General features: G+C 63.1%; 38 protein-coding genes (1 of these 38 cut by a window edge). 16 read left to right on the forward strand and 22 right to left on the reverse strand.

What is annotated here, in order from left to right; translation table 11 throughout:
- From MOD31_RS08580 to MOD31_RS08590, 3 genes are all read right to left on the reverse strand, one after another.
- A protein-coding gene (locus MOD31_RS08580) for an alcohol dehydrogenase catalytic domain-containing protein (RefSeq protein WP_250820343.1) crosses the window boundary here: on the reverse strand, nt 1-464 show its start. It extends 598 nt beyond the left edge of the window; the window shows 464 of its 1,062 coding nt (coding positions 1-464); its start codon is at nt 462-464; the stop codon falls past the left edge of the window.
- Nucleotides 465-473: 9 nt separating this feature from the next.
- A complete protein-coding gene (locus tag MOD31_RS08585; RefSeq protein WP_250820344.1) occupies nt 474-791 on the reverse strand; it encodes a YciI family protein in 318 nt (105 codons plus the stop codon).
- 112 nt (nt 792-903) lie between these two features.
- Nucleotides 904-1,800 (reverse strand): LysR family transcriptional regulator, encoded by an 897-nt coding sequence (locus MOD31_RS08590; protein WP_250820345.1) that lies wholly within the window; start codon nt 1,798-1,800, stop codon nt 904-906.
- Nucleotides 1,801-1,900: 100 nt separating this feature from the next.
- Here MOD31_RS08590 and MOD31_RS08595 point away from each other — a divergent pair, with 100 nt between their 5' ends.
- The 6 genes from MOD31_RS08595 (at nt 1,901) to MOD31_RS08620 (ending at nt 10,397) form a co-directional block, all read left to right on the forward strand.
- Complete coding sequence (locus MOD31_RS08595; RefSeq protein ID WP_250820346.1) at nt 1,901-2,701, forward strand: IclR family transcriptional regulator; 801 nt, start codon at nt 1,901-1,903, stop codon at nt 2,699-2,701.
- 240 nt (nt 2,702-2,941) lie between these two features.
- Complete coding sequence (locus tag MOD31_RS08600; RefSeq protein ID WP_250820347.1) at nt 2,942-4,303, forward strand: MFS transporter; 1,362 nt, start codon at nt 2,942-2,944, stop codon at nt 4,301-4,303.
- Between the two features lie 133 nt (nt 4,304-4,436).
- Nucleotides 4,437-5,576, forward strand: coding sequence for a Gfo/Idh/MocA family protein (locus MOD31_RS08605; protein WP_250820348.1), 1,140 nt, complete (start codon nt 4,437-4,439; stop codon nt 5,574-5,576).
- Nucleotides 5,577-5,578: 2 nt separating this feature from the next.
- Nucleotides 5,579-7,768, forward strand: a complete 2,190-nt coding sequence (locus tag MOD31_RS08610; protein ID WP_250820349.1) for an FAD-dependent oxidoreductase — start codon at nt 5,579-5,581, stop codon at nt 7,766-7,768.
- A complete protein-coding gene (locus tag MOD31_RS08615) occupies nt 7,765-8,640 on the forward strand; it encodes a sugar phosphate isomerase/epimerase (RefSeq protein WP_250820350.1) in 876 nt (291 codons plus the stop codon). The genes MOD31_RS08610 and MOD31_RS08615 overlap by 4 nt, the downstream gene beginning before the upstream one ends.
- A complete protein-coding gene (locus MOD31_RS08620; RefSeq protein WP_250820351.1) occupies nt 8,637-10,397 on the forward strand; it encodes an FAD-dependent oxidoreductase in 1,761 nt (586 codons plus the stop codon). The genes MOD31_RS08615 and MOD31_RS08620 overlap by 4 nt, the downstream gene beginning before the upstream one ends.
- Nucleotides 10,398-10,493: 96 nt before the next feature.
- Here the strand turns inward: MOD31_RS08620 and MOD31_RS08625 are convergent, their stop codons facing one another.
- The 9 genes from MOD31_RS08625 to MOD31_RS08665 all read right to left on the reverse strand — a co-directional run bounded on the left by MOD31_RS08625 (nt 10,494) and on the right by MOD31_RS08665 (nt 20,492).
- Nucleotides 10,494-12,674, reverse strand: a complete 2,181-nt coding sequence (locus MOD31_RS08625) for a transglycosylase domain-containing protein (protein WP_250820352.1) — start codon at nt 12,672-12,674, stop codon at nt 10,494-10,496.
- 108 nt (nt 12,675-12,782) lie between these two features.
- Entirely contained in the window at nt 12,783-13,283 is a 501-nt protein-coding gene (locus MOD31_RS08630) for a sensor histidine kinase (protein WP_165450172.1), read from the reverse strand.
- A gap of 191 nt (nt 13,284-13,474) precedes the next feature.
- Nucleotides 13,475-14,440: a hypothetical protein gene (locus MOD31_RS08635; protein WP_250820353.1), complete on the reverse strand. Its 966-nt coding sequence runs from the start codon at nt 14,438-14,440 to the stop codon at nt 13,475-13,477.
- A 109-nt stretch (nt 14,441-14,549) separates the two neighbouring features.
- Nucleotides 14,550-16,133 carry a carbohydrate-binding domain-containing protein gene (locus tag MOD31_RS08640; protein WP_250820354.1) on the reverse strand — a complete coding sequence of 528 codons (1,584 nt, stop codon included), beginning with the start codon at nt 16,131-16,133 and terminating at the stop codon, nt 14,550-14,552.
- A 29-nt stretch (nt 16,134-16,162) separates the two neighbouring features.
- A complete protein-coding gene (locus tag MOD31_RS08645; protein WP_250820355.1) occupies nt 16,163-16,951 on the reverse strand; it encodes a polyphosphate polymerase domain-containing protein in 789 nt (262 codons plus the stop codon).
- Complete coding sequence (locus MOD31_RS08650; RefSeq protein WP_166842397.1) at nt 16,948-17,676, reverse strand: DUF4956 domain-containing protein; 729 nt, start codon at nt 17,674-17,676, stop codon at nt 16,948-16,950. Before MOD31_RS08650 ends, MOD31_RS08645 begins: the two co-directional genes overlap by 4 nt.
- Complete coding sequence (locus tag MOD31_RS08655; RefSeq protein ID WP_250820356.1) at nt 17,673-18,857, reverse strand: bifunctional glycosyltransferase family 2/GtrA family protein; 1,185 nt, start codon at nt 18,855-18,857, stop codon at nt 17,673-17,675. The genes MOD31_RS08650 and MOD31_RS08655 overlap by 4 nt, the downstream gene beginning before the upstream one ends.
- Nucleotides 18,854-19,840: a phosphodiester glycosidase family protein gene (locus tag MOD31_RS08660; protein ID WP_250820357.1), complete on the reverse strand. Its 987-nt coding sequence runs from the start codon at nt 19,838-19,840 to the stop codon at nt 18,854-18,856. Before MOD31_RS08660 ends, MOD31_RS08655 begins: the two co-directional genes overlap by 4 nt.
- 22 nt (nt 19,841-19,862) lie before the next feature.
- Nucleotides 19,863-20,492, reverse strand: coding sequence for a DinB family protein (locus tag MOD31_RS08665; protein WP_250820358.1), 630 nt, complete (start codon nt 20,490-20,492; stop codon nt 19,863-19,865).
- A gap of 168 nt (nt 20,493-20,660) precedes the next feature.
- Here MOD31_RS08665 and MOD31_RS08670 point away from each other — a divergent pair, with 168 nt between their 5' ends.
- Together MOD31_RS08670 and MOD31_RS08675 are read left to right on the forward strand one after the other, a co-directional pair.
- Entirely contained in the window at nt 20,661-20,975 is a 315-nt protein-coding gene (locus tag MOD31_RS08670; RefSeq protein ID WP_250820359.1) for an MmcQ/YjbR family DNA-binding protein, read from the forward strand.
- A 22-nt stretch (nt 20,976-20,997) separates the two neighbouring features.
- Nucleotides 20,998-21,294: a hypothetical protein gene (locus tag MOD31_RS08675; protein ID WP_250820360.1), complete on the forward strand. Its 297-nt coding sequence runs from the start codon at nt 20,998-21,000 to the stop codon at nt 21,292-21,294.
- A gap of 84 nt (nt 21,295-21,378) precedes the next feature.
- Here MOD31_RS08675 and MOD31_RS08680 read toward each other — a convergent pair whose 3' ends face one another.
- From MOD31_RS08680 to MOD31_RS08695, 4 genes are read right to left on the reverse strand one after another with little or no spacing between them, the layout of a single operon-like run.
- On the reverse strand, nt 21,379-22,191 hold the full coding sequence (locus MOD31_RS08680) for a bifunctional allantoicase/(S)-ureidoglycine aminohydrolase (protein WP_223940885.1): 813 nt from the start codon (nt 22,189-22,191) through the stop codon (nt 21,379-21,381).
- Nucleotides 22,192-22,205: 14 nt separating this feature from the next.
- Nucleotides 22,206-23,468, reverse strand: coding sequence for an aldolase (locus MOD31_RS08685; protein ID WP_250820361.1), 1,263 nt, complete (start codon nt 23,466-23,468; stop codon nt 22,206-22,208).
- On the reverse strand, nt 23,468-25,066 hold the full coding sequence (gene aceB, locus MOD31_RS08690) for a malate synthase A (protein WP_223940883.1): 1,599 nt from the start codon (nt 25,064-25,066) through the stop codon (nt 23,468-23,470). The genes MOD31_RS08685 and aceB overlap by 1 nt, the downstream gene beginning before the upstream one ends.
- A gap of 34 nt (nt 25,067-25,100) precedes the next feature.
- Complete coding sequence (locus MOD31_RS08695) at nt 25,101-26,501, reverse strand: NAD-dependent malic enzyme (protein ID WP_142937992.1); 1,401 nt, start codon at nt 26,499-26,501, stop codon at nt 25,101-25,103.
- A 220-nt stretch (nt 26,502-26,721) separates the two neighbouring features.
- Here MOD31_RS08695 and MOD31_RS08700 point away from each other — a divergent pair, with 220 nt between their 5' ends.
- Complete coding sequence (locus MOD31_RS08700) at nt 26,722-27,477, forward strand: IclR family transcriptional regulator (RefSeq protein ID WP_142937993.1); 756 nt, start codon at nt 26,722-26,724, stop codon at nt 27,475-27,477.
- Nucleotides 27,478-27,686: 209 nt separating this feature from the next.
- Here MOD31_RS08700 and MOD31_RS08705 read toward each other — a convergent pair whose 3' ends face one another.
- Both MOD31_RS08705 and pucL read right to left on the reverse strand, forming a co-directional pair.
- On the reverse strand, nt 27,687-29,204 hold the full coding sequence (locus MOD31_RS08705; RefSeq protein ID WP_187697098.1) for a nucleobase:cation symporter-2 family protein: 1,518 nt from the start codon (nt 29,202-29,204) through the stop codon (nt 27,687-27,689).
- A 176-nt stretch (nt 29,205-29,380) separates the two neighbouring features.
- The gene (gene pucL / locus MOD31_RS08710) at nt 29,381-30,295 is read right to left on the reverse strand and encodes a factor-independent urate hydroxylase (protein ID WP_187697099.1); all 915 of its coding nucleotides are present in this window, start codon (nt 30,293-30,295) and stop codon (nt 29,381-29,383) included.
- Nucleotides 30,296-30,666: 371 nt separating this feature from the next.
- Between pucL and MOD31_RS08715 the strand changes: the two genes are divergently transcribed.
- Nucleotides 30,667-30,843 (forward strand): hypothetical protein, encoded by a 177-nt coding sequence (locus MOD31_RS08715; protein ID WP_014922716.1) that lies wholly within the window; start codon nt 30,667-30,669, stop codon nt 30,841-30,843.
- Between the two features lie 182 nt (nt 30,844-31,025).
- On the opposite strand, the gene MOD31_RS08720 is transcribed toward MOD31_RS08715, so the two are convergent.
- Nucleotides 31,026-31,955 (reverse strand): type IV toxin-antitoxin system AbiEi family antitoxin domain-containing protein, encoded by a 930-nt coding sequence (locus MOD31_RS08720; RefSeq protein WP_250820362.1) that lies wholly within the window; start codon nt 31,953-31,955, stop codon nt 31,026-31,028.
- 153 nt (nt 31,956-32,108) lie between these two features.
- On the reverse strand, nt 32,109-33,455 hold the full coding sequence (locus MOD31_RS08725; RefSeq protein ID WP_250820363.1) for an 8-oxoguanine deaminase: 1,347 nt from the start codon (nt 33,453-33,455) through the stop codon (nt 32,109-32,111).
- Between the two features lie 412 nt (nt 33,456-33,867).
- On the opposite strand from MOD31_RS08725, the gene MOD31_RS08730 reads away from it, so the two are divergent.
- The 5 genes from MOD31_RS08730 to MOD31_RS08750 all read left to right on the forward strand — a co-directional run bounded on the left by MOD31_RS08730 (nt 33,868) and on the right by MOD31_RS08750 (nt 41,266).
- Nucleotides 33,868-34,362: a nucleoside deaminase gene (locus MOD31_RS08730; protein WP_250820364.1), complete on the forward strand. Its 495-nt coding sequence runs from the start codon at nt 33,868-33,870 to the stop codon at nt 34,360-34,362.
- Between the two features lie 15 nt (nt 34,363-34,377).
- On the forward strand, nt 34,378-35,934 hold the full coding sequence (locus tag MOD31_RS08735) for an NCS2 family permease (RefSeq protein WP_250820365.1): 1,557 nt from the start codon (nt 34,378-34,380) through the stop codon (nt 35,932-35,934).
- Nucleotides 35,935-36,280: 346 nt separating this feature from the next.
- The gene (locus MOD31_RS08740) at nt 36,281-37,540 is read left to right on the forward strand and encodes an XdhC family protein (RefSeq protein WP_250820366.1); all 1,260 of its coding nucleotides are present in this window, start codon (nt 36,281-36,283) and stop codon (nt 37,538-37,540) included.
- Nucleotides 37,531-38,469 (forward strand): xanthine dehydrogenase family protein subunit M, encoded by a 939-nt coding sequence (locus tag MOD31_RS08745; protein WP_250820367.1) that lies wholly within the window; start codon nt 37,531-37,533, stop codon nt 38,467-38,469. Before MOD31_RS08740 ends, MOD31_RS08745 begins: the two co-directional genes overlap by 10 nt.
- Nucleotides 38,459-41,266 carry a molybdopterin-dependent oxidoreductase gene (locus tag MOD31_RS08750; RefSeq protein WP_250820368.1) on the forward strand — a complete coding sequence of 936 codons (2,808 nt, stop codon included), beginning with the start codon at nt 38,459-38,461 and terminating at the stop codon, nt 41,264-41,266. Before MOD31_RS08745 ends, MOD31_RS08750 begins: the two co-directional genes overlap by 11 nt.
- Nucleotides 41,267-41,347: 81 nt before the next feature.
- Here the strand turns inward: MOD31_RS08750 and MOD31_RS08755 are convergent, their stop codons facing one another.
- Nucleotides 41,348-41,815 (reverse strand): GNAT family N-acetyltransferase, encoded by a 468-nt coding sequence (locus MOD31_RS08755; RefSeq protein ID WP_142938002.1) that lies wholly within the window; start codon nt 41,813-41,815, stop codon nt 41,348-41,350.
- A gap of 19 nt (nt 41,816-41,834) precedes the next feature.
- Entirely contained in the window at nt 41,835-42,473 is a 639-nt protein-coding gene (gene nboR, locus MOD31_RS08760) for a nicotine blue oxidoreductase (protein WP_142938003.1), read from the reverse strand.
- Between the two features lie 161 nt (nt 42,474-42,634).
- Between nboR and MOD31_RS08765 the strand changes: the two genes are divergently transcribed.
- A complete protein-coding gene (locus MOD31_RS08765; RefSeq protein WP_044569301.1) occupies nt 42,635-42,826 on the forward strand; it encodes a DUF1508 domain-containing protein in 192 nt (63 codons plus the stop codon).
- Nucleotides 42,827-42,888 lie beyond the last annotated feature (62 nt).

The following is a 42,888-nucleotide window of genomic DNA, read 5'->3' on the forward strand; positions in this document are numbered from 1 at the left end:
TGCATGGCGATGGATGCTGGTTCTCCCATGGCAGCGACATCCAAAGGGAGCCCGTCCGGCACCGGGCAGAGCTTGTCCAGTGGGACGCTGATCAGTTCAGTGAGCGCTCCGTCTGAGTAGCATCCCAGGCAGCCTACGTTGTGGCAGACGTTGTAGCGGCCCGTCAGGCATGGGCGGCACTTGCCGCAGTAGATGATGGGGTTGACGGCCACGCGATCGCCGATGCTGATGGCAGCGTCGGCGTTTGAGACCTCGCCGGGCGTCAGGGCCTCCACGATCCCGGAGAATTCGTGACCTTGGATGAGCGGCAAATCTGTGGGGTAGTCGTCTTCCCAGATGTGGAGGTCGGTGCCGCAGAGGGTGACGTTGTGGACTCGGACCAGGGCGTGGCCTGGTTGAAGGGTGGGCTTTGGGGAGTCCCGGAATTCAATGGTTTCCTGGGAGACGGTGACAGCGGAGAGCATTCCCGGACCTCAGTTCTGAACGGCCGGCGCTGCGGAAACATCGGTGTCAGAGCCAAAGAAGATGTTCCACTGGCGCACGGTCCGTTCCTGGATGAGTCCGGCCTGCTGGAATGGATCCTGGTCCATGAGGGCTTCGACGTCGGCCTTGGAATCGCCGGAAATGATCAGCAATGCGCCGGGAGTTTCCTCGGGACCGAAGGGTCCGCTCTTCAGGAGGCGACCGCCGTCGAACTGGGCTTTGAGGAACTCGACATGAGACGGACGGACCGTATCCCGGCTGGCGGATGTTGTGGGGGAGTAAGCGTAGGTAACGGCGAAAGTGGCCATGAGGGTGTCCTCTTCATTGAGTGAGTGGGGGCTTTCCTCAATGCTGGGCAAACTATTAGCTCTTGTCCAATACTTAGTTGCTCTCTCACTATGTGCAAGAAACACATAGTGATCAGGGTGCCGGGGTGGGGAGCACTTCTTCGGCCAACCGCAGGGCTGCACGGATGGCCGGCGACGTTGCTGCCGGGTTCCACGCGAGACCTGAAAACAGCAGGACATCCTCCCCTGCCAAGGAGAGGAAGACGGTGCCCGCCGGCATGATTCCTTGGATGGATTCGGGCATCAGGCTGATTCCCACGCCGCCTGCCACCAAGGAAAGGGCTGTGTACGGATCGGCCACTTCCTGGCTGATACGGGGCCGGAATCCAGCAGCGGCGCAGGCTGCGAAAGTGACATCCCGGAGTGTGGACCCTTGAGCGGCAGGCATGGTGATGAACGGGTCACCTGCGAGTTCGGCCATCTCTACCGACGTCTGCCCGGCCAACGGATGGTCCGCGGGAACTGTGACCCCCAGACGCTCCGTGGCAATCCGGCGGGTGGCTAACGACGGCGAGTCGATGGGGAGGCCGATGAAGGCCAGATCCAACACGTTGTTGCCCAACTGATGGAGTGCTTCCTGGGTGAGCAGCCCGCCATGCAGTGTCACCTCCAGTTGCGGGTAATGCTGGCGAAGAGCGCGCGCCAGAGGGGGAAGCGTGGTGTGGTTCAACGCCCCGGAAAAGCCAATGGCAAGCTTGCCGTAAACGGTCCCGGTTCCGGCGTTCACTGCCCGGCGGGCCAAGTCCACTTCGTCGAGGATTTTCCGGGCGTGCGGCAGTAGTGAATGCCCCGCTGCCGTTAGCGTGACAGACCTGGTGTTGCGTTCGAACAGCGCTGACCCCAAGTCCTTTTCGAGCTTTTTGATGGTTTGGCTCAGTGGTGACTGCGCCATCCGGAGCCGCTCCGCCGCGCGGCCGAAGTGAAGTTCTTCGGCCACCGCCAGGAAGGCCTCAATTTGCCGCAGTTCCACGTTGCCTCCCACATTTTCAAGGTCAAGTGCAAGGCTATATTGGGTTCACGTCGGGGTGGCCGGGGTGGCCGGGATTGCCGGGAAGCTAACGGGAGGCATCATGGCTAACTCAGCGTCGGGGGAGTCCATCATTGAGCGTGTTGTGAAAATCATGGATGCGTTCTCCAAGGGCCAACCGTGGCTTCCACTCAAGGAGCTGGTCCGGATTACCGGGATGTCCAGCAGTACCGTGCATCGGCTTGCCATGGACTTGGCGTCCAGTGGACTCCTGGAACGTAATGCTTCAGGGGAGTTCGGCGTGGGCATGAAGATGTGGGAGCTGGCCTCCCGCAGCAACCCCTTGGAGGAGTTCCGCCGTCGAGGTTTGCCGTTTTTGGAAGGCGTTCATGCGGCCGTCCGGGAGCATGTCTCGTTGTCCATACCTGACGTGGAGAACAACAGCGTGCTCTACCTGGAGCGTCTGGACCGGCATGGAACGGTCATGAACCTGGCCGAGGTGGCTGGCCGGCTGGACATCCACACCACATCCTCCGGGATGGCCATGATGGCGCACATGCCGGGTTGGGTGCAGGACCGATTCCTGGCCGGGGCGTTGGAGAAGACCACTCCGGCTACGGAAACAGATCCTGCAAGGGTCAGGGCCAACCTCGCGCTGATCCGGGAGCGCGGCTACGCCCGGTTGGTCGGCGTCCTTGTGGAAGAGAACACCGCCTACTCCGTTCCCGTATTCGGCCAGGGCCATGCGGTCATAGGTGCGATTTCCGTCGTCGTGCCTTCCGTTGACGAGGACGCCGGGCTGATTCTTCCCGTGCTGGTGGCCGCTGGCCGCGGCCTGTCGCGGACCATGGGTGCTGAGCGTCGCCCCTACGGATCCCGCCCCTGGTTGTCTACCACTGACTAAGCCAGGCATGCCTGTCCCGTTCAACGGGAAGTTTCCCCTCGGCCTGTGACCTGGGTCCTACAGTCGATCCCAGAGGAACTATCGCCAGTGACCTGGACCACACATCCTGAATTCGTTATCAACGGCCACAGGATGGACTGCCCAACAAATCGGCAGCCGGCGATTCGTGACTCATCTAATTCTTTGCCGGGCAAGGCACCATGGCGGTGCCACTTCCCGCGCACTCAATGAGGAGACAGTATGGGAAACGTGCAGCAGCACTCGCCCTCGGACGTCAACCCGGCAGCGCCGGTTGAGCACGTCAAAATGCCCAAGAAGGCGGCCCTCGCCTCCTTCCTGGGATCCACACTGGAGTACTACGACTTCTTCATCTACGGCACCGCCGCCGCCCTGATCTTCCCCAAGATCTTCTTCCCGGGCGGCGACCCCGTAGTGGCACTCCTTGGAGCGATGGCTACGTTCGGCGTCGGGTATCTGGCCAGGCCGCTGGGTGGCTTGGTGATGAGCCACTACGGCGACAAGATCGGCCGCAAACAAGCGCTGATGATCACGCTGGTGATCATGGGCGTGGCCTCCATTGGCATAGGATTCCTGCCCACGTACGGGCAGATCGGGTACTGGGCAACGGCGCTGTTGCTGGTAGGCCGTTTGGCCCAAGGATTCTCCGCCGGCGCCGAAGCCGCAGGTGCGTCAACACTCACCATGGAGCACTCGCCGGAAGGCCGCCGCGCGTTCTTCACCAGCTTCGTGATGACCGGCTACGCCTCGGGAATGGTGCTGTCCACCATCGTCTTCATCCCGTTGGCAGCACTGCCTGAGGATCAGCTCCTCAGCTGGGGTTGGCGTGTGCCGTTCTGGCTTTCGGTAGTGGTTCTAGCTGTGGCTTACTGGATCCGGACCCGCCTGGATGAGCCGCCTGTGTTCGAAGAGATCGTGGAGCACAACAAACCCAAGGCGATCCCCGCCGTCGCGGTTTTCAAAACGCAGTGGCGCGACGTCCTGCGCGTGGGTGTGGTGATGCTGTTCTCCGTTATGCAGACCACCTTCACCGTGTACGCCCTGGCCTACGCCACCGGACCGGCCGTGGGCATCGACCGCACCCTCATGCTCACCGTGAACGCTGTAACTATCGGGCTCTCCATGGTGACCATTCCCATCTCCGCCATGATCTCGGACCGCATCGGCAGGAAGAAGGTCCTGCTGGTGGGAGCACTCGGCTGCGCACTGACCACCATTGGCTACTTCTGGGCCATCAGCGGGCAGAACATCCCCCTGATCTTCCTGTTCGGCCTCCTGAACATGACCGTCTTCTACTCCTGCTGGAACGGTGTGTGGACGGTCTTCTTCCCGGAGATGTTCCCGGCAGCTGTTCGCTACTCCGGCATGGCGATCGGCAGCCAGATTGGCCTCATCCTCGCCGGGTTCGCACCCGCCATCGCAACGCTCCTTGCGCAACCCGGCCCCAACGGTTGGTGGCCTGTAGCGGGCTTCACTATTCTTTGCCTGGCAGCCTCGGCCATCGCCATCATGACGGCCCGCGAGACTTACAACGTCCCGCTCGAGGACCTCGGCAAACCCCGCGGCGCGCAGGTAAGCAGATAAAGCACGACGCCGGGCGGCGGCACCCAGCCGCCCGGCACCCGTTCGCCTCCGGGCAACCCGCCGCGCCCCTGACTCCGGCGCTCGCCACATCAGCACAAACCCCTACGACTCATGCCCTGAAAGTTGGATACCCATGACTTCGTCAGCAACCGCACCCCGTACCTTCCGCGTTGGAATCGCGGGTTGCGGCGCCATTTCCCGAAACCACCTCGAGGCTTTCCGTGCCCTGGACAACGTGGAGATCGTGGGCGTCTGCGATGTGGATGCGGACCGGGCAAAGGCCACAGCGGAAGCCTGGGACATACCGAACGCTGTAGCAAGTGTGGAGGAACTCCTCACCTTGGGACTGAACATTGTTTCTGTCTGCACCCCACATCCCACGCATGAGGAAGTGGTGCTGAAAGCTGCGGCGGCGGGGGTGAATGTACTCTGCGAAAAGCCGATTGCCACCAGGCTGGAGTCCGCTGAGCGCATGGTGGAGGCCTGCGAGAACGCCGGGGTCCAACTAGGGGTTTTGTTCCAGCGCCGCTTCTGGCCGGCCTCTCAGAAGATCCGCGCCGCGATCGACGACGGCACGTTGGGCAAGGCAACCCTGGCCCAGTGTTCGGTCATGCTGCACCGTGCCCCTGACTACTACAACCGCGACGCGTGGCGCGGCACGTGGGAGAGCGACGGCGGTGGAGTCCTCATGTCGCAGGCGGTCCACCAGATCGACCTCCTCCAGTGGTATCTGGGAGACGTGGCCGAGGTTTACGGCAAGGTCAACACCTACCGTCACGCCGACTATATAGAGGTAGAGGATTCCGCAACGGCGGTAATCACTTTCACCTCCGGAGCCATGGCCACGCTGGAAGCCTCCACAGCGGTGTCTCCCAACCTCGGAATCCAGCTCCGCATCACCGGCGAAACAGGGGCTTCGGCTTCCCTCACCGAGTTTCCGGAAGGCAGCGACGGCCGGCTGGACCTGTGGGCGGTAGGCGAGCGAATCGTCGTCGAGCCTGTCCACCCGGAAGGCGTGGAGCCGAACGTCGATCTGTCCGTCATCAACGGCCAGCTGATCCCGTTCCACAAACTGCAGGTCCAGGACTTTGTTCAGGCACTGGAAAACGGGACGGAACCGGCAATTACCGGCAAAGACGCCCTGAAATCCTTGCGGATACTCCTCGCCGTTTACGAATCTTCACGCACCGGCCAACCCGTCCGCTTCGCACCCGCCCACCCCTCCCACGCAGCCATTCCCGAGCTGCGGGGCCGTGAAAAGGTGGCTCGCTGACCATGCTTCCCACCACGCCCGCAGCAGCATCACCCCTGACCCTGGGTCGCAACGGCCGCACTCCTAAGACCCTTCGCAACCGCCTGGCCTCCGCACCCATGGAACGCAACTACGGCACCACGGATGGCTTCATCACCGAGCAATACATCGACTACCTCGTGACCCGTGCCAAGGCCGGCCTCGGCATGGTCACCACGGAGGCCACCTACGTCCGCGCTGACGGTAAGGGCCGCACCCACCAACTCGGCCTGCACACCGATGACATGATTCCGGGGCTTCGCCGCCTCACCGACGCCCTGCACGCCGAAGGTGCGTTGGCCGCCGTCGAACTTAATCACGGTGGCCGCACCGCCCAAGCGGCAGTCTCGGGCTTCAAGAACCTCGCGCCGTCGCCGGTTCCCTGCCCGACGGCGGGTGGTGAGATTCCGCGGGAGCTCACCGCCGCTGAGTGCTACGAACTTGTGGAAGCTTATGGGGCTGCGGCCCGCCGCGCGGTGGCCGCCGGGTTCGACGTGATCAACCTGCACGGCGCCCACGGCTACCTGATCCATCAGTTCATGTCGCCCATTTCCAACCACCGAACTGACGAGTTCGCAGCACCGGAGTTCTTCATGAACCTGGTGATCGACGCCGTGCGGCAGGCCGTGCCGGACACGATTGTGGGAATGCGTGTCTCGGTAGTGGAAGGTCCGGCCGACGGTATCAGCGCCGAGCAGCAAGTGGCCATCATCGCCAATGCCCACTTGGACAAGCTCGATTTCCTGGACATCTCTGCGGGTAGCTACGACGCCGGTGAGTGGATCGTCCAGTCGGGGGAGTGGAAGCCCGGGATCCTGGCCGAGTACGCCAAGGCCTACCGTCAGTTCGGACTTCCACTGGGTATGGCCGGGCGACTCAACAGCCCGGAAATCATCGAGGAAGTCCTATCCCAGGGAACTTGCGACTTCGTGAGCCTTGCCCGCGCCATCCATGCCGATCCTGCCTTCGTGGGCGGGGTGCTGCGGGGCGAACGCTACCGGCCATGCATCGCGTGCAATGTGTGCATAGATAACCTTGGCCTCGGTCAGGTCACCTGTACGGTCAATCCGGCAGTTGGCCGCTCACGTGTTCCCGTTCCCACGCCCGTTGTTCGCCCGGGCTCCCGGGTGCTGGTGGTCGGCGCCGGGCCTGCGGGCCTCACCGCTGCCCGCGAACTCGCCGAAGCCGGTGCCAGCGTGACATTGATGGACGACGGCGTGCGGCCGGGTGGGCAATTCGCGCTCGCTGAGCGGATGAAATCGACGCCGGATTTCCACCGCTTTGCAGATTGGTCCAGCGCGGAAAACGAGCGGCTGGGCGTTGAGGTTTGCCAGGGAGTCCACGTGGACACGTTCGACGTCGGCTCGCTGGCCCGCGACTTCGGCGCAGACGCAGTGGTGGTGGCCACGGGCGGGGTGCGCCCTGCTCCCGGGTTCATCGGCGGCGACTCGCCCCGTGTTTCTGACATCCGGGATTGGCTAGCCGCGCATCCTGAGGTCCTTGACGGCAGCGTGTCCAGGCCCTCAGAAAATGGGTCCGGTCCCGTGGGGAGCTCGTCCGGGTTGTTGGTCAGTGCGGACGATTCTGTGGGCAGTGCGCCGGAAGCGGTGACAATTTGGGGTGCGGATTCTGTTGCCATGAGCGTGGCAGACACCCTTGCAGCACTTGGTACTGCCGTGCTGATCATTGGGCCGCAGGAAGCCCTGGCTCCTGAATCCGGCCGTCGAGCCAAGATCCTCGCAATACCCCGGCTTGAAGCCAATCCGAAGGTGCGGATCTTCCTGTCCAGCACTATCGAGGAGTTTGACAGTGCTGGGAAGCCTGGCGTCAATAGGGTGCGGATCAGGCGCTCGGGCGTGGAGGACGAGTGGATTGACGCGCCTGGCGATCTTTTGGTTTCGCGTTCGGTGCTGCCGCTGGACGGGCCGCCCATGCTGGAGCAACCGCTGACATTGGAGCAACGGGAAGCCGAGCTCAGCAACGCCGCTTCGCTCCCCATTGCCCTCGCCGGGACGGTCGTGGACAAGGCACCGGCCATTGTGTCCAACGCGGTCAAGAGCGGTTACGACGCAGCCCAGCGCATTGCCGCGGCACTGGCCACCCCCTCCGCCGACACCCCCTTCGACCTCGCCGACACCCAGCATGACTTCACCGTGAACGGAGCCCGAAAGTGACCACACCTACGCGTCGGCTGGGAATCGCCCAGCTCTCCCTGGTCGGAACCGCACCACCGGATTTGGTGAGCATCGCGGCACAGGCCGGCTTCGACTTCATCGGAGCACGCGTCCGGCCTGTCACCGCCACGGAGCGGCCATACGATCTCCAGCCCGGTTCCCACCTGCTCAAGGAGACGCTGCAACGGATGGCGGATACAGGGATCACGGTTGAGGATGTTGAGTTTCTCCTCTTGGACGGAACTGGCCTGCGGGGCGGGCAGGATCAACGCGAAGCCTGGCTGCGAATGATGGAGGCCGGCCAAGCCCTCGGGGCATCAACACTGACGGTGGCCTGCGCAGACCCGGACCTTGACCGTTTCGGTGACCACCTCGCGCAGATGACCCAGGACGGTAAGTCCTACGGAATCATGCCGACGCTGGAACCCATCGCCTACCAAACCGTTCGTTCCCTTCCCCAGGCAGTGAAGCTGTCCCGGCGGGCGGGCTGCAAGATTGTTGTTGACGCACTCCACGTCAACCGCTTCGGCGCAACTACGGCTGAGCTCGAAGCGGCCACGGATCTGGTTCCTTTGGTCCAACTCTGCGATGGTCCTGCTGCTGCGCCGGAAAACAGGGAAGCCCTGATTGTCGAGTCGCGCTCGGAGCGAGGCGTACCCGGCGACGGTGAATTCCACCTAGCGAGCATACTCGCGACCTTCGCCGCAGGAACCCCGGTCAGCATCGAAACGCCATCGGACAAAAGGGTGGCCGAGATGGGCGAACTGGCATGGGCCAAACATCTCAAAGCGGCGGCAGATTCCGTCCTCACCACCACAGCAGTCACCAGCCCAGCACACAACATCTCAGCACTTACCGGGAGCAACAAATGATGGACAGTACACCTAGCCCCGTGGACTGCGACGTCCTGGTTATCGGCTCAGGCGCCGGTGGCATGTCCGCAGCTGTCACAGCAGCCTTCCACGGGATGAACGTCATCGTGGTGGAAAAGTCAGAGGTCTGCGGCGGTGCAACCTCTTGGTCCGGAGGCTGGGCTTGGGCACCAGGCAACCCGTTGGCGAAAGCCGAAGGAGTCAATGAGGACAAGGAAACCTTCCGCACATACCTTCGCGAAGTTCTCGGGGACGACTACCAGGCTGACAGGGTGGATGCCTTCCTTGAAGCTGCCCCGCACATGGTGGGCTTCTTCCACAACAAGACGTCCCTGCAGTTCGTTCCCGGCAGCAAAATCAACGACATCTACGGTGACCTTCCAGGTGCAGGAACTGGCAATCGTTCGGTCGGGCCTAAGCCTCTGAACGCCCGCACCTTCAAGCCTGGACTGAGGGCGAAGATGCGTCATCAGCTCTACGAAACCTCGTTCCTAGGCATGGGAATCATGGCCGGTCCGGACCTTGGTAAGTTCCTGTCGGCATCCCGGGGCAACCCCAAGGGCCTGTTCCACGCAGGCTGGCGCTTCGGATTTCACCTCCTGGACCTGCTGACGCACCGGAGGAACATGCAACTGGTCAACGGCACAGCGTTGACCGGAAGGCTCATGAAATCCGCTGACGATCTCGGCGTGGACATCCGCGTCTCCACCCCGGCCACAGCGTTGCTCAAGGACGAAAAAGGGAAGGTGACCGGCGCCGTCGTGCGTTCTACCGAAGGTGAGGTGCAGATCAACGCGAGACGCGGCGTCGTGCTGGCAACCGGCGGCTTCCCCAACGATGTGCAGCGGCGCAAGGAGCTGTTTCCGAAGACGCCCACGGGCCGGGAGCACTGGACGCTGTCCCCGGCGGAAACCACCGGTGATGGCATCAACCTGGCGCAGGCCGTGGGTGCACGCTTCACCACCGCAGTGCAGTCGCCGGCCGCTTGGTGCCCGGTGTCCTTGGTGCCGTACCGCAACGGCCGGACGGGCGTGTTCCCCCACATCATGGACCGTGCGAAGCCGGGCAGCATAGGCGTCCGCGCGGACGGGAAGCGGTTTGTGAACGAGGCCAATGGCTACTACGACTACGTCCAGGCCCTCCTCGCAGCGACTCCCGACGGTGAAACTGTGGAGTCGTGGCAAATCGCGGACAGCCGATTTGTCCGTAGGTTCCCTCTGGGCATGGCCAAGCCGCTGCCCGTGCCGCTCTTCCCGTACCTGCGCTCCGGGTACCTCATCAAGGGGCGAACGCTGGAAGAACTTGCGACCAAATGCGGTATTGACCCCGCGGAGTTGCGCCGGACGGTGGCACGCTTCAACGCGAATGCCCGTTCCGGCGTCGACCCGGACTTCGGGCGCGGCGAATCCGCGTTCAACCGCTACGGCGGCGACGCCACGCACCGGCCGAATCCGTCATTGGGGCCTATCGAGAAGGGGCCGTTCTATGCGGTGCGGGTTGTGCCAGGGAGCTTCGGGACATTCGCGGGCGTGGAAACTGACGGCCGAGGGCGGGCGCTCAACAACCAAGGCCACCCCATAGATGGCCTCTACGTAGCCGGCAACGATCAAGCAAGTGTCATGGGCGGGCATTACCCCGCCGGCGGCATCAACCTGGGACCCGCACTGACCTTTGGCTACATCGCCGGACGGGACCTCGCCGGCGTCACTACATATGAGGACGACGGCACGCAGGCGGAGATGGAGCTCGCACTGTAGAAGTTCGTTGTGAGGCCTGCTCTGCAGGGTTTGGCCTTGGAATTGCGTGGACAGCGGGCCTCGCAACGCGAGGCAAGGTGGGTGCAACGCATGGGGTCAGCGGCGCGTGGGCTGCGGTGTCGACGGGGTGGGCGCTGGGGGAGGGGCCGGTGCCGGGAAAGGCCCGCTCGGGTATAGGGACGTGGCTGTCATCATGTAGTTGGCCCACTGTGGGCCCGCGATCATGTAGCCATCCAAGGACTTGTAGAACTTGCCGTTGATGGTGACGTTTTGCCCGGCCCGCTGCTGGCCCGCCGTCGTGTCCCCGAAGAACGACGCCGTTGCAAGAGTTGTGGTGTAGCCGGCCACCCAGGTGGCGCCGTTGTTATTGGACGTGCCTGTTTTTGCCGCCACCGGAGCCTGACTTTGAACCTTGGGTTCGATGTAAACGCCCGAGCCCATTTTGAGAACATCCTGCAGGACGGCATTGACGCCCCGCGCCACGGCTGGCTTCACTGCCTCCCTGCACTCAGGGGTCTGGGCTTGGAACTGGCGTCCTTGGGCATCGCTGATCTCGGTGATGGCGATGGGCTTGCAGTAGGTGCCGTCGTTGGCGAAGGTGGCGTAGGCGCTCGCCAGGACCACAGGGGCCACTCCAATGGAGCCAAGGAGATTGCCGATCTGGTGCATGTTGACCGGTGCGTTGTCCAAGCCGCTGTGCAGGCCCACGGTGTCCACCATTTTTTGGATCCCGCAGAAATCCAATTGGGCTGCGGTGGCGAAAGTGGCCGTGTTGATGGAGTTGTAAAGGCCGTAGTTGATGGGCATTGGCCGGTAGTAGCCGGCGTCGTTGTTTTGCAGGTCGTCATCGGCGCCAAGGTTCTGGGCTTTCTGCGCGGTGCTGTAACCCCCAAGGACCCTGCCGCAGCTCGAACGCCACGGGAAACCGACTGGATAGACCCGGCGGGATGCGTCAACAACTGCAGTGGGATTCTTGCCTTCATTGAGCCATTCGGCGTAGATGAACGGTTTCATGGTGGAACCGGGCTGGAAGCCGCCTGCGCCATTGAGGTCGTAGCCGTTCTCGTCTTTGGCATCGACGTTGAAGTTCAGTTGGGTATCGTATTTTCCTTCCTGGGGAACGAACACCGTGTTTTGGGCCATCGCAAGGATCTTGCCTGTGCCCGGCTGGACGGTGCTCATCGCGGCGCCCCATTTATCCGGGTTGTCGCCAGCGGAGGCGTCAACTTGCTCCTGCGCGGCGTTCTGGAGCCGGCTGTCCAAGGTGGTGGTGATGGTCAATCCGCCACGGTAGAGGAAGCGTTCACGTTCCTCCACGGTGTCACCGTAGGCCTCGTCGTTAAGGATGAGGTGGGAGACGTAGTCACAGAAGTAGGTGGCAAACGAGGTACCCGCGCAACCTTGCAGGGACGGGGTGACGTCGAGCTCAAGGGGAGAGGCTACAGCGACGCCGTGATCCACAGCCGTGATCTTGCCCTGTGCCAGCATCCGGTCCAGCACCAGGTTGCGCCGGTTGAGTGCAGCCTGAGGATCCACAATGGGGTCGTAAATGCTGGGGCCATTGACCAGACCAGCCAGGAGGGCTGCTTGCGGCAGGGTCAGGTCCATCGCGGAGGTGCTGAAGAAATAGCGGGATGCAGCCTCGATGCCGTAGGCGTTCCGGTTGAAGAACACGATGTTCAGGTATCCCTCCAGAATCTGATCCTTGCTGAACCGCTTCTCCAGCTCAAGTGCGAGCTTTACTTCGCGCAGTTTGTCACCCACGGTCTTCTGCCCGCTGAGCACTACATCCTCAGGTCGCCCCTCGGATAAGCGGGACTCGTTGAGCACATTGGTGACGTACTGCTGCGTCAAGGTGGAGGCGCCTTGCCGGGTGCCCTGTGTCAGGTTGGAACTCAGCGCCCGCATGATGCCTTGGGCGTCCACGCCCGCGTGCTCGTAGAAGCGGTTGTCCTCAATGGCGATGATCGCTTCGCGGATGAACGGGGACATCTCCTCCAGCGGGACCTTTACCCGGTTCTCCGCATAGAAGGTGGCAATGAGCTGCCCGTCCGCGGAGACCACGGTGCTGGAAAGCGAAGGTGAATCAACGTTCAGCTCGCTCGGCAAACTTTGATAGAACCCCAGGGAACCGCCCACGGTGGTGCTGGTGAAAGCAACCACGGGTGCCAGGAATCCTGTGATCAGAACTCCGCAGAGGGTGCTCACGAAGAAGAACCCGAAGATCCTCAAAAGGACCTTGCCAAGACCTATCTTTGGACCCTTGTTCCGCGCCATTTTCGTGCCAATCCGTAGGGATAACCCGGCTGAAAAGTAGCTATAGAATACGTCCGGCAAAGCTGCGCGGCTACGGGTTGGGCGCCCGAATATGGTCCCAAATAGGACTCAATCCAGCGGCAGAGTGACCCTCACACTGGTGCCCCGCCCAACCGCGGAGTCGATGTCTACTGTCCCGCCGGCGTCGTGTACTGCTATGGACATCAGAAGCAATCCGAATCCGTGCCTGCGGCCGCTGGGCGCGGCGTGGATTTCGAAACCGCAGCCGTCGTCCGTGATGGTGAGCTGGATGCCGTGGTAGACGGCGTTGAGTCGGACCGTGAGCTCGCTGGCATTGGCGTAATTGAGGGTGTTGCTGAAGGTCTCCTGAGCCACGTGATACAGGAGGGCGGCGGCTGAGGAGGAGATCTCGATGCCGTGGTGCGGGGTGTGCCAATGGACGGTGACGCCCTCGCGCCGAAGCGGTGCAGCAAGCCGGTCGATGCATCCGGCGACACCCAGCGCATAGAAATCCACGGGGTGCTGGTCCTGGATGATGCCTTTGATGGCTATCACCTCGGTGAGTGCTGATGCCTGTTCCATTGCTTCCCCCACATCGTTGTGTTTCATACTGGAAATTCGTTGCCGAAGCCCCTGTGTATTGGTTCTTCGTGCTTCCAGCGTGGCGCTGCTATATCAAGGAAGCTTTTCGATTGGCTCAAGTTCGCATCAAGTTTGCGGGAGCCTTAAGGGGGACGGCCTGCCCGTGTGGAGGCTCGACGGCGGCACGTCGCTTACCGTCGTCGAGCCCTGTTGCGAAGCTACGCGCTCTCGGGCTGCTTCAGTACCAGCAGGCTGTCCGCGTTCCGATCGCACTGCAGCACGCCCTCATGGACGGTGAGTTCGGCAACGAGCACCGATGACCGCCGGCTCTCGACAGTCGGGTGGCTCGCACCGGCGCGGCTGGGGTGCGTGAAGTAGAAGATCCATCCGCGGCCATGGTTGACAACCACGTCTGCGTGGAGGCCCGGCCCCACATCATCGGTCCGTGCGAAGGTGTCGCCGATGGCTGCGTCCAGGATGACCCCTTGTTTCTCCCATGAATCGAGATCGTCAGAGCGGTACACTTCCTGGCCGGACCACGTGTCGACGATCATCCAGTACCAGCCGCCCAGGCCGAAAACGTTGGCCCCTTCGTGGCCCGAGGGTGTGGTCAGTACGTGGCCCCGGACCTTCCAATCGAAGAGGTTGTCGCTGTCCGCCGCCCAGGTTTCCGAGCCTTGCACCTCGTCCTTAAACCACATGCGGAATCCGCCGCCGGGGAGTGGGTGCACGCAGGCGTCGATGACCCGGTTGGAGCTCAGCGGAACTAATCCGTGGTGGGTCCATGCCAGAAGGTCCGGGCTGGTGTAGTGGTGGATTTCCATGGAATGCGGATTGCCGTGGGCGGGGATGCCGCGGATGTAGCTGACGTACATGTGGAAAGTGCCCGCGTGCTCGAAGACTTCGGGTGCCCAGAAAGTGTTGTGGCCCCATTCGAAGTCAAGGCCCTCAAGGGTTCCGCGGTAGTCCCAGTGTGTGCCGTCCGTGGATGATGCAACTCCGAGCTTGGAACCGTAGAGCCAGCTGAGTCCGTCCTCGAACGGGACCGTGGTGCGGCGGTTGGTGTAGATCATCCACCAGGCCTGCTCGCGCGGGTTGTAGATGACGGTGGGATCTGCGGCACCGTCCTCGATGGGGTCCCTGAAGAGTGGTGACTTCACCGGGGATTGGGTTTGGTTGCTCACGTAGTTCCTTGCTGATGGGCTGTGTTAGCGCTAACAAATTAAACCTAAGCAACACTCTGAAACACGTCAATGGGGGACTGGTCCGAAATCCAGTCCCCCATTGTCTGACTTACCAGCGGCCGCCGCCACCACCGGGACCTTGGGCCTGCGTGTACTGGCCCGCGGTCGCGGTGCCTTGTTCTTCTGCGCCGTCGATGGAGCCTGTGGTGACGCCGGCTTCCGTGTCAGCACTGCCTCCCGTGTACACCGTGTACGTCGCACCGTCGGTGATCGCGGCGGAGGAGAACACCAGGGATGCGATGGTTTTGGTGGTCACGAATGTCACCACCACCGCTCCCGTGGCGTCGACGATGTGCACAGGCGTGCCGGAAGACACCGAAGAGTCGAAGGTCAACTGCACACCGGACTGCGTGGAAGAGGTACCCGGGGTCACCGCCATTCCGGCACTGCCTGCCGCTGCTACGGTGCCGCCGGTCACGGTCAGTTCACCGTTCACATCCAAGGCCCCGTTGCCGTCGTTGGTGGGGCCGTTGACCACCACGGTCCCGCCGGAAATGCTGGCGTTGCCGTTGGAGTCCAGGCCGTCACCTTCTGAGTTGATGGTGAGGTTTCCGCCGGAGACGTCCACGGTGTAGTCGCCAACGGTCTCCCCGCCGCCCATGCCGCCACCCATTGGACCTCCGCCGCCTGCCGTGCCCGCATCGGTACTGGTCGAAGAGCCACCCGAGGCGTTCACGCCGTCGTCGTTCGCTGTGACGGTGACGTCGCCGCCGGAGACCACAATGTGCTGCGCTTCCAGTCCTTCCTCCGACTCGGCCACGGTGACTGTTCCGCCGGAAACGGTGAGGGTGTTGAACGCCTTCACGCCGTCGTCGCCCGCGTTGACTGTCAACGAGCCGCCGCTGACCAACAGCCACCCCCGCCCCTCGTCGGTGTCGTTGTCTGCCTTCACGCCGTCACCGCCTGCGGTCACCTGGTACGCGCCGTCCAGCAGCACTGTGTAGTCCTTGCCGCGAATGCCGTCGTCCACGGCGTCCACGGTGACCTTGCCGGCAGCCATCACCAGGCCGTCCTTGGAAACGATGCCGTCGTTGGATTTCCCGTTGACGGTGAGGGCACCGGTCCCGGCGATGGTCAGGTCCGCCATGGAGTAGAGGGCTGCGTTGGGGGAGTCCTCGCCCTGGTCGGCGTAGGTGGTGGCATCCATTAACGTGTTGGTGCTGCCCTCGTCCAAGTACACGATCGCTTCGTCGGCGCTCTGCACTACAAACGGCGAGCCGGTGGAGTTGCCCAGTTCCACGCCGTCCAGAATGATGCGAACCGTATCCTCCTCACCGGCTGCAACCACGATCTGCCCGTCGCTCAGCGAGCCGCTGAGGCGGTACGTTCCCGCGGCGCTGATGGTGACGGTGTTGCCGTCTACAGCCACGCCGGTGGAGGACGACGACGTCACTTTACTGCCGCCGTCGGACAGGCTGATTGCCACTTCCGTTGCGGCGTCCCACGTGAGGTCGTCGCTGTCGTAGTGGGTGTCTTCTTCAATGGTCCCGGCCGTTACGGCCTGCTGGGTGGTGCTGGTTGACGTGCCGGTGGTGCCGGTGGACGTTGAGCTGGTGGCGGCCGTGGAGCAGCCGGCCAAGGAAATGGCCAGGGCGACGGCGGCAACGGAAAGGGAAGTGCGGAAGGAGCGCATAGTGGATTCCTAAGTCTGTGGAGGGAATGTCAGTGGAGGGGGCGCAGGGGCATCCTGCGTCGAAGGGTTTGATTCCAGCGGTTGGCCGGAAGCTCGGGGTGGAGTGCGGCCATGCCGGTGGCGAACTTGGAGATGCGGCAAGGCCGGACGCCGTGTGCCCACAGGTGCTTGTCCAAAGGGCCGGGCGCTGAGCCGGACTTCGTCTCCACCACCACCGCGTTGTCCAAAACCCAGGGATGGCCGTCTGGGCTTTGCCACGTGACGTCGGAGTCGATGGTCGCGCGGCTTCCGGACTCGGGGAGGAAGAGTGTGGTGCGGTCGTAGCGGGTGGAAAGCACCGGCTCCAGCGGTCCGATGCTCATGTCACCGATGGCCGCGGCCAGCGTCTCATTCACGTAGGCCAGGCCCTCTTCCGTGAGCCGGTCGCGGTCGCCCATCTCATAGGGGATGCGCTCCTTGACGGTGGCCTCGCGAGCGCCTTCGGTCTTCACTTCCAGGAAGCTGACCGCGCTGTCCAGGTAGGTGCGGGTACGGATCTTGAACCGCCTTCGCCTGCCGTGCGCGGCGAGCATGTAGCTGTCCAACTCGGCGGTGTCGAAGTACACGGAGTCGTAAGCGAACGTGCGGTTCCCTTCCATGTCCAAGACCCGGGCCTCGGAGCTGAAGGTGCTCAGGACCTTGCGTGCCGTTGCCGAAGGAACCAGATACTTTCGGTCCACCCGGGTCAGCAGGGCGGCTTCGGTAGTGAGTTCTTCAAGCCCGACGGCGGGAAGCTGGCTCAGTTGCGGGATGATCGGTTCGGCGTCGATGCGGCTCATGCGACACCGGCCGAGGTGGGTACGGATTGCTGGGTGTGCTGGGGTGCTGGCTGAGCGGAGTGAGCCGGCTGAACCGGCTGCGCGGACTGGGCCGGGAGTTCCTCCGGAGCCGGGGTCAACGCACCGGCTGGTTGGTTGAAGCCAAGCTGGGCGTGCCGCGGCTGGGATAGGTCCTCATGGAGGGGCCGCACCGCGTATCGTACGTCCACGATCGTTTTGTCGTTCACCAGGTCCAGTTCCTGAATGGTGGCCGAGTGGACAGTGCCGTGGAGGACTTCTTCCAGCCGGGCGTAGAGCTCGGGTTCGTTGTTGATGGCCCGGTCCAGCACCACCACCTGGTGGCGGTAGGCCGGGAGGACCCGGGGGTTGTCGCCGACGAACATCACCAGCAGGACCAACGCCATGAGGGACAGCGTCAGCCAGAGAGGTTCGACGCCGATGCCTGCGATCAAGCCCAGCGCCAACGCCGAGAAGTAGTAGGCCACCTCGTGCTGGGCCAGTTCCGTGGACCGGAGCCGAATGATGGAGAGAACACCAAACAAACCCAGCCCCAAGCCAACGCCTGCGGCCGAACCGGACAATGCCGTGGCGACTGCCAGGACGCCGACGTTCATGCCCAGGTAAGAAACAACCAGGTCGCGGCGCCTGTGCCGGCGGAGGTAGAGGGCAAGCGTCAAAATGGTGATGGCGGCCAGGTCTGCCGCGATGAGGATGATGGTGTTCATCGGTTACTCCGGAATCTCTTGGGGGATTGATCTCCACTTTTCCCGGCCATGCTGTGCTGAAACTGTGCCGGGACCAAGGCTGGGATATGTGTTTCGACCACGGTCGGTTCCAATGGTTTGGGCCCTGTTGTTTGGGCGGCGTGAACCGTTGACGCGGCATGTCCCTTGCGCGCAAACAGGAAGCGCTGTTGTACTGCATAGCTGACTCCCAGCAGCGTCATCTCGGTGGCAAGCTTGGCCAGCACGTCTGGAACGGCGAGGGAGGTGAGGGTCCACATAGCGGCGTAGTTTGCGGACAGGAGGACCACAACCAGCGCAACGTATCCTGTGGCGGCGGCGCGGAACGAGGTGTCCCTGCCGTGCTCAAAGACCATCCGGCGGTTGATGAGGAAATTCACCGTGGCACTGACCAGACGGGCTCCCACCACCGCCAGAAGCAGCGAGTCCGTGAGCGCGCTGAAGATCAGGAACATCACCAGGTCCACCACGAATGCGGACAGCGAGGACCCCAGGAACTTCAGCAGCGGGGCGTAGATCCTGATGGAGTCGGCGATGGGCCGGAAATGCGAGCCCGAATTGTGGTCCAGGTAGACGGTTGCGATCTCCACTGTGACGATGCCGTAGCCGGCTTGCTTCGACTCGAGCAGCAGGTTCAGCTCGTACTCGTAGCGTTCGCCGCGCACGGTCAGCAACCACGGGAGCATGTCAGCCCGGTACCCGCGGAGGCCGGTTTGCGTGTCCGTGATCCCTTGGCCGGTGGCGAGCCTGAACAGACCCCGGGTCACTGTATTGCCGAATCGGCTCCGGGCCGGGACGTTACCTGTGAAGTTCCGGCAACCGAGCACCATGGCCCCCGCTACGCCGCGAACCCGGTCCGCCACAGCCAGGATGTCGGCCACGCCGTGTTGGCCGTCGCTGTCCGCGCACACCACGTTGTGGCCGGGAAAACGCTCTGCGATGAAGGCAAAGCCACTCTTGAGCGCGTGGCCTTTTCCGCCGTTCACGTCGTAACTGAGCAGGTGGCACCCAAGCCGCGAAACGGCGTCGAACGTTTCCTGATAGTCCGGCCCTGAACCGTCATCCACCACCACCATGGTGAGCCACGGGTCAGCCGTCTGGAGGTTCCGCACAAGCGTGATGAGCTGGTGGTCCGGCTCGTAGGCCGGTATCAGGATGATCATGACTGGGCGATGTAGAGGATGTCCGAGGTGCCGCGCTCTTTGTTGTCGCCGAGCGGGTTGTTCACCAGGGAGCCGTTGAAGTACATGGTGGAGGAGCCGCCGCCGTCCACGTTGTACGCGGTGGTGGCGCCCAGGTCCTTCATGATCTGGGCCAGGCCGGACATGGTGACGCCGGAGCTGTAGCCGGGGCTGCGGCCATCCACCACCACGAACACCAGGTGGTTCTCATCGATGACACCTACAGCGGTGCGCGGCTGTTCGCCCTGGATGGAGTGGTTGCCGAAGTTCGTATCAACCTCCACGTCCTCGATGCCGGACGCGATCTGACCGTTGTCCAGCAGCGACGGCCCGAACGAGAGCGTGTTCCACACGCCGTCCGCGATGAGCTGATCAGCGGTAGTTGTGGTCTCGTCGTAAACCTTGACCGTGCCGTCCTTGTAGAACGCCAAGCCCTGCCGCGCGCCCTCGTCCCGGTACACCACGCCGTTACGGATCACGATGCCGGTGTCCCGGAAGCCGTAATAGTCGCCGTTGATCGCGAAAATGGCGTTATGGTCCTCGGCGATCGCGGATGTAGTTTCGGTGATGTTCTCGCCGTACGTGTCCTCGGCAAACGCCGACTTCAGCGTGGTGGCATCATCAAGCACGACGTCGGCAACGTAGTACGTCACGGTGTCGTCACCGGTGCCTGTGGTCACCGTGGAGATGGTGACCCCCGTGTCCCCGGAGGCGTAGGACGTATCGGTGACCACGGCGCTCGCCGACGTTTCTGCGGAAGCCTCATCCGCCGTCGTTGTTGTTGTGGTGCCGGCCTGGCTCGCCTCGTATTCGGAGACGTTGGTGATCTCAGCGTGTGGGACCACAAACCGGTCCAGGGCCCAGGCGGCGGCACCCCCGGCAGAGAGAGTGACCGCCAGAACGGCGGAGATCACGGCGCGCCGTGTCCGGCCGCCCTTACGGTGTTCAGTCTGTGGAGAAGTCATGCCTCATTTCTACGGAGCGAGGCTACGCCGGAGGTTTGCCCAAGATATGCGGGGGCTGTGAAGTTTCAGGTTTGCTGTGGCCCGCCTCCAGAGCTGCCTGTTCAATGCGTGCACGGTGGGCTGCCCATTCTTCCGTGGTCCGGCTGGGGATGTTCGGATCCCCAGGCCTCTGCCCCATGGAGCCGTCAATGAGTTCGCGGATGATGTCCGCGTGCCCAGCGTGCCGGGCTGTCTCAACACACATGTGAACCAGAATCTGGTGCAGCGTCACGTTCTTCTTTTCCTCCGACCACCATGGCACCGCACCCGGCGCATCCAAGGGGAGGGATCTGATGGTTTCATCGCTGTGTTTGGCGGAGAAATAATGGAGATCCAGGATTTCCTCGCGGCTCTCCGTTGCCGGAACCCACATGTCCGAATCCGGTTCGGCATCATCGGCCAACCAGGGCAGGTCGCGCCCGCTAGGCCTGCCGAAGACTTCCCCGAAATACCCCAACTCCACGCTGGCTACGTGTTTTACCAGGCCCAGCAGGTTGGTCCCCGTGGGCGTCATGGGCCTCCGGGCATCGTATTCACTGAGGCCATCCAATTTCCCCAGCAGGTCCGCCCTGCGGAGTCGCAAATAAGTGAGCAGCGTGGCTTTGTCATCCATGGGTGCACTCTACCCAAGTCCCACACCAGCCCCATCCGCCCCCGCGCGACTTCGCCGGAGCAGTGCGACTTCGCCGGAGAGCTCCAGCGGTCTCGCACACCTCCAGCGGTCAAGCACGTTTCCGGCGAAGTCGCTTGCGGCAGCGGAACGCCAATGCCACAGTGAACCATGGCCACAGAAGAGGATGTCAGGAGAATCTGCCTGGACATGCCGGGCGTCAGCGAACGCCTGAGTTGGGGGCAGCCGGCATGGTTTGCCAAGTCCCTCATGGCACGGATCTGGGAAGAGGGGGTTGTCACGGTCAAGACTGATGAACGCGAGGCGCTCGCAGCCATGGAACCGGATACCTTCTTCTGGACCCCGCATCACGAGCAATCCCCGAAGCTCCTGCTGGTCCGGCTCGAGCAAATCGAGACGGACGAGCTCGATGAACTGCTCCAGGAGTCGTACAGAATCGCCGGCGCCCCCGCCAAACCCAACTAGGTCGCATACTAGACTCGGGCACATGGGGGACAACAACACACTTGGGGAACACAACACACCGCGGCCTGCACGCAGAGTCTCTGCCGTCGTCGTGCCTTTGCTGGGCTTGATCGCCGTGATCGTGGGGGTGGTGGTGGCGTGGAACAACCAGAGCACGGACTTCGGCTGGTTCGCCTATGCGCCGCTGAGCGAGACAGTGTTCATCGGGAACGGCGCGGCCATGGTCAGCCAAGGGACGCAGCTCGGGCTCGCCGTGACAGTCCTGGGCCTGTTGGTCCTCGCGTTCTGGGCCGGGCTCGCTGTGGGCCGCCGTCGCTGAGTTCGCCGGAAAACGACGAAATCGCCGGAGAGCTCCAGCGAACTGGCAGCTTTCCGGCGATCTCGGCGCAAGCATGCAACAGACCTAGGTGAGCTTCACCTGGCGGTTCATGTCTTTGTACAGCAGGTAACGGAACTCGCCCGGACCACCCGCGTAGCAAGCCTGCGGGCAGAAAGCACGCAGCCACATGAAGTCGCCGGCCTCCACCTCAACCCAGTCGTTGTTGAGCAAGTACATGGCCTTGCCCTCCAGGACGTACAGGCCGTGCTCCATGACGTGCGTCTCCGGGAAGGGGATCACACCGCCGGGCTGGAACGTGACGATGTTGACCTGCATGTCGTGGGCGAGGTCGCTGGAGTCCGTGAAGCGCGTGGTCTTCCAGACGTCGTCGGTGTCCGGCATGGAGGTGGGCTCCACGTCCTTCTCGTTGGTGACGAAGGACTTGGCTTCGAAACCTTCAAGCCGCTCGTAGGCCTTGCGGATCCAGTGGAAGGAAACGATGTCGTTGGACACGTTCTCCAGGCCCCACTCTGAACCGGCGGCCAGGTAGGCGTACCCGCCCTCTTCAAGGTGGTGCAGCTCGCCGTCGAGGGTCAGGTTGACCTGGCCCTTGGTCACGAAAATGACGCCTTCCACACCGGACTCGAACTCGGCCTTGGGTGCGCCGCCACCCGGGGCGATCTCAACGATCAGCTGGGAGAACGTGGTGGCGAAGCCGGAGATTGGCCGTGCGATGATCCACGAGCGCGTGTTGGAGAAGCCCGGCAGGTTGCTGGTGACGATGTCCGTCATGACGCCCTTGGGGATCACCGTGTAAGCCTCGGTGACGATCGCCCGTTCGGTGGTCAGCTGCGTCTGCGGCGGCAGGCCGCCCTGAGGGTAGTAGTACTTGCCCATTCGAGTTGCTCCTATCAGTGGGAAGTCGGTTGTGCGAGCCGCGGGTGCGCCAGCGCGGTCAGCTGTGAAAGTTCGACGCCGGCAAGCGCCTTGACCTCGTCGGTCCCCACTGCGCCACACTGGACGCCGCGGAGGACGAAGCCGGCCAACGCGCGGGCCGTGGCGGGCTCGTCCATGACGCCGCCTTCGGTGCGCTCCACGTAGTTACGGAGGCGCAGGGCTGCGGCGGGCAGGCCTTCGCGGTAGAAAGCGTACGACGCCGAGAAGCGGCTGGGCAGTTGCGCGGCGTGGAGGTCCCAGCCCTGGTAGTAGCCGTTTTCCAGTGAGCGGCGGACCAAGCGGCCATGCAGCTTCCAGGCGTCTTCAACAGCGTCACCCACGGGGATGATGTTGGTGGAACCGTCGGACAGGCGGATGCCCGTGCCGGCGACAGCGAGCTGCATGACTTCCTTGGCGAAGTCGGCCACCGGATGCTCCATGGACTGGTATTCCGCGGAAATTCCGAGCGAAGCGCTGTAGTCGTAGGTCCCGTAGTGCAGGGCGCTGATGCGGCCCGAAACGACGTGGGGGAGCTGTGCCACAGGGGAGGTTCCGTCAGCGCCGATGATGAGCTGGGGTGTTTCCACCTGCACCTCAAAACGGAGCCGGCCGGCGGGAAGCCCGTGGACTTCCTCAAGGCGGGACACTGCGAAGTCCATGGCCTGCACCTGGGCCACGGTGGTGACCTTGGGCAAGGTAAGGATCAGCCCTGCGGGGAGCTCCCCGGCGGCAGCCAACGTGGAGACGAAGAGGTCCAGCGTCCGCAGGCCACGGGCCCGAGTGGGGGCTTCGAAGCACTTGAAGCGGATGCCGATGAACGGCGGAGCTGTTCCGGCCGCAACTGCAGCGGCAACAGCCTGGGCGGCAGCAACGGCGTCGGCGTCTTCTGCCTCGTCGCCGCGGTCTCCGTAGCCGTCCTCGAAGTCCAAACGCAGGTCCTCGATCGGTTCGGCCGAAAGCTTCGCAGCTACACGCTCCGCAACCGCGGAAGCCAGGTGAGACTCCTGGCCCAACAGCTGACCGAGCTTTTCCAGACCACCGTGGGCCTCCGCCGTCGTCAGCGCCTGGGCGCCCCAGTCCGCCACGAAGGTGGGCGTGAAGCGATCGGCCGGGATGTAGACGGTGTGGATGGGCTGGCGCGAGCCGTCGTCGCCGGGGTAGTTGCGGTCCAGCAACTGGTCGGTCGCTTCAAGCTGCGACTCGATGTGGGCCAGGTCTGCGGGCGTCAAGGAACTCATCAGCCCACCAACTCATACGCCGGAGTGGTGAGGAAGTCCGTGTAATCGTCGGACAAGCAGATGTCCTCGATCAGCTTGGACGCAGGCTCGTAGTACTTTGCGAAGTTCTCGTCGCCGAATTCAATGCGCAGGCGTTCGGTTTCCTCGCCCAGGATCCTGGTCACCAGTTCGCGGGTAACAGTGTTGCCCGTGTCCGCCAGGATGGACTTGTTCCGCAACTGCTGCCAGACCTGCGAGCGGGAGATCTCCGCCGTCGCGGCGTCTTCCATCAGGTTATGGATGGCAACGGCGCCGCTGCCGGAAATCCACACACCGGTGTAGGCGACCGCGACGTACAGGTTCAGGCGCAGGCCTGCCTCGGTGACGGTGCCGCCAGCGGAGGCGACGTCGATCAGCTGCTCAGCGGTGACGTTCACCTCGGGGCGCTGCTTGTCCAGCTGATTGGGTCGGTCGCCCAGCACGGAGTCGAAGACTTCGCGACAAGTGGGAACCAGGTCCGGGTGGGCAACCCAGGAGCCGTCGAAGCCATCGTTCGCTTCGCGGGTCTTGTCGGCGCGGACCTTGTCGAAGGCTGCGGCGGTGACATCCGGCTGCTTGCGGTTGGGGATGACGGCGGCCATGCCACCCATGGCGAAGGCGCCGCGCTTGTGGCAGGTCTTGACCAGGAGTTCGGTGTAGGCGCGCATGAACGGTGCCGTCATGGCCACGGTGGCGCGATCCGGGAGCACGAACTCTTCGCCGGCATCACGGAAGTACTTGATGATGCTGAAGAGGTAGTCCCAGCGGCCGGCGTTCAGGCCGCTTGCGTGGTCACGCAGTTCGTACAGGATCTCGTCCATTTCGAACGCTGCCGGGATGGTCTCGATCAGCACGGTGGCGCGGACGCTGCCCTGGGGAACGCCGAGGTAGTCCTGTGCGAACACGAAGACGTCATTCCACAAGCGGGCCTCAAGGTGGCTCTCCATCTTGGGGAGGTAGTAGTACGGGCCGTGACCGTTTTCGAGCAACTGCTTGGCGATGTGGAAGAAGTGCAGGCCGAAGTCCACCAGCGCACCCACGGCGGGGGCGCCGTCGAGCAGTACATGGCTTTCCTCCATGTGCCAGCCGCGGGGGCGGGCCACCACAACTGCCAGGGGAGCGTCCGTGCGGAGACGGTATTCCTTGCCCTCGGGGGAGGTAAAGCTCAAAGTGCCCCGGGCGGCGTCGCGGAGGTTGAGGATCGCGTCAACAACGTTGGACCAGGTGGGCGTGCTGGCGTCTTCGAGGTCAGCCAGCCACACCTTGGCGCCGGAGTTCAGCGCGTTGATGGCCATCTTGGCCGGGGTGGCCGGTCCCGTCATCTCAACACGGCGGTCCTGCAAAGCTGCCGGTGCTTCGGCAACCTTCCAGTCGCCGTCGCGGATGTCCTGGGTCTCCGGGAGGAAATCAAGGCGGGAGGTGTCCGCGACCTGCTGGCGCTTGGCCTTGCGGGCCTGCAGAAGGTCATTGCGGGTGCCGGCAAAGCGGGTGTGCAGTTCTTCGATGAAGGCCAGTGCCTCCGGGGTGAGGATCTCCTCGGCGCGATCGATCGGCCGGGGATCAGTGACTGTAATAGCCATGTGAGCGGATTCCTTTTTCTAGGGTGCGCTGGTGCTACAGCGCGCTGGCGGCGTTTGCGTGCGCGGCGGCTGCCACCGCAGCAGCAACATCGGCAGCAACATGGGGATCGAAGACGCTGGGGATAATGTAACTCGCGTTGAGCTCATCGTCAGCCACCCGGTTGGCAATTGCTTCGGCGGCGGCCACCAGCATGTTCGGGGTGATGTCCGAGGCCCCTGCGTCCAGCAGCCCGCGGAAGAAGCCAGGGAATGCCAGCACGTTGTTGATCTGGTTGGGGAAGTCGCTGCGGCCGGTAGCAACCACGGCTGCATGCTTGGACGCTACAACGGGGTCAATTTCCGGGGTCGGGTTGGCCATGGCGAACACAATTGCGTCCTCGGCCATGGAAGCAACCTGCTCTTCGCCGATCACGTGCGGGGCGCTGACGCCGATGAACACGTCCGCACCCTTGAGGGCGTCGTGCAGGCTTCCGGAGAAGCCTTCTTCGTTGGTGTTCGCGGCGATCCAGCTGCGGTGCTCGTCGCCGTATTCCTCGCCGGAGTGGATGGCGCCGGAACGGCCGGCGGCGATGATGTGTTGCGCGCCCTGGGCCTTGAGGAGCTGGATGATGGCCGAGCCGGCAGCGCCGACGCCCGAGACCACGATCTTGACCTCGGAGAGCTTCTTGTCCACAACGCGGAGGGCATTGACCAGGGCAGCGAGGGTGACAATCGCGGTGCCGTGCTGGTCATCGTGGAACACCGGGATGTCCAGTTCTTCGCGGAGGCGGTTCTCGATCTCAAAGCAGCGCGGTGCGGCGATGTCTTCGAGGTTGATGCCACCGTAGACCGGGGCCATGGCCTTGGCGATCATGATGATTTCCTCGGTGTCCTGGGTGTCCAGGCAGACCGGCCAGGCGTCAACGTTGGCGAACTGCTTGAACAGTGCGGCCTTGCCTTCCATCACGGGAAGGGCTGCGGCGGGGCCGATGTTGCCCAGGCCCAGGACGGCCGAACCGTCGGTGAGGACGGCGATGGTGTTGCGCTTGACCGTCAGGTTACGGGCGGCGGCCGGGTCTTCTGCGATCGCCATGCAAACGCGGGCGACGCCGGGAGTGTAGGCACGCGAGAGGTCGTCGCGGTTGCGCAGGGCTACTTTGGGGACGACCTCGAGCTTGCCGCCGAGGTGCATGAGGAAGGTGCGGTCCGAAACGTGCTGGACCGTGACGCCGTCGAGGGCGTTCAAAGCGTCCTTCACGCGGGCTGCGTGGTCGTCATCGGTGGTGTTGCACGTGACGTCAACAACGATCTTCTCGTGGTGGGATTCCGTGACGTCCAGCGCGGTGATTGCTGCACCGGCGGCGCCGACTGCTGCGGCAAGTTCGCTGGTTGCGGTGAAGCTCGACGGTGCGGCGACGCGCAGGGTGATCGAGTTTCCGGGGCTCGGATTCGCCATTGAAATTCCTCCTGTTAGGCCCGTTCCCGGGCCGCCGTTCCAACTAAATGTTTTCGTATTATGGATATTATTATCTACAAAGTGGAAACACAACCCCCTGCTTGGTCATGTTCGGTGTCATCGCGCAGCTTGCACGCGTGCTGTATGTTGGGTGTTCTAAGCAATTCTTTTCACGATGCGGATAAGAGTTGTCGGAATCTGAGTCATTGGAGACAAGGGAATGGCTGAAAAAGCCTCCGGAGGCGTGCAGTCCGTTGAGCGCGTCTTTGAACTGCTGGAACTGATCACGGACGCGGGCGGAGACGTCACGTTGAGCGAACTCTCGTCGTCCACTGACCTGCCCCTGCCTACCATCCATCGCCTTTTGCGGACCCTGGTGTCCCTTGGCTACATCCGGCAGCTGCCCAACCGCCGCTACGCCCTGGGCCCGCGGCTCATCCGCCTCGGCGAAGGAGCCAGCAAGCAACTCGGCGCCGTGGCCCGTCCGCAGCTCAAGACCCTGGTGGAGCGGCTGGGCGAGACGTCCAACATGGCCGTCCTGGACTCGGACATGGTCATTTACGTGGCACAGGTCCCGTCCATGCACTCCATGCGCATGTTCACCGAGGTTGGCCGGCGCGCCCACACGCACGACACCGGCGTGGGCAAAGCAATTCTCGCCCAGCTGGATGACGAAGTGGTCCGTGGCATCGTGGCCCGCACCGGCATGCCCACTCCCACGGCCAAGAGCATCGGTGACATCGACTCCCTGCTCGCAGACCTGGCACTGATCCGTGAGCGTGGGTACTCCATCGACGAGGAAGAGCAGGAACTGGGCGTCCGGTGCTTCGCCATGGCCGTTCCCAACGCACCCACGCCGACGGCGATCTCCGTCTCGGGCCCGATCACACGCGTTGACCAGAGCTTCGCAGACCGCGCCGTGCCCATGCTGCGCGAGGCTGCCCTGGCGATCTCCGCGGAGCTCAACCAAAACTAACCCCCGCCTCCCGCGCGCGGAATGGCAAAAGATGGCAACGTTTCCCAGAAACATTGCCATCTTTTGTCGTTTCGGCGAGGTCCTGGAGCGGGCTAGTGGCCAAGCCGCAAAGGCGAGAGCCGCCGTCATACATTCCATGCAAAGGCGACAACAGGCGGCAGTGTCCCCCAAGGAAAACACTGCCGCCTGCTGTCATCTGCGGAAGGGTGCTAGTGCTCAGAAGCGCTGGACGTCTTGAGCGGGACTTCCTTGCCGTCGGCGTCAATCAGCTTGCCGTTCTCAAAGCGGTCGCCTTCGCTGAGGCACTTGATGTCCTCTTCGCTGACAACGCGGTCAGTGCCCGCCACAAACACCGACTGGTTGTCCGAGTTGCCGGCCTTGAAGTGGTTGAAAAGGATGTTCAGCAGAATCGCCATGACCGCTGCCGAGCTGATGCCGGAGTGGAAGATCGTGGCGAACCAGGAGGGGAACTGGTCGTAGAACTTCGGGGCGGCGATCGGGATCATGCCGAAGCCAATCGAGGCCGCCACGATGATCAGGTTCATGTTGTTCTTGTACTCAACCTTGGCCAGGGTACGGATACCGCTGGCGGCCACCGTACCGAAGAGCACGACGCCGGCGCCGCCCAGGACGGGCGTCGGAACCGCTGCGACTACTCGCCCAAGAATCGGCAGGAGGCCGAGGATCACCAGGATGAGGCCGCCGGCGCTGACCACGAAGCGGCTCTTGATGCCCGTGATGGCCACGAGGCCGACGTTCTGGGCGAAGGCACTCTGCGTGAAGGAGTTGAACAGCGGGGAGATGGCGCTGGAGAGCATGTCTGCGCGGAGGCCGTCGCCGATGCGGCGTGAATCAACCTTGGTGTCCACGATCTCGCCCACGGCGATGATGTCCGCGGAGGTTTCGGTGAGGGTCACCAGGATGACGATGAGCATGGAGATGATCGCGGCGATTTCAAACGTGGGAGCGCCGAAAGCGAACGGCGTGGGGAATGCGACGATGTCGCCCTGGCCAACCTTGGAGAAGTCAGCCATGCCCGCAATCAACGCGATGATGGTGCCGATGACCATGGCCAGCAGGATGGAGAGCCGGGAGATGGCGGCGTTGCCAACCTTGCTCAGGAGCAGGACAACACCCATGGTTGCTGCGGCCAGGCCGATGTTGGCCATGCTGCCGTAGTTGTCAGCCTTGGCGTTGCCACCCATGGCCCAGTTCGCGGCCACCGGCATCAGGGTGAGCCCAATGGTGGTGATGACTGTGCCGGTAACTACGGGCGGGAAGAATTTGATGATCTTGGAGAACAGGGGTGTGATTGCCAGGCCAATCAACGAGGCAACAATCACCGATCCGAACACCGCCTGGATCCCGCCGCCACCTTGGACAATCGCCACCATGGTGGAGACTCCGGCGAAGGACACGCCCTGGACCAACGGCAGTTGCGAGCCGAACCACGGGATGCCCACCGTTTGCAGGATGGTGGCCAGGCCGCCAACGAACAAACAGGCAGCGATCAACAGGCCGATGTCCTGTGAGTTCATGCCGGCCGCCGCGCCGATGATCAGGGGCGGGGCAATGATTCCGCCATACATGGTGAGGACGTGCTGGAAGCCGTAAGCGAAGGTGCTTCCGATGGAGAGTCGCTTGTCCTCGGGCCGCTCGGGTCGTCCTGCGCGTTCTGCGCGGGACGAGGTGGTATTCGCGGGGCGGGACTTCTTCTTGATGTTCATGGCAGACTTTCTGGGTTCATGGCAGACGTCTTCGTCTGGCTAACTGTGTCTGGCTAACAAATCTTTGGTTTTTGGGGTTGGCATTGTGTGCAGGTCCGGCCTTTACGGGGCGCCGTTGGGGGGACCTGCACACAAACCTTTGAGATGGTGCGGCTTAGTCCGCGTTTGGTGCGGGTTTAGCAGAAGCCGGCGATGCCGCTCCATGCCACCGGTGCAGCCTCGATGTTCTCGCGCTGGACCGTGGCTTCGATGAGGCCGTACGGGCGATCCGCGGCGAAGAAGACCTCGTTGGGGTTGTCCAGGCCGAACGGGCTCAGGTCAACCAGGAAGTGGTGCTTGTTGGGCATGGAGAACTTGATCTCGTCCACTTCGCTGTGTGCTTCCAGGACCTTCTTGCCCATGTCGAACAGCGTCTGCTGCAGTGCGTGGGAGTAGTTCTCGGTGAAGCCTTCAAGCAGGAGTGCTTTGATGTCCTCGTAGCTCTTGTTGAAGTCCGTGCCGGCGAAGTCCAGGTTGGTGTTGTAGCGCCAGCGGGCGGATACATCGGTGGCCAGGATGCGGTCGGTGGTCTCCGGCAGGGTGGTGTACTTGTCGCGCGGGTAGCCGACAAAACCGGACTGCGTGGTCTTCAGGACGGTCAGGTCCTTGAGGCCGCTGATGACGTGCGTGGTTGCGCCATCACGGACGACGACGGCGGTACGCACCTCTTGCCCGTTGCGGACGAAGCTGTGGTCGTGTCCCTCGCCGTGGGCCTGGATGCGATCCCAGCTGTAGGCTTCGGCTTCCCAGCGGCCGCCGGTGACCCAGTCAAAGCCGCCGGTGAAGTGGTCTGCGAGACGAAGCAGGAAGGACTCGGGTGAGCCGATGCCTTCACGGGCGAAGGCGTAAACCGTGTTCTTCTGGGTGTCGGTGGCAACGACGTGGCCGTTGTCGCCTTCGAGGTGGGCCGCCTGGAAGTCACCGCGCAGCTGCGAGGTGACGTTCAAGTCTTCGATGTGGTGGCGGTCGGTATCCCGGGTGACCTTGACGACGCGGACTTCTGCTTTGCCGTACTGGTTTTCGCCGAGGACGATGTTGTTGCTCATGGTCATATCCCAACTTCTGTGAGGTGGAACCTAGGTTCCATCAATGAAATTAAGCGCGTGTTTCCACTGCGTTTCTGGTGGAGCCGACCCAACAAAAAAAGAGCCGACATCCATTGATGCCAGCTCATTACGACCCTGCCTGCTGCTCTCAGGTTACGTGACCTACGCCACGAACTCATTCGAGAGTAGCGCACTATTTCGTCTTGTGTATACGGGTTCCCGTGGATCGTTATGAACCATCCAAATGTGACCGGGGCAACTCGGTATGGCTTCTCGGGGGTCTTGACGGCTCGTTTCCCGACTGCCTAGACTTTCCACATAACAATAAAAGTTTTCCGAAGAGCGGAAACTGGGTGCATGAGAAAGAGGAGGAACAGATGGACTCGAAGGATACGAACAACGTCGTGGAATTCCCGGCGCCGGGTCAGGAGCTGTACCTGCCTTTCGGTGCGACAGATCCGGACTTCTACATTCCGGCCGACTGCGACCGCAAAGCCGGCGGGTTCTCCCGTTGGCTGCGCGCGCTCCCTGTGTTCGGTCGGCAGCGCCCCTAGGCACTTAGGGGCGCGGACTCTGCGCAACAGAGCCAAAGAGGCGGGCGATACCTGGGGAGGTATCGCCCGCCTTTCCGCATGCTGCCTGCACCGCCTCCGCTCCGCCGCCCGTTTCGACCCTTCGCTGCGTAGGGTGCCGTGCGCGACATCGAGTGCGCAGCGAGCCCACGAATTGGGTGGCCCTATTCCCGGAGAGCGCGCAGGAGTCGAACCTTGAACTCGTGCTCGCGGAAAAGGTCCTGCCACGTGATCCGGATGAACCTCCAGCCGAGTTCCATGAGGGCCTTTTCGCGCTGGCGTTCCCGGTAGATCACTTCGTCGGTGGGGGCGTAGTCGAAGTACTTGACCTTCCCGTCAAACTCCAACGCCAACCTCTTCGCGCGCCACGCGAAGTCCAGGCGGTGTTTGCCCTTCTTGGTTGTTACCTCAACTTGCAGCTCAGGCATGGCGATTCCCAGCCGTAGGATCAGCTCACGGGTAAGCGTTTCACCTGGTGATTCCGATTTTTGATCGGCATTCTCCAGAGCCCTTCGAAGATTAATGACGCCATTCCGCCCACCCAGGCTGTGGCACATGTCCTGCAAAACAAGGGCGTTGGCACCCATCCTGAGCGCGTGGTCCACCACGATGAGGCATTGCTTGAAGTTGAGCATGAGGCAACAGTCCACGACGGTTCGTTCCAGGGACGTGCATGGCATGCCCTGCACGGTTTCCACCTCTAGGGGACTCAATGCCCCCGTGTGTGGAATAACGTCAACGCCGTGCGAAGTGCGGGATGGGGTTGTCACGGTGTTGATGTGTACGCGGTCATCCACATCCCAGAGAAACAAGCCGTGGAGGCGGGCGGCGGAGGTATGGCTGTAGACAAAGCCGCCGGCCGCCGTCGTGAGTGTTCCGTGGGCATGTGCGGCAATCAGCTGACGGCTTCGAATCCAGGGTTTCTGCGCCTCCCAGGTGCTGCCGCGGATGTAACAGCCTCGGCGAAGCCGGACCAAAACTCCGCTCCGCACCAAGGCTGCAATTTTCCGATCATTGAATCCGGCAGCGTGAAGTTCTTCTGTTCGCCACAGATCCATACCTTCAGGGAGTTTGCGCTGGGTAATCCTCGTCATCTGACCAGCCTCGAAGGTGCGCGGCTCGGGGAAAAGGATCCAATTGCCCTATGTGGAAAACGCCCGATTCGTGGAATCGCTGCGTGCTGTGCCGAACGCACGGCATAGTACGCAGCGAACCATCGAATCGGGCGAGGCCTCAGCGCCCCGGAGCTACCCCGCCACCAGCTTCCGGGCCGCGGCCGAGTGCTCAGCGATCAGCCCGGCCACGTCCAGCCCGGGAATCGCGCCATCAACAACCCGCCAAACACCCCCAACCATCACGCGATCAGCACGGTCAGCCCCGCAGAGCAACAACGCTGCCACGGGATCGTGGCTGCCGGAGAAACGCAGCTCGTCCGGCTTGAACAGGGCGAGGTCTGCTTGGAGACCCGGAGACAACTGGCCAATGTCGGAGCGCCCCAGGACTGCGGCGGAGCCACGGGTGGCCCAGCCGAGTGCACGTTCCACGGGAACGGACGCTCCGTAGCGGAGTCGCTGCAAATACAGGGCCTGCCTGGCTTCAAGGATCATGTTGGAAGCGTCATTGGACGCCGAACCATCCACTCCCAGCCCCACGGGAACACCCGCAGCCTCGAGTTCCAGGACCCGCGCGGTGCCGGATGCCAGGCGCATGTTCGACGTCGGGCAGTGGGCCACCGCTGTTCCGGCAGCACCCAACCGCGCAATTTCCTCGTCGTTGAAGTGGATGCCGTGACCCAGCCAGGTGCGTGATCCCAGCCAGCCCACGGACTCCAGGTAATCCACGGTCCGCAGCCCGAACATGGATTTGCAGAAGTCTTCCTCGTCGATCGTTTCGGCAAGGTGCGTGTGGAGCCGGACGTCGAACCGTTCGGCCATGGCGGCAGATTCGGCCATGATTTCCTTGGTCACCGAGAATGGCGAGCAGGGGGCAAGGGCGATCTGAACAACTGCCCCGTCACCCGTCTCGTGATACTTGCGAATCAGCCGTTCGCTGTCCGCAAGGATCGCCTCAGGTGACTGGACCGTGGTCCTGGGCGGCAGCCCGCCGTCGTCCTCTCCCAAGGTCATGGAGCCGCGGGTCAGCGTGGCCCGCATTCCCATGGCCCGGACTGCGGCCACTTCGATGTCGATTGCGTCTTCCATGCCGTTGGGGAAGAGGTAGTGGTGGTCGGCGGCGGTGGTGCAGCCCGAAAGCAGCAGCTCGGCCAGTGCCACTTGCACGGCTAGTTCGAGGCTGCGCGGGGTGAGCCGGGCCCATACCGGGTAGAGGTTCTGCAGCCAGGGGAACAGGGGCGCGTTGGCCACGGGACCCCAGGCGCGGGTGAGGGTTTGGTAGAAGTGGTGGTGCGTGTTGATGAGCCCCGGGAGAACCACGTGCCCGGATGCATCAAAAACGGTTGTGGGAGAAGAAGGCTGCCCGCCCGACGGCACCAGCTCAATGATGGTGCCGGAGTCGGAAACCACCAGGCCGCCGCCGGCGTCGTGGTCATTTGCGGTGAAGATACCCAGCGGGTTCTTGATCCAAAGAGGGGTCATTACAGGTTCCTTGTCTGGTCGGCATGTATGCGTTCCAGCTCAGTTAGGCCCTGTCTGCTGATCCAGGTTGCCGGACCGTCAGAACGCGGCCCAGTCCGAAAAGCGTAAAATGCTCGACGGCGGCAGTCAACGCTTGCGGGCGGGCTGCGGTCATATTCGGGCACCAGGACCGCAGAGCAAGTAATTTCGCATGACGAAATTAAGTTTTCAAAAAACTATGGCGCGGCTCACAAACTTGGTGCTACGCTCTAACTGCCAAAGGCGGGCACCCGGACCCCGGGAAGCTATCTACCAGGCGCAACTTAACCTTCATCGCACATGCTGAAGCCTGGTAACCAAGCTAACTGGAGCTCATCTCTGTGGCGCCCCCAAACAGGTCACCTGGCTTCCTCAGCACTAAGGAAGTCGCAACATGAGTACAACCGTCACGGCCGAGCAATTCCTGGCCACATCCATTGAGCTGGCAACAGCCAATGTCCTCAACAGTGGGGGCCCCTTCGGCGCCGTCATTGTCACCGCGGACGGACGAGCCTTCGAAGGCGTCAACCGCGTCACCGCCACGAACGATCCCACCGCACACGCAGAAGTCACGGCAATCCGTAACGCCTGCCGCGAACTTAGAACCTTCGATCTCAGCGGAGCAACCCTCTACACCAGCTGCGAGCCATGCCCCATGTGCCTGGCCTCCGCACTCTGGGCACGCGTGGACCGCGTGTTCTTTGCCGCAGACCGTCACGACGCCGCATCTGTTGGCTTCGACGACGCCGTCTTCTACGAGTACTTCGAGAACGACAACCGGGACGCGCTGATGCCGGTAGCCAAGCTGGAACTGGGCGACCCCCAGGCTCCGGAGGCCCTCCAGCCGTTCACCACATGGAACACGCTTGATTCCAGGATTGACTACTAGGGCCCGGTGGCTGACATGACAATCCTGGACAATTCAGCTGAGAAGCAGGCTGCACTCTTTCCCAAGGGAGACGGCGCAGAGCCCACAGCTGCAAAGCACACGGCAACCGGCCTGGCGGATGGCAACAAGAAGCCTCCGGTGTCGAACTCCTTCCTGGATAAGTTCTTCCAGATCTCCAAGCGTGGCTCCACGTTGGCCCGCGAATTCCGCGGCGGCTTGGTCACCTTCTTCACCATGGCGTACATCGTCATCCTCAATCCGCTCATCCTGGGTGGTTTCTCGGCAGACAACGCCCCTGTGGACGTTGCCGGGGGGTGGCTGTCGGCTGCACAGGTTGGTGCCGTCACGGGCCTGACTGCCGGCGTCATGACCATCGTTTTCGGATTGGTGGCCAACCTGCCGTTCGGCCTCGCTGCCGGCTTGGGCATCAACTCGTTCCTCGCCGTCGCGGTCATTCAGGAAGTCACGTGGCCCGAAGCCATGGGCCTGGTGGTTATCAACGGCATCCTGATTGTCCTCTTCGGCGCTACCGGCGCCCGAACGGCGATCTTCAAGGCAGTCCCCAAGGAGCTCAAGGCCGCCATCACCGTTGGCATCGGCCTGTTCATCGCCTTCATCGGCTTCGTGGATTCCGGATTCGTTCGCGCAACAACGGGCGGCCCTCCGGTTCAGCTGGGGGACAACGGCTCCATCACGTCCATCCCCACCCTCGTCTTCATTGTGGGACTGCTGACCATGGGCATCCTCGTGGCACGCAAAATCCAGGGCGGCCTGCTGATCGGCATCGTCGCCACCACCGTCCTCGCCGCTGTAGCCGAGGCCGTGTTCCGGATTGGTCCCGGAAGCGCCCAGAACCCCGGCGGCTGGCACCTGAATGTCCCCATCCTGTCCAGCCAACTGGTTTCGGTCCCGGATCTGAGCCTGGTAGGCCAGTTCGATCTGTTCGGCTCCTTCGCCAGGATCGGCGGATTGGCTGCCACCATGTTGGTCTTCACTTTGGTGTTCACCAACTTCTTCGACGCCATGGGCACCATGACGGGCCTGGCCAAGAGCGCTGGCGTGGCACACAAGGACGGTACGTTCCCCAAGCTGAAGTCGGCCTTCATTGTTGAAGGCATGGGCGCAGTGGTGGGCGGTGCAACGTCCGGTTCGTCCAACACCGTGTACATCGACTCGGCGGCGGGCATCGGCGAAGGCGCACGCACCGGCCTTGCCTCGGTGGTCACCGGCTTGCTGTTCCTGGGCTCCATGTTCTTCACACCGCTCACCTCGGTTGTTCCGTTGGAAGTAGCGGCAGCAGCCCTGGTGGTAGTGGGTGCCATGATGATGGCACAGATCCGGGAGATCAAGTTCACCAAGTTCTCCATTGCCCTCCCGGCCTTCCTGACAATCGTGACCATGCCGCTGACGTACTCCATCGCCAACGGCATCGGCGTAGGGTTCATCTCCTTCGCGGTCATCAGCGCGGCGTCGGGCAAAGCCAAGAAGGTCCACCCGCTGATGTGGGTGGTCACGGCAGGCTTTATCATCTACTTCGCCCGCGGCCCGATCAACGCCCTGATGGGCGTCTAGCCCGGAGCCGAACCCCGCGCCGGCGGGCACCATTCCGGCACTCTGATCGACGGTCCGCCGGTACCCACCGCACGAATAGGCGTCCGCCGTCGTGGTCCTTCCCGCCTTTACGGACTGGAAAAGGCACGACGGCGGGCGGCGGCTGGTTACCGCGCGCTCCGTCAGGGAACGGGGGCAGGGAGATGAAGCCCTTGCCCCCGTTCCTATGAACTCTTGCTGATTGAACTTTTACTGATTAACCGCGACTACCCCTCAACATCCTCTGGAAATGAGAATATGGGGCAAGATCGCGCACTGCTCCGGCCGGGCCACCTGGCCGGGACACCTGGAATAAGGATGTGTTGCCATGCTGGATCTGATGCCTTCACTGGGCAGCTGGCGGCCTGCGGTCTCCGGCCAATTGTGTGCTGTGGCCACGATCGTAGGGACCGGCGGCTCCGTGCCGAGGCCCCTGGGGACCTCCATGATGGTCTCCGAAGACGGCGAAATCCTGGGCAGCTTGTCCGGAGGTTGCGTGGAAGGCGCCGTGGTGGAGGCGGCCTTGGAAGCAATGCGCGACGGCGGCCCTCGCCTTGAGTCGTTCGGCTACAGCTCCGAGGACGCGTTCGCCGTCGGGCTCACCTGTGGAGGGGAACTGGACGTCCACATCCAACCCCTCAGGGCTGGATCTGCCGAACTTTCCGTGCTTGCCGAAACTCAGCACCCTGCGGCCCTGATCCGCCGGCTCGATGCTGATGGCGGAGTCATGGTGGTCCATGATCCTGTCCGGTTCCGGGCCATGGAATCCGAGGAACTCGCCACTTTGCTGGGCGACCATCCCTCCACACTTTTCGCCGCCGCTGCCCAAGTGGAGCCACTGCTCCAAGGTGGCCGCGCCGGACTGGTCCGTCTGGCACCGCCGGAAGGGTGCATTGACGGGTGGATGACCACCGAAAGGCTGGCTATGCCTCCACAGGAAGAAGCCCAGCCGGAACCGATCACCCTGTTCATCGAAAGCCGTTTGCCGGCCGCGCGGATGCTGGTTTTCGGTGCCAACGACTTCAGCGCAGCCCTTCTGCCTGCCGGGCAGCTCCTCGGCTACAACGTCACCCTTTGCGACGCCCGGCCTGCCTTCTCGACGCAGAGCCGCTTTGCCGGAGCAGAGCAAGTGGTCACCGAGTGGCCGCACCGCTACCTCGAATCCGAAGCCGCTGCAGGACGCATCGACGCCCGCACGGTGGTGTGCATCCTGACCCACGACCCCAAGTTCGATGTCCCCTTGCTCGAAAGCGCCCTCCGGTTGAGGCTGGCATATGTTGGGGCAATGGGCTCGCGGCGCAGCCACCGCCAACGGATCGACGCCCTGCTTGAGGCAGGCACGCCGTTGGAGTCCCTGGAACGGCTGCACTCGCCCATCGGCCTGAACCTCGGCGCCGTGACTCCTGCCGAGGTCGCCGTGTCCATCACGGCAGAAATCATCGCCCACCGCGGTGCCGGCGGACAAACCAGCACCCCCGGGTTTCCTTCCCTCAGGGACAGCACCGGCCCCATTCACCCAGCCCCGATAAATCCAACCCCGATACAGGCGGCTGCCCAACACCTCACTCAGGAGGACCCATGGACATGAACACGATCGAGGCCGTGGTCCCCACCACGGACCCGGCACAGTGGCGCGACGGCGACGCCTGGCTCGCCGGAGGAACGGTCCTCTTCTCCTACGGCAGCAACGTCCTGAAGCGGCTCCTTGACCTCGGTCAAGCGGAATGGCCTGCCGTCAGCGTGACGGATGCGGGAATCGAACTGGCCGCCACCTGCACCGTCGCCGAACTTTACGCCCTGCCACTGTCCTCGGAAGCAACCAACCGTGAATGGCCCGGACTGGCACTGATCCGCCCGTGCTGCGACTCGTTCGTGGCCTCGTTCAAGATCTGGAACATGTCCACCGTGGGCGGCAACATCTGCACCGGCCTCCCGGCGGGGCCCATGACCTCACTCTGCGCAGGCTTGGACGGCATCGCTACCATCCACAGCCCGGACGGTAGCAGCCGGGACGTTCCGGTGGCGGACGTCGTGACCGGGGATATGCAGACCGTCCTTGCGCCGGGGGAGTTGCTGCGCAGCATCCATCTTCCCGCGTCCGCATTGTCCGCCCGCGTCGCTTTCCGGCGTTTATCGCTTAGCAACCTTGGCCGTTCCGGTGTGCTCCTGATCGGGCGGCTCGATCCCGACGGCGCCCTGGTCATCACCGTCACCGCGTCCACTAAACGGCCTGTGCAACTGAGGTTCCCCGCAGGTCAGGTTCCCGACGCCGGGACGCTGGCTGACGCCGTCGGCGATTCCATTCCGTGGCCGCTGTACCACGACGACATCCACGGGCTCCCTGCCTGGCGGCGGGACATGACGTTCAAGCTTGCCGAGGAGATCAGGGCGGAGCTGCTGGGCGAGTCCATGAGCGTGTCCGGTGATTTTTGGCCGCCGCATAACACCTCGCCCCAGCTGTCCACCCAGCCCACCACATCAAGCACCCAGCAGAAGGAGGCCCCGAATGGCAATTGAGATCAACGGAACTGCCTCGCAGGCCACCCCCCGCCCCGGCCAGTGCTTGCGCACGTTCCTCCGCGAAGAGGGCAATTTTGGCGTCAAGAAAGGCTGCGACGGCGGTGACTGCGGTGCGTGCACCGTGCACGTTGACGGCATGCCCGTCCACAGCTGCATTTACCCTGCTGTCCGTGCCGAGGGCAAAGCGGTCACCACCATCGAGGGCCTCGCCTCCGCTGATGGGCTGCACCCTGTGCAGGAGCAGTTCCTGGAGGCCCAGGGGTTCCAGTGCGGTTTCTGCACCGCCGGCATGATGATGACCGCTGCAACGTTCGACGACGAGCAGCGCGCCAACCTGCCCCGCAACCTCAAGGGCAATCTGTGCCGCTGCACCGGCTACCGCTCCATCGCGGACGCGGTCTGTGGCCACGGCGGTGACCACAAGCACGACGCCGTAGCTGAGGTTTCGGGGGGCCAGCCACTAGCCGCTGCTCCCGCCACGCCCGGGCAGCTCGGTGACGACGTTCCCGCACCCGCCGGTCACGCCGTGGTCACCGGAACCGCGCGCTACACCCTTGACGTCCCGGCTGATCAGCTTCCGGGTCTGCTGCACATGAAGCTCCTGCGTTCCCCGCATCCCCATGCCCGGATCGTGTCCATCGACAAGGCCCCGGCACTGGCGGTTCCTGGCGTCGTGGCGGTCTTCACTTATGAGGATGCTCCGCAGCTTCTGTTCTCCACAGCCCAACACGAGAATTACACGGACGACCCCGACGACACCCGTGTGCTGGACAACGTGGTGCGGTTCATCGGGCAACGGGTTGCAGCGGTGGTGGCTGAGTCCGTGGGCGCAGCCGAGGCTGGTGCGCGGGCCTTGGAAGTGCAGTACGAACTCCTGGAACCGGTGTTCACTCCGCAGGAAGCCATCCTCCCCGGCGCCCCGGCGATTCACGGTGAAAAGGACGGCGTCTTCTCCCGGATTTCCCGCCCGCATCACAACGTAGTGGCCGAGGTCCACGCCGAACTGGGTAGCGTGGCCGACGGCTTCGCGGCTGCCGACTTTATCCACGAGCACACCTACAAGACGCAGCGGGTCCAGCACGTGGCCATGGAAACCCACGCGTCCATTGCCTGGCTTGATGAGGATGGCCGCTTGATGATCCGGTCCTCCACGCAGGTTCCCTTCCTGGTGAAGAGGACCCTGAGCCGGGTGTTCAACCTGGCGCCGGAGACCATCCGCGTAGTTGCCGGCAGGGTTGGCGGCGGATTCGGCGGAAAACAGGAAGTCCTCACTGAGGATCTTGTAGCCCTCGCGGCCCTGGCCCTTCGCAGGCCGGTGCAGTTGGAGTTCACCCGCACGGAGCAGTTCACGTCAACCACCACCCGGCACCCCTTCACCATCAAGCTCAAGGCCGGCGCCAGCCGCGATGGGTATCTCACAGCGCTCCAGCTGGACGTCCTTACCAACACCGGCGCCTACGGAAACCACGCTCCCGGTGTGATGTTCCACGGCTGTGGAGAATCGCTGGCCGTCTACAAGTGTTTGAACAAGAAGGTTGACGCCCACGCGGTCTACACCAACACCGTCCCAGCAGGTGCTTTCAGGGGCTATGGGTTGAGCCAGATGATCTTCGCGATCGAGTCGGCCATTGACGAACTCGCCATCGGCATCGGCATGGATCCGCTCGAGTTCCGGCTCAAGAACATGGTTCGGCCCGGCGATCACATGCTCTCCACAACACCCGAGCCCGAGGAAGACGTCCACTACGGCAGCTACGGCCTGGACCAGTGCGTGGCGTTGGTCCGGGACGCGCTGGACCGTGGCAAGGAACGCTACCGCGCCGCGGGCTTGGATGATCTGGGGCCGGACTGGGTGGTGGGGGAGGGCTCGGCCTTGTCCATGATCGACACCGTCCCGCCCCGCGGCCACTTCGCCCACACCCGGGTGAGCCTGGAAGCGGACGGAAGGTTCGCCGTCGACGTCGGTACTGCCGAATTCGGGAACGGCACCACAACTGTTCATGCGCAACTGGCTGCCACCGCGCTGGCCACGACCGCGTCCAAAGTGGCGGTCCGGCAGTCCGATACCGACCTCGTGGAGCACGACACCGGTGCGTTCGGTTCTGCCGGCACGGTGGTGGCCGGGAAGGCGACGCTCGGGGCCGCGCTGGAACTCGCCACGCGGATCCAGACGGTTGCGGCGTCGTTGACGGGAGCCGCCCTGACGGATTGCCGTTTGGTGGATGGCGCCGTTCAGTGCGGTGATCGCACGGTGGAGCTGAAAGAAATCGTCGACGCCGCCCGGCTGCAAGGCGTTCGGCTCGCCACGGACGGCAACTGGGGAGGAACGCCGCGGTCGGTCGCATTCAACGTGCACGGGTTCAGGGTTGCTGTTAATACGGGAACCGGTGAGCTGTGGATCCTGCAAAGTGTCCAGGCCGCCGATGCCGGTGTTGTGGTGAATCCGCGGCAGTGCCGCGGCCAGATCGAGGGCGGCATTGCGCAGGCGCTCGGCGCGGTGCTGTACGAGGAAGTGAAAGTGGACGACGCCGGACGCGTCACCACGGACATCCTGCGGCAATATCACATTCCGTCGTTCGCGGACGTGCCCCGGAGCGAGGTCTACTTCGCAACCACTAACGACTCCACCGGCCCTCTGGGTGCAAAGTCCATGAGCGAGAGCCCGTTCAACCCCGTGGCTCCCGCCCTGGCCAACGCGATCCGCAACGCAACCGGAATCCGTTTCGGCGAGCTTCCCATTGCGCGGGACAAGATCTACCTGGCCCTCCGCGACCGCACCACTGCGCCCGTGTAACCCAACTCACCCACCCACCCCGCACCCAACTGAGTCGCAGCAGAGCGCGTTTTGAGCCCTCAAAACGCGCTCTGCTGCGACTTACTTGGGTGAGACGGTGAGCTCCATGAACACGCTGTTGGGATCCAGGGTGTAGTCCCCGAACGGCGGGCACTCCGTAAATCCGTGCCGGGCATATAGCCTGCGGGCAGGAGCAAAGTAGTCTTCCGTTCCTGTCTCCAGGCTCACGCGCTCGTAGCCCCGCCGGGCCGCCTCGGCCACAATGTGCTCAAGCATCAGCGTGGCCACACCACGTCCGCGGGCTCTGGCGGTGGTGCGCATGGACTTGATCTCGGCATGCCCGGCGGACAGCATCTTCAACGCCCCACATCCCAGCAGAACCCGGTCCTCGCGTGCAGTCCAGAACGTGATCGACTCGTGCGACAACGCCGAATGGTCCAGGGCATGAACACTCTCCGCAGGGGAGGTGGCGAACATATCGGCCAAGTGCTCGCTCAGGAGCTGATGGACATCAGGGCGCGCGAGATCATCAGTTTCGATGCGGATCATGCCCCTAACTTACCCGCCTCTACCCGTCCAAAAGATGCAGTTGATCCTTGGTGTCCAGGTCTTCGCCGGAGCAGAGGTCGCTGCAGTCCACCAAGTCCACCAGGCCGGGATGCGCCTTGAGGAAGGAGCGCGCACCCGTGTCACCATTCGCGGCTGCGGCCGCTTCGGAGCGAAGCCCGACGTCGATAATCACCGGGTGCCTGCGTTTCAGGTGGCCGTGCTCATCAGGGTATGCGGCTGCGGTGACCCGGCCGGGACGGTGGCTGCCCAGCAGCCTGCTCACCGCCGTCGGGGTTAACCCGGGCTGGTCCACCAGCGCCACCATGATGCTGTTGCCTGGCGTGGCCGCGTCAATGCCGGCGCGGAAGGAACCGGCCATTCCTTTGGCCCAGTTCTGGTTCTCCACCACCGTATGAGTGCCCAAATCGGTGCTCCGCCGGACGTGGTCGGCCTCCGCGCCGAGCACCACCACAACTTCGCGGCAGCCGCCGTCGAACAGGGTGTCGGCCAAGACTTCCACCAAAGTCCTGCCCCGGAAGGGGAGCAGCGCCTTGGGGCCACGGCCCAGCCGTGTTCCGGCGCCTGCAGCGAGGAGCACGCCCGTGGTGGGGGCCGTGCCGGTGTCAGTCATATCCTCACGATACGCGCGGCGGTCCATACGGTCTCTAGCTCCTTGGGTTCTTTCCAAGAGATCTACCGATATCGGTTGTAGATTACCGATCAGTAGGCCTTTTGGTGGTCTGAAATGGCCGATATTGTCTTTGAAGGAGTTATGAAGTCAGCTCGGATACGCAACGTCGCGTGAAAGAACAGGGGAAAATGGCTGGCAGTTTTGAAATTCTCAAGGCAGGAACCAACTCGTTCCGGTTCAGGCTGACCGCGGAGGATGGAACGGTTGTGGCAGTGTCGCCACAGTTCCCTAACCTGAAAGCCGTAGTGGCGGGTATCAACGCGGTTCGCGAGAACGCGGCAACCGGATTCGTCGTCGATAGAAGGAATCTGGGCACCTGAGCCCGTTTCCGCAAAACCCGTTCAACCACAAATTGGCGGCAGTGTTCTTCACGAACACTGCC

It is taken from the genome of Paenarthrobacter sp. TYUT067, assembly GCF_023656375.1.
In the GTDB taxonomy this organism is placed as follows: Bacteria; Actinomycetota; Actinomycetes; order Actinomycetales; family Micrococcaceae; genus Arthrobacter.

Excerpts from the sequence above, each read along its gene's own strand:
- MOD31_RS08585 (WP_250820344.1), bottom strand. The coding sequence starts at position 791 with ATGGCCACTTTCGCCGTTACCTACGCTTACTCCCCCACAACATCCGCC.
- MOD31_RS08595 (WP_250820346.1), top strand. The coding sequence starts at position 1,901 with ATGGCTAACTCAGCGTCGGGGGAGTCCATCATTGAGCGTGTTGTGAAA.
- MOD31_RS08600 (WP_250820347.1), top strand. The coding sequence starts at position 2,942 with ATGGGAAACGTGCAGCAGCACTCGCCCTCGGACGTCAACCCGGCAGCG.
- MOD31_RS08605 (WP_250820348.1), top strand. The coding sequence starts at position 4,437 with ATGACTTCGTCAGCAACCGCACCCCGTACCTTCCGCGTTGGAATCGCG.
- MOD31_RS08610 (WP_250820349.1), top strand. The coding sequence starts at position 5,579 with ATGCTTCCCACCACGCCCGCAGCAGCATCACCCCTGACCCTGGGTCGC.
- MOD31_RS08620 (WP_250820351.1), top strand. The coding sequence starts at position 8,637 with ATGATGGACAGTACACCTAGCCCCGTGGACTGCGACGTCCTGGTTATC.
- MOD31_RS08625 (WP_250820352.1), bottom strand. The coding sequence starts at position 12,674 with ATGGCGCGGAACAAGGGTCCAAAGATAGGTCTTGGCAAGGTCCTTTTG.
- MOD31_RS08630 (WP_165450172.1), bottom strand. The coding sequence starts at position 13,283 with ATGAAACACAACGATGTGGGGGAAGCAATGGAACAGGCATCAGCACTC.
- MOD31_RS08640 (WP_250820354.1), bottom strand. The coding sequence starts at position 16,133 with ATGCGCTCCTTCCGCACTTCCCTTTCCGTTGCCGCCGTCGCCCTGGCC.
- MOD31_RS08645 (WP_250820355.1), bottom strand. The coding sequence starts at position 16,951 with ATGAGCCGCATCGACGCCGAACCGATCATCCCGCAACTGAGCCAGCTT.
- MOD31_RS08650 (WP_166842397.1), bottom strand. The coding sequence starts at position 17,676 with ATGAACACCATCATCCTCATCGCGGCAGACCTGGCCGCCATCACCATT.
- MOD31_RS08655 (WP_250820356.1), bottom strand. The coding sequence starts at position 18,857 with ATGATCATCCTGATACCGGCCTACGAGCCGGACCACCAGCTCATCACG.
- MOD31_RS08660 (WP_250820357.1), bottom strand. The coding sequence starts at position 19,840 with ATGACTTCTCCACAGACTGAACACCGTAAGGGCGGCCGGACACGGCGC.
- MOD31_RS08665 (WP_250820358.1), bottom strand. The coding sequence starts at position 20,492 with ATGGATGACAAAGCCACGCTGCTCACTTATTTGCGACTCCGCAGGGCG.
- MOD31_RS08670 (WP_250820359.1), top strand. The coding sequence starts at position 20,661 with ATGGCCACAGAAGAGGATGTCAGGAGAATCTGCCTGGACATGCCGGGC.
- MOD31_RS08675 (WP_250820360.1), top strand. The coding sequence starts at position 20,998 with ATGGGGGACAACAACACACTTGGGGAACACAACACACCGCGGCCTGCA.
- MOD31_RS08680 (WP_223940885.1), bottom strand. The coding sequence starts at position 22,191 with ATGGGCAAGTACTACTACCCTCAGGGCGGCCTGCCGCCGCAGACGCAG.
- MOD31_RS08685 (WP_250820361.1), bottom strand. The coding sequence starts at position 23,468 with ATGAGTTCCTTGACGCCCGCAGACCTGGCCCACATCGAGTCGCAGCTT.
- aceB (WP_223940883.1), bottom strand. The coding sequence starts at position 25,066 with ATGGCTATTACAGTCACTGATCCCCGGCCGATCGATCGCGCCGAGGAG.
- MOD31_RS08695 (WP_142937992.1), bottom strand. The coding sequence starts at position 26,501 with ATGGCGAATCCGAGCCCCGGAAACTCGATCACCCTGCGCGTCGCCGCA.
- MOD31_RS08700 (WP_142937993.1), top strand. The coding sequence starts at position 26,722 with ATGGCTGAAAAAGCCTCCGGAGGCGTGCAGTCCGTTGAGCGCGTCTTT.
- MOD31_RS08705 (WP_187697098.1), bottom strand. The coding sequence starts at position 29,204 with ATGAACATCAAGAAGAAGTCCCGCCCCGCGAATACCACCTCGTCCCGC.
- pucL (WP_187697099.1), bottom strand. The coding sequence starts at position 30,295 with ATGACCATGAGCAACAACATCGTCCTCGGCGAAAACCAGTACGGCAAA.
- MOD31_RS08715 (WP_014922716.1), top strand. The coding sequence starts at position 30,667 with ATGGACTCGAAGGATACGAACAACGTCGTGGAATTCCCGGCGCCGGGT.
- MOD31_RS08720 (WP_250820362.1), bottom strand. The coding sequence starts at position 31,955 with ATGACGAGGATTACCCAGCGCAAACTCCCTGAAGGTATGGATCTGTGG.
- MOD31_RS08725 (WP_250820363.1), bottom strand. The coding sequence starts at position 33,455 with ATGACCCCTCTTTGGATCAAGAACCCGCTGGGTATCTTCACCGCAAAT.
- MOD31_RS08730 (WP_250820364.1), top strand. The coding sequence starts at position 33,868 with ATGAGTACAACCGTCACGGCCGAGCAATTCCTGGCCACATCCATTGAG.
- MOD31_RS08735 (WP_250820365.1), top strand. The coding sequence starts at position 34,378 with ATGACAATCCTGGACAATTCAGCTGAGAAGCAGGCTGCACTCTTTCCC.
- MOD31_RS08740 (WP_250820366.1), top strand. The coding sequence starts at position 36,281 with ATGCTGGATCTGATGCCTTCACTGGGCAGCTGGCGGCCTGCGGTCTCC.
- MOD31_RS08745 (WP_250820367.1), top strand. The coding sequence starts at position 37,531 with ATGGACATGAACACGATCGAGGCCGTGGTCCCCACCACGGACCCGGCA.
- MOD31_RS08750 (WP_250820368.1), top strand. The coding sequence starts at position 38,459 with ATGGCAATTGAGATCAACGGAACTGCCTCGCAGGCCACCCCCCGCCCC.
- MOD31_RS08755 (WP_142938002.1), bottom strand. The coding sequence starts at position 41,815 with ATGATCCGCATCGAAACTGATGATCTCGCGCGCCCTGATGTCCATCAG.
- nboR (WP_142938003.1), bottom strand. The coding sequence starts at position 42,473 with ATGGACCGCCGCGCGTATCGTGAGGATATGACTGACACCGGCACGGCC.
- MOD31_RS08765 (WP_044569301.1), top strand. The coding sequence starts at position 42,635 with ATGGCTGGCAGTTTTGAAATTCTCAAGGCAGGAACCAACTCGTTCCGG.